Source organism: Halobacillus sp. GSS1, assembly GCF_017307035.1.
GTDB lineage: Bacteria > Bacillota > Bacilli > Bacillales > Halobacillaceae > Halobacillus > Halobacillus litoralis.
In genome coordinates, this window is record NZ_JAFLHE010000009.1 from 1 (window position 1) to 57671 (window position 57671).

Sequence of the window (57671 nt, forward strand, 5' to 3'; positions counted from 1 at the left end):
GTTTTACAATGTTTTTTTAGTTTTCTAGATCAAGAGAGTACACTGCATCTTTTTCTTCCTTATTATATAGAAGAAAAAATAAAAGCGAGCAGGTCCCTGCTCACTTTTAATAACGTCCTCTTCGTTTCCTCATGAATTTTTTAATGATCGGATATACCACAGGTCCATATTTGAACACCCGTTTTAGTAGTCGTCCCATGTTGCACTCTCCTTATTAGTTGTTGGTCTATATATTCCCTTTTCTTTTCCTGAACAAACCATATCAACCACCAACGATTTTATGATACAACGTTTTCGCTTCCTTGATATCTTTTGTACCGTGGATCAATACACGGCCATCCCGGAAGAAAACCATGCGGTGCTGTGAATTTTTATAGGATAGCAAAAAAGGATTCTCATGAGTCTCTCCATCCGGCAGTCGCTTTTTCAACTCTTCCAGATCTCTTTGCCCCTTGTTACCTGGGCGTATCTGCACGGTGTCTCTCCCGCAAAGAACAGCAACCTTCGTCGTGTTGTTTCCTAATAGATAAGGATAGGTCGGTTCTTCACCACAAGAGGGGCAGCCTTCCTTTCTGACACGGGCGGTTTTAATTGAAGTATAGTCGTTATTCCAAAGATCGAAGGTAACAAGATCTTGACGTACGGAACGAAAATCCCCTACCAGAACTTTCAATGCTTCTACCACCTGATGGGCAGCGACCATTTGAACCGCCGGGCTAATCACTCCAACCGTATCACATGTAGCCGCACCGAGCGGGATGCTTCTCATCAAACATGACAGACAAGGGTTCATACCCGGTATGATGGTATAGGTCATTCCGTGACTTCCTACGCACCCCCCATAAATCCAGGGAATTTGGCGTTTTTGTGTGAAATCGTTGATAAGCATACGTGTTTCAAAATTATCCGTTCCGTCGATAATCAAATCGATGCCTTGTGAATAGCTCTCAAGTTCTTCTGCTTGAACATCACCTACTACCGCATGAATACGGACCTCACTATTCACTTTTTCCAGGCGTGCTTTTGCAGCCACTGCTTTAGGCATACGGTTTTCTGCATCTTTTTCTGTGAATAACTGCTGTCTCTGCAGGTTACTGAATTCCACATAATCCCGGTCAATAACGGTTAATTCTCCTATACCTGCTCTTACAAGCTGCTCTGAACTGCTTGTCCCCAGCGCACCAGCCCCGATCATGAGCACGTGCGATTCTTTCAGACGGCGCTGCCCTTTTTCTCCTATTGGTTGGAAGAGCTGTTGTCTTGAGTATCGTTCTCCTGGCAAAGGGCCCACCTCCTTATTTTCTTATCGCATAACGCTTCCTCCGGATATTTTCAAAGATTCGCCAACAATATTTGTCGATGCCTCCGATAACAGGTAGACAATGGACCGGGCCACTTCATCTGGTTCACTCAACTTTCCTGAAGGAATCCCTTGTTCAGCCGCTTTCCTTTGTTCTTCATAACTTCTTCCTTCCCGTTCCCCTTTTGAACGGATGGCTTCCTGCCCCATCGCTGTGTCTACATAGCCGGGACATACGGCGTTTACGCGAACTCCATGTTCAATAGCTTCATGAGCGAAGGACTGTGTGAACCCTGTAATGGCGAATTTTGAAGCACTGTAAGCGGTGCCGGAATGCGTACCTCGCAAACCAGAAAGGGAAGATAAATTGACAATACTTCCACGTCCGTTTACTTTCATATCTTTATAGATTTCCTGTGTAAAAAGGACGGTAGAGAAATAGTTAAGCTCCATCACCTTACGTAAGTCTTCCTCTTTTAAATCTTCGAGCGATCCTCCACCAATGACGCCAGCTGAATTAACAAGCCCTGTTACCGGACCGATCGCCTCTCTCGCTTCCCGTACTACTTTTATTCGACCTGCTTCATTGTTCAAATCAGCGGTACTTATATAAACTTTCATTTCATCATTTATCGTAGCACATTCTTTTTTTAACGAGGCAAGCTTCTCCTCGTTCCTGCCAGTGATGGTCACATGACCTCCGGAACGGACAATTTCCTTAGCCGTTTCATACCCAATTCCGCCTGTCGCACCAGTAACGAGAATGTGTTCCCCTTTTAATGCTTCACTTGAAAAAATGTTCATACTTTCGCCTCCTTAGCGAATACGATAACCCAACCTTCATGTATGTAAACCTTCCCGAACATAAAAAATCAGCGTTTCATGACTGATCTTGTCATTGAAACGCTGATCCACGGGACAACTCGTTTAAAATAGTCGACCATGTTGATTCTTTTTTTGTTACTTCTCATAGCTACCTCCACGACTTCTAATGCTATTTCCGCTTGTTGGTCTGCTTACGGAAAGAGAATAGAACCTTTCCACTCCGTGTACGCTTCACGCCTTTACCCTTTGATTGAACTTGTGCTTCCGGGCTGTTTTTATAATCCTGATCGAACAGCTCACGAGCTTTTGAGTATAGCAGAGTCATCGTGGTGTCCTCCCTTCTTTTCTTAGTATATAATACGATTCCCCTTGATATTATTAGTAAAACTTCGTAAACGCAAGAAAAATTTATGTTTTATACGTTTTTTTCTAACTGGATCGCTTATTTAAGGAATCATCATTGCTGAACAATATCCGCGAGGGTTGATTTTCAAACGTATTTATGTGGAAAAATGTCATTTTTTATATTTTACAACGTTGGGTAGCCCATATGAAAGAGAAAATTTTTTACATAAATGTTCATTTTTAAAGAGGGCGTTTTAAAACGCATACCAGCGGAAAAACAAAAAGAGACGACCCTTAAAAGGATCGTCTCCATCTATATTATTCATATACTTTTACTTCTACACTTTTACGTCCAAAGTCAAGGGCATCAGAACGATCTGCCATGAATACATCGATACGGTTGCCTTGGATTGCACCGCCGATATCGCCGGCAATTGCTTTACCATAGCCTTCTACATAAACTTCAGAACCTAGTGGAATCACGTTCGGATCTACGGCAATAACTTTTTGATCTGGATTTGCTCTCAAGTCGATTCCAGTTGAAGTTGTTCCGGAGCAACCTTCACAGAATGCAGTATAAGCGGTAGCTTCCATGTTCAACGTTTTAACCACGCCATCGTCTGCTGGTTGGCTGGATGTCTGTTCTGCTCCTGCTGTTTCATTGCTTGAGCTCTGTTCAGATGTGGACTGCTCTGCAACTGCTGCTCCATTTAGAGTTAGTCTCTCTCCTGGATAAATCAGATTGGAGTTCAGGTTGTTCCAAGCTTTCAGCTCCTGCACGCTTACGCCATTTGCTTGTCCAATGCTGTAAAGAGTGTCACCAGATTGAATCGTGTGAACACTGTTGGATGTTTGTGATTGAGCTTCTCCGTTCTGCCCTTCGTTAATAGAAAGTACTTGATTAGGGAAAATCAGATTAGAGTTCAAACCGTTCTCTTCTTTTATATCATTCACAGATACTCCATTGTTTTGAGCAATGCCCCAAAGAGTATCTCCTTTTTCTACTTTAATTTCATCTGCACTTACTGCTGTTGCTGTTACTGCCGAAACCGATGCGACCGCCGCCAAAGAAACAATTGTTTTTTTCATCATGTTAAATTTCCTCCTTGGTAAACAGCTCTCGCTCAGCCCTCGGCTAAGCGCTGTCTCAAAATCACAATTCCTACTGTAACACGCACAGCTCATATGCCAATAACAGGAACACAACAATAACTTTTCAAACATTACATCATCTTTACTTCAGTGTAATAATGCGGTTGTAATGGATAAATGTACCTAAACTAATGCACAAAGCGCTTCGTTGAGTCTATATGTACAACCCAAACCTAAACTCACATTCTATATTTGGGAATAATTGTATGACCTGGTACACCAGATACTGTAAGACCCGGGCATACAATTATTGGGCTATTGCAGAATGGTTGATATTGTAAACGTTTACATTAGCGGTTATAGTTGTACTAAATATTATGGAGAGGTGATCGGTCCATGTTAGGAGAAGCTGCGGTCAAACATCCAAGGGTAACTAAACCTTATAGTGAAAAGCATATGGACGAAACGTTTTCTCACCCGCAATATCGTGTTGATCTTAGACGTTATTCAGAGAAAGAGTACAATAAGTTTGTACGCCTAAACACGGTATCAGATTGGTCCCTATTGTCATGGAAGGATGTAGGTAAACCTTTTGAAGTCACGAATTACTCCAAAGAACGGACGGAATGGGAGAAAAAGAATGACCAAGTGATGGATCCGCACACTTCATGGACCTATTTCAACAAATCTTTTCATGAGTGGTTCATCAAAGATGTACCTCAGGAAAAGAACCAGAGCAAAAAACATTTCTTGCGAAGCCTCACTTCATTTAAGCCTGTACAAGTAAAACAAGCGATTGGTGATCTTGTTCAACTGCAGTTATGGAATTATGTCCATAGAATACAGGATGGAATTTGGGACCCTCGTGGCAAAAGGGCTCTTTTTGAAGGATTGCATGTCGACCGCCCCCGTATTCTCTTTCTAGGAGCGGCGGAAGGTTACGAAGCCATGCAGCTTGGGGCCATGTATCCAGGAGCAGAAATAGTCATGGTCGATTATGATGAGTTTTGCAAGACCACACGGTTTGGCGAATTCCCTGAGCATTATCCTTTCTTAGGGGAAAATCCTAAAACAGGACAGTGGAAAGTCATATATAAAGATGACCTGAACATCGAATATGTCGTTGACGATATACGTAACCTTGATTTCGGTAAAGAATTCGATATCGTCCTCTCCGTGGGTCTGTTGGAACACTTTCCTGATGAATACAAGCCGGAAGTCGCTGACTGGCACCGACGCTTTCTAAAAGAAGGCGGCTATGCGATTATGACCACTCCCCGCAACCAGTTTCGCTCCCGTCTTTACTATCATGTCATGGCCGACGTGATGAACCATACCTACCGGGAACTCATGACTGTCGAACAAATGGGACTCTATATGTATGAAGCAGGATTTGATATCCTCAGACACGGTTACATCAAAGTACACAACGGACTCATTTGCCAACCCCGTTAATATGTAAAAATATGTATGACCTGGTACGGAAGAAAAAGGAACAGATCGATTGAAGAAAAACTCAGAAATAAAACCGATAGGCGCAATCATTTTGGCTGCGTCTATCGGTTCTTGATTTGGTGGGAATAATTGTAAGACCTGGTCCTGCAATCATTCCCTCCCCTTTAACAGTTATTTCTCTTTCTTCTGGTCGCAGTAAGCGTGCATGGCTTTACTTAGGAATTCGGCATAACCTTCTTTCCATTTGTCGATGTTTTTAGTAAAGCGAGGATCGTTGACGTACATATCACCCAACCCTCTGAAAATATCCAGACTGCACTCGTAAAAGTAATTAGTGATGTGCTGACGTTTTCTATCAATCAACTGCTGAACATCAGGGTCAGAAGGGTCACGATCCATTAACTTTACAAGCTCGCGGTCAATTTCATCTCCTTCTTGCTGAATCTTCTCCCAATCTTCCTTTGTATATTGAGAAGCTTTCTGTTTGGATTGCTTGTATGCGTCCGTGTCCCCCCAACGCTCCTCCACTTCTTTCTGATAATTTTTCTGATGGGCTTCAATCTCACTCTTATCAAACGGACGGAAACGGTCTTCATTTCCCATATGATCTTCTCCTTCCAACGATTGGAGCGTCTGATCCACCGACCGGATTAACCGCTCCAACCGTTTTTTCTTTTCTTTTAAAATCTCACGGTGGTGCTGCAACGCTACAGCTTCATCAAACTCAGGGTCATCCAAAATCTCCTTGATTTTTTTCAAAGAGAAATCCATTTCTTTAAAGAAAAGGATCTGCTGAAGACGCGCCAACTCTTTTTCACTATATAAACGGTAGCCTTTTTCACTTACGTGGCTCGGTGATAACAAATCGATGTAATCATAATGGTGCAGTGTGCGCACACTGACCCCTGTCATCTCCGCCATTTCTTTCACTTTAAACATCCGGTGATCACCTCACATTTAACGATAAGCTATGACGTAACGTCAGAGTCAACTTCTTTTTTAAAAAAATCATATGTAGGTCTTTCTATGCAGAAAGCAAAAAACACTTAGGGCGATTTTCGTCGTTTCATGTAGTTTTCCGTTTCGAAAAGGGATTTAGTCGAAGCTCGGAGAATAAGAGGAGGAATAACAATTTTAATAAGGTTGTGTTCCTATGAATATGTACTGCCAGAGCGCTTTTCATCAATTAGAAATCGTTATAGCATCCATTTCCGAAATGGTCGGTCAGTTATCCGAAAAAGATTTGACCCTAAGACCCACAGAGGGAAAGTACTCCATTGGGGAATTGCTCGAACACATTGCAGTAATCCCTGCGGCTGATGGGCACATCGCAGAAGGGGCTTCAAAAGCAGAGATGGAGCACTTCTATGAAACGGTATCAATGAAAACAAAAGATGACATCTTAGAACGTCTATTTGAAAACTTCGCTCAACTTAAAACACAATTCGAAAACTACACCGAAGAGCATCTTCACACTGAAACCACGTCCTGGTGGGGTGTGACGAATACACGTTTTGAATGGCTGATCCAAACAGTCGCCCATATGTACCACCACCGCGGTCAATTGCATGCCATGTTAGTCCATACCTATAAAAAAGATCCAGAAATCCTATTGTTTGAGTAGCAGCTAAAGTAACTGTACCAGGTCATCCATAATATGGATGACCTGGTACACCTATTTCTTCCATTTTATCCGCTGACAAAAAACACCCCCATGCTGATCATTCAGCATGGGGGTGTTTCGTCAGCCTAAGTATTTCATTTCCAGTTCATTCTCTTCCACTTCCTGACCTTCCACTCTTACATAATAACCTTTTGCCCCTATGCGTGAGCTCACGTTTTGCACAGGTTCTGTGTTCACGAAATGTACGGCCGCTCCATCATCCAGTGCATAGCCTGGACGAATCGATCCATCTTTAATAAAAGATGTGTATGCCGGTTTCCGCTCGCCCTCCCCATCATAATGAGGGCAGCAGCTTCCCGGGAGAAATCCAAGGCATTCTAGTGGTTCCAGCTGGTCACCGTAGGAATCTGTCACTCCTTCATCAAACCAGCAAATGGCCCCTGCACTGATACCCGCAAGGACGACTCCCTGTTCCCACGCTTCTTTCATGATTTCATCCAAACCCCATTCACGCCAAAGGACGAGTAAGTTCTTCGTCGATCCTCCACCAACGTAAATGATGTCCTGGTCGAGTACGAATTTTCGTAAATCTCTCGTGGGTGGCTTGAACAAGGACAAATGAGTGGCTTCAGCCTTCTCTTTGAACGCTTCATAGAAACGTTCGATGTAACTATCCGCATCCCCGCTTGCCGTAGGGACAAAACAGATTTTCGGTCTTTCTTTTTCCACTTGATTCAACACATAATCATCCAACAGCGGGTTTTCTGGCTCCATTGAGAAGCCACCTCCACCCATAGCTATGATTTGTTTCATGGTTTAGCCCCCTTCTTATTCTTATTTCTTCCCAGGGATGTTTGAATGTCCTCTTTGTAAGCATAAGAGAACAAGAGAGAGACCAATATGGCTCCTCCAATCAGATTTCCGATACTGGCAGGTACAAGGTTGAAGAAGATATATTCATACCATGTGTATTTATCAGAAGCCAAGATTCCCATACTGAAATACCCCATATTCGCAGCACTGTGCTGGAAATTACCCGCTACAAAAAGAACGACAGGTAACGTTGTTCCAAGGATTTTACCTGTTAAATCCCGGGCAGAGGTCGTCAGGAAGGCCGCCATTCCGATAAGCCAATTGGCAAGTACACCGGAAATCAGAACTTGAAACCATCCTTTGACTCCATGGTCCATAAACTTCATTTTATGATCCAAATACATTTCCAGTTCAGGATAGAAGGTACTGGCGAATGAGCCGGACGATTGGATCAGTACAGCCACAAGAAAGGCTCCAATGATGTTCCCGATATAAGTGGACATCCAGAATTTATAAATATTCGTTTTCATCAAACCTGCTTTGTTAAACAAGTAGGAGGGTAAAAGAACATTGATTTCCGTAAAAAGGACAGCCCCTGACATGAAGACCATCGAATATCCTGCCGCGAATCCCAGACCGGATAAAAGGTGATAGATTCCTTTCGTTTCAACCCCGACGGCAAGAAGTATGGAAAAAACGGCTCCGAAGGTCATAAAAGACCCTGCCGTCAGCGCGAGTAAAAACTGAGCAGGGAAAGGCTTGTTTAAGTGATCCCTTCCCTTTTCACCAAATTCATCTACGATTTGGGACGGAATATAAAATTGTCGACTCGGTCGATCTATTTGCTGATTTGAATCATTGTTTTCCTTTACATCTGCTTTCTGTTGTTTTTCCCCGTTTGCCACAGTCATCCCTCCAATGATTCTCACATTCCCGATTCCCTTAAAAAATAATCTCCCCTGTCTGTATAACCTGAAGCGTTTGAGAAATGGTAAGAAAAACAAGGAAAAGAGGAATGAAGATGGCTAGAGATGAATTCTGCCTCGCTTGCGATGGAGAAGGTCTGCTGATGGATGATGAAGAGTGGCGCTATACTTGTAAAGTTTGCGGTGGCAGCGGTCTGCGCCCCCAGGAAGGAAGCGTCTATGATCGCCAGAGTGCGGATGTCGATGCAATGAATCGCTACCTGGACTAACTCCATAATATCCTTGGATAATAAGATAAAAAAAGCGCTCATTCTCAGCCGAGCGCTTTTTTACGTGAGTCCTGTCTCATTTCAACTAAAAGCAATTCAGCAAAATACGGATCCCACTGTGTCCCTTTTCCTTCTTCTATGATTGCTAACGCTTGTGAGACCGGCATTCCCTGACGATATGGCCTGTCAGATGTCATGGCGTCAAACGCATCCGCTACGGCCATCAGACGGCCAAATAAGGGAATCTTATCCCCTGCAAGTCCATCGGGATATCCATTCCCATCATACCGCTCATGGTGATGACGCACTCCTGCCAAAACAGGAGTAAGAGATTCCGGAAGCTGAACTTGCAAAAGAATTTGAGCGCCGATTACCGGGTGCTCCTTAATTTTCGCGAATTCCCCCTCGCTCAAACGACCTTCCTTCAGCAACACATCATCACGAATCCCGATTTTCCCGATATCATGAAGCAGCGCTGACTTTTTCAACAAGTCCAATTGTCTCTCATCAAAACCAGCCCTCCGCGCGATCAAGTCCGAGTATTCAGCTACCCGCTTCGAATGACCGGCAGTATAAGGATCACGTGCGTCGAGCGTTGCAGCAAATACGGTGAAAAAGCTCTCGAGCAGGCGTTCGTTTTCTTCGTCTCTTTCTTTTATACCGGTAACCATGTGATTGAATCCTGAGACCAACTCGGCAAATTCATCGATATACAAGTTATCCATCGAATTCATCTCACCTCGCCGCACATCTAGAAAGCGTTCGCTCAAATGCTCCATCGGCTCCTGGATACTTCGATAGAGCAAGAGGGCAGCGAGCGCCCCGATCCCCATAACCACAAGAGCGATGATAGAAGCCCAGTTCCAATACCCATTCACCCCGTCCCCTTCAGACAGGCGGACTTGAGATGCCAGTAAGAAAAGAACGACAGGGAAAACTGCAGTAAACATGGAACTCAAAAACAACTTGGTCTTAATACTGATGGATGTTTCCCTTTTATAATCCATAAGGGCGCCTCTTTCATAAATCGAAGGCAGCAATAATTGTACTGCCCGGTCTGTCATAAAGAATTCTATCAAAGCATGCATGACAGCAATTAAGACTGCCCCCATCCATGCGTAACCTATGTAATAAAGCGGAAGGTCTACAAGTCCACGTTCGATTGCCCCCCAGGCTAAAAGGGAAGCAGGAATCGAAAGCCCTAGTAAGTGTGGGCCTAGAATCCGTTTCACCGTCAACTGAGGAAATTGATGCGCCCTAAGCAACGCACTCTTCACCTGCTCGGGAGCAGGTGAACCTTTTGCGAACAGTTGCTGAATAGGGCGGACATGGCGCTTGTACATCATAATCTCGGCCGTTAACATGACCCCGACAGACACCAGCATGACAAGGATTAAATACATCATTTCTTTCATTTCAAGCTGAAGCGTGTAGAAAATAAACAAGCTTCCAACACCGCAAACAGCTACCGCCGATCCCCATATATAATTCACCAACATACGTCTTTGGAAAAAGTGGAATGGTTCCATTCATTAAGCTCCTTCAATACATTCGTTTCTTCTCTCCTTATTCATTCAACAAAAATCGACGAATTCCTACATTTTCAAGCTCTCTATTTTATGAACTTTTCGTTACAACGGTTTTTCTCTCCTCCTATATGACGGGTCTACATTTTTAATGGATGACAAACAAAAAGCGCGGCTATAGAGCCACGCTTTTTCCTATCTAATAACTGATTGCTTCGTCTGTTGCTGTCTTTTTCGGTTTCCGGACAAGCGCAACAATTCCAGCGATCAAATAAGCTACACCTCCGAACAATCCCATAAAGACCGTAGCAAACGTAAAGATAATTGCGGAAATGATCAAAATGATTCCTGCTGCTTTCGGCTTCTTATTCCCTTTAAGGAATACGGCGGCGAGAATCCCTAACCCAATCGCAATCAAAGAAGCGATCAACACAAACATCGCGAATGACCCCATCATTTCAAACATCTGCGTCATATCTGTGGAACTCATTTCCCCTTCCATCTGGACTTCCGGGGAATTCATGAAGTTTTCAATTTCTTGTTGTATTTGCGGATTATCCGCAGAGTTTAACAATATCCCACTCAACAGAACGGGAAGTCCAAAAAGAACAATTCCTATGATAGTAAGAACGATTTCTACCGTACGTTTCAATTCCTTCTCCTCCTTTTTTATGATCCAGCTACGTCACGTTTCGTAAAGAACCCCCATGATAAAACCATGAATACTACATAATATACCGCTAAAACGGCGATGGAAAACCCAAGGGAAGTCCCGGATACGAATGGTGTCCCGGCCATATATTGACTCAAATCCGTATTGGCAAACAGGATATATTTCGCCCACTCTTTGTCCATGAAGAAAAGCACAATGGAACTCCCAGCCATCATGAGGAAAATCGCCAAGCCGATCGCAAGGGATGTATTCCTGAAAACAGAAGCGATCATAAACGCGAACGTAGCCATCATAATTAATTCTACAAAACTAAATAAGTATTGTGAAACAGTAAATGAAAAGATGCCGGCATCTTTAATCTCACCCGCTTGAGTATATACATACGTCTGAGAAATGCTGCCCATTCCAAACAATAAAGATCCTACTAAAAAGGACAACAGATATAAGATAAAAAGCATACCCAAAGCATAGATGACTACGGACACATATTTTGCTAACAGAATCTTCGCTCTTGAAATCGGGCGGATCAATAAAAGTTTAATTGTCCCCCAGCGAAACTCATTGGCTGTAATTCCTGCAGCTACAATAATTGTGAATAGACTAACCAATGCAACAAGATCCCGGTTATCGCGAACGAAATCCCACGCATTATAGGGTGTCGGTTTCAAGTCATTTTCTATCCGGTATTGGTTCATCTCTACATTCGTATAAGCCGGGTACTGAATTTCCGGTGGTTGTTCCCCTGCAGACATCAATTGCTCATTCTGCTGCTCCAGTTCCTGTTTCCAATTGTCTCCGGTCGGTCCTTCTCCACCCGTAATCGCATCATCGATTTTGAGAAGAGTCCCTATCCCCACAATTAAAACCACCAAAAGAATAGCCATGATCCACGTCGCTTTTTGATGATAGAGCTTCATCTGTTCATTTTTAATGAGTTGAAAAAAGTTACTCAATGGATCCCTCTCCAATCAAATCCAAGAATTTATCCTCAAGCGTAGAGCGGGTGACGTTCACACTGTAAATCTGGATTCCTTTTTGCACGAGATTTGCAACAACGGTAGGTATTTTTTCTTTTTTTACGGTGAAGGTCAGAAGTTCTTCCTTTCGGCTCACTTCCTTACCTGTCATCTCTTGAAGAGCGATCATCGTTTGATCTACAGGTGTTGCTTCAATGGATACTTCTTTTTCATCTGTTTGCTGGAGAGCATCCTGAACGGTTTGAATGGAAATCAGCTCTCCATTTTTGATGATGCCGATCCGATCACACATCATCTCCATTTCAGAAAGAATATGACTCGATACAATGACTGCAACCCCTTCTTCTTCTGCCAGTCTTCGGATATACGCACGGATTTCCCTAATGCCCGAAGGATCCAATCCATTTGTAGGTTCGTCAAGGATGAGTACGGACGGTTTATGTAAAAGGGCCTGAGCAATTCCAAGACGCTGACGCATCCCAAGTGAATATTTCCCCACTTTTTCCTTCATCCTCTTTTCCAATCCAACAAGTTTTACAACTTCCTTGATCCGCTCCTCTGTAACACCAGGCATCATACGGGCATAGTGAACGAGATTCTTCCATCCACTCATGAACGGGTACATTTCCGGATTCTCTACGATTCCACCGACGTGACGGATCGCTCCTTTGAAGTTGTTCTGCACACTTTCCCCCTGGATGATCACATCCCCATCCGTCATCGTCATCAACCCGACCATCATCCGGATAGTGGTTGTTTTACCGGCTCCGTTAGGTCCCAGAAAACCAAACACTTCGCCGCCGTAAATATCAAAATCCAAGCCTTTGATAATTGATTTATTGCCAATTGTCTTTTTGACATTCTTCAACTGCATGACAGGCTCCGACATTTTTCCCCCTCCTTTTATTCAACACATCTAATGTACGTCACAGAATCAATCTGGTTTCACAATTCATGAAAAATTTTACAATGTTCAAGTATATGGCAGGATTGTGGAAGACTCAGTTTCGAGGCTTTTGTTGAGTGGGTGGGGCTGCGGGGAATAACTCACTTTCCGCGGGAGCGCGGCGAGACTCCTATGGGACGTGTGGGACAGGTGAGACCCCGGAAGGCGTAGCCTGAGGAGGCTCACCGCCCGCCCCATGGAAAGTGTTCAAATGCGGAATCGTCCTGGTAGAAACGACTGGCATAAGCAGAACAGCAACGGAACGTGTTTTTTATTCCGTTGCTGTTCTGCTTATGACGCGAGTGTCTGGACGATGGAGCTAGACGAACCTTTTCCCGGAGCCCCTAGAATCACACAAACGCCTCGAAACCAAGTCTTCAAAGAAAAGGGAGCTTTAGTGGAAGAAGGGGGCGGATGCGTGGATGAGCTTGGGAATCTTTGATAAAATGAAAGCATGGAATGAGGGGGATCCCTCTGAACCGGATGAAAAAATGATCAGACCGTTAGGGGGTTATACTCAGTGAAAATCGTATCCATTGAACCGACACCTAGTCCAAATTCAATGAAAATCAACTTGAACGAGACTTTGCCGGACGGCGAAACTCACAATTATAAAAAAGATGATGAACTAAATAAGGCACCTGATTTTGTCCAGCACCTTTTTGAGATTGAAGGTGTCAAAGGCCTTTACCACGTGACAGATTTCATCGCTTTAGAAAGGAATGCACGCGTCTCCTGGGAAGCGATTCTTCCTGAAGTAAGGAAGGTTTTCGGATCAGAGTCAACGGAAGAAGCACCTTCACAAAAGCAGGAAGAACCAGATGAACATTTCGGGGAAGTCCGTGTATTCGTTCAAATGTTCCGCGGCCTGCCGATGCAAGTGAAGCTTGAGGAAGGCGAAGAAGAAACACGTGTAGGGCTTCCTGAACGTTTCATGGAGGCAGCTATGAAAGCAGCTCCCGCTTCTCCGAACATGATCATGGAGCGTAAATGGGTGGAACAGAACCCGCGCTATGGTGACGTGGCTGAAATTGGGGAACAGGTAAAAGAAGAACTTTCGGCAAGTTATGACGACGAACGACTGGAATCTCTTGTTAAACAAGCGTTTGACCAAGAATCGGTTGATGTCGAACCGAAGGAAGAAAAGGCGAAAATCAGCTTGGAAACACTGGATCATGAGGATTGGAAAGTTCGCTATGCGGCTTTAGACCGAATGGATCCGACCGCAGAGGATTACCGCCTGCTTGATAAAGCTCTGGATGATGAGAAGGCTTCGATCCGACGTCTGGCAACGGCGTATCTTGGAATGATTGAAGAACTCGAAACACTTCCCTATCTCTATAAGGCGCTCAATGACAAAACGGTCACCGTACGTCGCACAGCCGGGGATTGCATTTCGGATCTCGGCTTCAAAGAAGCGATGCCGAAAATGATGGAGTCCCTTTCCGATTCCAACAAACTCGTTCGCTGGCGAGCAGCGATGTACTTGTATGAGCTTGGCGATGAATCAGCCCTTCCCGCCTTGAAGGAAGCCGCTGATGATCCGGAATTCGAAGTTCGTCTGCAGATCAATATGGCCATCGAAAGAATTGAAGGCGGCGAAGAAGCTAAAGGATCCGTGTGGCATCAAATGACTCAAGCGACTAAGAAAAAACAACAATAGGAGGCTACAATTATGAACCCATATGAAGCATATATGAAAGAAATCTCCCAGCCGATGCGTGATGAATTGACGAACGCCGGCTTCACAGAATTGACGACCCCGGAGGAAGTGGACACGTTCATCAGCGAAACAAAAGGAACGTCCCTTGTAGTCATTAACTCTGTCTGTGGATGTGCTGCTGGATTGGCACGTCCTTCCGCACGCGAATCGCTCAAAAATGAAAAACGCCCGGATAACATTGTCACAGTCTTCGCCGGTCAGGACCGCGAAGCAACCTCACGTATGCGTGACTATTTGGAAGGCTACGAGCCGTCCTCCCCTTCCATGGCTCTTTTGAAAGATGGACAGGTGCTCCACTTCATCCCTCGCGAAGAGATTGAGGATTATGAAGTAGAAGAAATTGTAGAAAATCTCACGAATGCCTATAACCAATACTGTTAACAAAAAGTGCCTTTCTCATTGGAAAGGCACTTTTTCATGCAGTCTTGGTTTGATCCCCGCTTTTTTCCGGCTTGATCAATACGACAACAATCAATAAAAGAAGACCACCTAAGACCCCACTGGCGATATAACTAATATTCAAATATTCTTTCATAAGCAGCGACATTAACGGCGGACCTGCTGCTACCCCTATGAATCTTGAGGAACTGTAAAAAGACGTAATCGTTCCACGCTCTTCTTTTTCAATCCCTTCTGTAATGAGCGCATCGAGAGTCGGGAGCATCCCGCCAATCGCCGTACCTAATATGCTGGTCACGACTAAAAGCAGAAACAACTTCTCATTCACATACCCCACAAAAATCACACTTGCCGATACCATAATCAATGCAATGACGAGCACCCATTTCATGACGGTGGTATCTCCTTTGATTTTCTTTCCGGTCACAAAGGCGGATACACATAACGTGAAAAGCGGAATCGCGAGTACGAATCCTTTTTTCACCCCTTCGATGTTATGAGTCTTCTCTAAGATATCGGACATGAAGAACAGAACCGCAAACAAGATGAGCATGGCGTATGCCCCCAATAGAAAAACCGGATACAGCCATTTTCCTTCCTGTTTGAAGATCTCTTTCGTTTTTTTCAGAAATTGCTTGAACGGCTGTGGTTTTTCCTTTTTCCCTTTAGGAACTTTAATAAAAAAGAAAACGAGAACAATGGAAATCAAACTGAAAAAGGAAATCGAAAAGAACGGCAAAAACCATAAAAACACAGCAAAAATAGAACCCAGGATCGGACTGAGTACTTTTCCGAACGTATTCGATGTTTCAATGATGCCAAGGCAAGAGCTCGCTTTTTCATCATCGTCTTTATATAAATCTCCGACGAGCGGCAGAATAATCGGAGTCGCTCCGGCTGCGCCAATCCCCTGCAGGATACGTCCAATCGTAATCCAGAGAAACGGATCTTCTAACTTCCATGAAGAAAAACCGGAGATAAGCCCACCAATAAAAGCCAGGACCAGACTCGGCAAAATAATTAATTTTCTGCCGAAACGATCGGATAAGTACCCGGCGACAGGTATAAGAATGATTGCCGCTACAGAATAGCTGGTGATGATTGTGCTTGATTGAAAAGATGTGATGCCAACCTTTTTCTCGAAAATCGGCAATACTGGAATCAGCATTGAATTTCCGAGCGTCATCACAAGGGGAATGGAAGCCATACTGACTAGACACCAACGGCTTACTTTGTTTTCCAATGCAATTCCTCCTACGTATTCATAAACGTAGGATGCCCGATTCCTATAGATTCACGAGGAGAAAAATTTGGATATACTTATGTCGCTTTTGTATAAACTTTAATGGATTCTCCAGCTATGTCATAAGCTAACCCTTCTTGTCCCCATCCATATTTTTCATAATACCCCTCGAGGTCTGTGGCTAAATGCAGAGTATCGTAACCTAACCTCCCGGCTTCTCCACTCGCATGACGGAGAAGCTGTTCTCCGATCCTTTGTCCTCGATGATCCGGCTCAACATAAAGACAGGCAAACCATGGGCAAAGATCCTGGCGACTGTTCATATCATTTCTGAGCAGAGCATATGTGCCAATGATTTCTTCTTCATCCAATAGAATATAAAACAAAGGCAGTTCATCCTCATCTTTCAATGATTGACGGATGCAGTCTTCATACAGCTTGAAGTTATTTTCACTTCCCCACTGCTCCCAAAAAAAGTTAGTCGCAAGGCCGACCAAGTCCTTTCTCTCTTGCAATGAACTGATTTTCATTCCTTTACCCCTCTCGCTTCACTAAACTTATTTGTTATGAAAACAGCTATAAGCAAAGGCAGAATTAAAGTAACCGCAGGCAGAATCCTTACAAAAATTGATGGTTCCTCTACGGTATTTACCATCCATGGATCTGTATCATGAAGCACAGTCAAAACTAAACCAGCCCCCCAGGAAACAAGCCCATAGCTTAAAACCAACGTAAAAATGAAGACGATAACTTTCTTCACAGAATCACCTCTACCTTTTATACGAAAACGAACTCCTCAAGTTTCAACCTTCTTTTTAAAACAATAAGTAGATGACAATAATCAAGGCAATCATGCCATCAATGAGAACAATGACCATTGATTTCATTACCATAAAATAACACTGGATTCACTTTCCCTTAACAAAGGACGGGTATCTTTTATACGTAACTCACTTTGGAAAGGGGATTTTTTACATGTTGAAGAAATGGATGTTGGCGTTAGGTTTAGTATCTGTTTTGACCCTTGCTGCTTGTGGTGGAGAAGAAGACGGCGAAATGGAAGATGAACAAATGGAAGAGCAGGAACAAAGTGACACAGAGAGCGAAGACAGTTCAGAATAATACATGAAAAATAAAAGGCGGATCCTCTTCAGGATTCGCCTTTTTCATTTGATTCGCCATTTCGTCTTCACTTGCTGACGCGGAGAAGGATGGGCTTCAAGTGAAGATGAGCAATTCGGGCAGATGACTGCCTGAGTAGGAATTGGCATACAGCAATAGGGGCACTCTTTTTTTGTCATCCCATGCAAAGGGTGCTGATGAGGTTTTTTCCAACGATTGATTTGGCGTACGACAAGAAAAACCGCAAACAGGATGATGATAAAACGAACGGAAGCCGTAACAAACAGACCATAATTGATGGTAGCAGCTCCCGCTTCTTTAGCAGCCGTAAGCGAAGGATAAACCGATCCATCGAGGCTTAGAAACATATTTTCAAAATTCATTTTTGTATACAAAACACCAACAGGCGGAAGTAAAATATCAGTCACTAGTGAATCAATAAATCCACTGAAAGCGGCACCTAAAACCATCCCGACACCCATATCAACGGCACTTCCACGGACGGTGAACTGTTTGAACTCATGAAACAACCCCAATTCAGGCTCCTCCCCTCACCCATCATCCTATGAGTGATAAGGACAAACTATGATTCAGAAGGAAGTCCTTCGTCCATGGGGCAAAGAACAGATGCAGGTCCTGAAATCCAGTTACTTAGCCACGGTTGGTTTGTGTAGCTCATTCAAAAAGAGGGCAAGTTTCTCTACCTGTTCATTTGTCTGTTCATGGCTGAAAGAGAGACGAATGAAAGACTTGGCCTCTTCAGCCTCACAGCCCATCGCCAGTAATGTACCTGGAGGCCCTTGGCTGCCCGTATGGCAAGCACTGCCTGTTGAAAAATGAAAATCACGCCGATTCCCTTCAAGCATGGCCCATTGTCCTTCTACTTCAGGCAGGAGCAGACCAATAATGGGCACGGAGCTTTCCGCCGTGTCTCCGACCACCCTCCACTCTCCTGCTTCCAGAAATGTTTTTTTCAATTGCAGAATTTTCGACTCGATCCTAGATCTTTCTTTCACCATTTTTTCAGCGGCGACCGTAAATCCAGCAATGCCTGGTGTGTTAACAGTACCCGCTCTGACGCCCCCTTCATGGGTACCACCTGGAGTTTTCGGGTGGGAAGAAAGGGACGGACGAATATAAACCGCTCCTACCCCCTTCGGCCCGTATAATTTATGTGAACTGACTGAGAGACTATCGACATAAGGAGCCACTTCCTCTAACGCCATTTTCCCAAAGGACTGGACACAATCACTATGGAAAAGAATGCCGTGCGGTCGACAAAGATCAGAAAGCTCCCGAATCGGCTGCACCGTTCCAATATCGGAATTCACATGCTGGATCGCCATGAGGACCGTATCCTCCTGGATAGCCCTTGCTACATCTTCCACATGAACAATGCCCGCTTCATTCAATTGCACCCTCGTTACCTTATAACCCTCTCCCTCGTATCTTTGAATAAGATTTCGTACAGAAGAATGCTCCGCCTCGGTGGTAATGATATGCCTCCCTTTTCCCGCTTTCAAAAGAGCATCCAACGCAAGTTCATTGCTTTCCGTCCCACCGCTTGTAAAATAAACCCCTTCCCGTTCAATCCCCAGCAGATCCGCTATTGTATTCCGGCATTGATCCAATAATGCATGAGCTTTTGTACCGGAATCATGTAAACTTTTCGTGTTGGCAAAGTAATGACGAGTGGCATGCACGTATGCCTCTATCGCATCCTCATCCATAGGGCATGTCGCAGCATAATCAAAGTATCCCTCCACATTTCTCTCTCCTTTTTGATCCAAATCTCTTGTCAATAGTTTAACAGTGTGTAAATATAAGTGTAAATACACATGTATACTTACGGAGGTTAAACTCATGATTCGGACCGCAGATATCATCATCATCGGTAGTGGCGTAGCGGCCTTACAACTCGCCCGACAACTTCCCGCGGACAAAAATGTGATTATTATCACAAAGTCCTCGCTCGGTCATGGAAATTCTCGTTTAGCGCAAGGTGGAATTGCTGCAGCTATCGGTGACAGTGATCATCCCTTTTACCACTTCATAGATTCAGTCATTGCTGGACAATCGATGAATAATCATCAAGCGACCCTCATGATGACGGAAGAAGCTCCGCAAATCATCAGAGAACTGGAAACGGATGGATGTGCCTTTGATTATGAAGAACAAGGCATCCTGGCCCTTGGAAAAGAAGGCGCCCACACCCAGAACCGTATTATCCACGGGGGTGGAGATCAAACAGGAAAAGTCCTTATGGATTACTTGATCCAATCCCTTCCCCAACATGTAGAAATTTTTGAGAATCATTATGTATTTGAGTTAATGACAAGTGAGGAAGGATGCTGTTTCGGAGTAAAAAGCAAAGATGCTTCCGGCATTCATGAATTCCACGCGCCCCATACCGTCCTTGCGACAGGAGGTTGCGGCCAGTTGTATGCTTCCACATCCAACGCTCCTTCTGTCACCGGGGATGGAATGGCACTCGCCTATCAGGCAGGCGCGGAACTTGCCGACATGGAATTTATCCAGTTCCACCCTACCCTTTTGTACATCCAGGAAAAACCAGTCGGCTTGATTTCGGAAGCGGTGCGCGGAGAGGGAGCGGTCCTAGTTGATAAAAATGGGACACCGATCATGGAAAACATCCATCCTCTGAAAGACCTCGCCCCAAGGCATGTCGTTTCTCAAACGATTTATCAAAAAAGGAAAAACGGGGATGACATCTATTTGGATATAGGCGGCATGGAGGGATTTCAAAAAAGGTTTCCCCATATCACAAATTTATGCCGGCAATACGGTGTGGATCTACATAGAGGACAGATTCCAGTTGCGCCCGGCTGCCATTTTTCTATGGGCGGCGTGAAAACGGATATGGCGGGAAGGTCAACGGTCAAAGGTTTATACGCTATTGGAGAAGTTGCTTGCACAGGGGTGCACGGAGCCAACCGGCTGGCAAGCAACTCCCTTCTTGAAGGACTCGTCTATGGAAAAAGACTGGCTAAACATTTGCAAAATGACTCGGATCCTTTCTTTCAAGCTAAGGAAACCACTAAAAAAAGACCCCCCCTCCCTTTCAAACTCCCATCTAAAACCGAAATCCAGGAGCGGATGATGGAAAACGTCGGCATCATGAGGGATGGACAAAAGTTGAGTAACCATCTGCAGTGGTTGGAATCGTTCGCTCGACCTTCCAAATGGAGGACCTATGACATAAGTATGCTCACATTCGAGCAAATGACGAGAATGTTCATGCTGCAAACATGCTGGCTGATCACCTATTCGGCTCTAGAGCGTGAGGAAAGCCGGGGCAGTCATTATCGCAGCGACTTTCCTGAAGAGCAGTTGGAATGGCAAAACAAACAAATCATCAGACAAAGAACATTAGAAATGAGGGAAGTCCATGAATCCATGGAGACGTAAACAACAGTTAGAAGCCTTTTTCACGGAGGATATTGGGGAGCATGATTACAGTACCGACTTTTTATTTCCGAAAAGTCACCATGGCAGGCTGACCTTTACATCCAAAGCAGAAGGGATATTCTGCGGAGCAGACATCATTATCGATGGCTACCAGCTGCTGGACGCTGCCATTTCGGTCGACCTCTATATTCATGATGGAGATTGGGTGCGTCCAGGAGACACGATTGCCACCATCGATGGTCCTGTGGGAGAACTTTTAAAAGGGGAACGTGTCATCCTCAACCTCATACAACGGATGAGTGGAATTGCCACACTGACAAACAAGGCCGTCGAAGCTTTGAATGATGAAAACATCAGAATTTGTGACACACGTAAAACCACCCCAGGATTACGGTCTTTTGAAAAGTATGCCGTCCGGACGGGGGGCGGATACAACCATCGTTTTGGACTTTATGATGCCGTTATGCTGAAGGATAACCATATTGCATTCTTCGGTTCGGTTCGAGAAGCGGTCGCCCGAGCCAAAGCAGCGGTCGGTCATACGGTCAAAATTGAAGTGGAAACAGAAACGGAAAACCAGGTCGTAGAGGCTGTAGAAGCAGGTGCCGATATCATTATGTTCGATAACCGGACGCCGTCAGAAATCCAACACCTCTCCACCCTGGTCCCTGCTTCGATTACGACGGAGGCCTCGGGAGGAATCACGCTCGAGACCTTACCTGATTACCGTGGTCTTGAAATTGACTATATTTCCCTCGGATTATTGACCCATTCCGTCAAAGCCCTTGATATCAGCGCCCGTGTAGCCACAACAAAGGAGGAAGTACGATGAATCTTTTTGAAACGATTGAACAGAATACGCTGCCTGATCGATATAAGACAATGGAAACGAAGGACCTTGAAGAGAGAGTGCTCCAGATCAAGAGAGAAATGGGAGAGAAGCTTTTCTTACCTGGCCACCATTACCAAAAAGATGAAGTGATTCAATTTGCTGATGCACGTGGAGATTCTTTAAAGCTTGCTCAGTTATCCGCGTCCCAACATAAAGCGGAAGCCATCGTTTTTTGCGGCGTTCACTTCATGGCCGAAACCGCAGACATTTTAACGCGTGAGGATCAGCACGTCTATCTTCCCGATATGCGCGCAGGATGTTCAATGGCAGATATGGCGAACATCCAACAGACGGAAAAGTCATGGGACCGTCTCATGGAACTTTTCGATGATACCATCCTTCCTCTGACCTATGTGAATTCAACGGCAGCCATCAAAGCTTTCGTAGGAAAAAATGGCGGAGCCACCGTCACCTCTTCGAATGCGGCGGATATGTTGAAGTGGGCGTTTTCCCAGAAAGAACGGATTCTTTTCCTTCCCGATCAGCATTTAGGAAGAAATACAGCTTACGACCTCGGGATCCCGCTTGATCAAATGGCTGTCTGGGATCCGATTGTAGATGAACTGATCTATGACGGTCCTCTAGAAGCTGTCAAAGTGATTCTATGGAAAGGACACTGCTCTGTTCATGAAAATTTTAGAGTTTCTAATGTTGAACAGGTCCGTGCCGATCACCCTAATATGAAAATCATCGTCCACCCGGAGTGCAGCCGTGAAGTTGTAGAGCTTTCTGATCTCTCAGGTTCTACTAACGCCATCATCCAGGCGATTGAGAATGCTCCACCTGGAAGTGAATGGGCCATCGGAACCGAAATGAACCTCGTCAATCGCATCATCCAGGAACATCCGGAGCAGCACATCATTTCATTGAACCCGAGGATGTGCCCATGTCTCACGATGAACCGGATCGACCTTCCACATTTGGCCTGGTCACTTGAATCGATAGCGGAAGGTCAGCCGCAGAACTTGATACGAGTCGAGTCTTCTGTTGCTTCTGACGCACGAAAAGCATTGGACCGGATGTTGGTGCGGGCGTGAGGTTTAATGCTAATGCCCTGCTGGAGGGGGTAAAGTGACTCAACAGTGAGTGAAAGTGTCCTGACTTTTTTCGAAAGTGATGAACGCGGATTTAAAGTGCCCTAACGTACGCGGAAAATGACTGAACGTTATTTTGAGGAGAATACCACGCCCCATTCTTGAGAATATTACGTTTAAAAGGAGGGGTTGTTGAGATGAACAAAGAACGCGCAAAAGAAATCTTCAAATCTGAAGACATGATTCCAGTCATGCACGAAGACCGTGAAATTTACATCGAAGAGGTTATTGAACGTAATGAAATGGCGCGCATTCACCCGACGGATCAGCCGAACATCGTTCAAAAGGTTCCATTATATGAATTGAAAGAACAAGAATAAGGCAAAAGCCGCACTCAGAACTGAGGCGGCTTTTCTTTATTAGGTGTGTACATCCTTCCACACTTGCTTAATAATGGAAATATAAGGATTGGATATACATATGAGGAGGATTACATGAGGAAATTATTTTGGGTGTCGTGCTTATTCTTTTTAGCTGCTTGTTCGGAAGCTGACACAGAAGAACCCTACACGGTTGAAGATGCGAAAGAAGATGGACATGTGATCGTTGAACATCAATCGGAACAATTTGATCAAATAAAAAACGGAGCCCTGGAAGTCGAAAATGTGAAAGAAATGGCCACTTTCATTAAAAATGTGGAACAAGGAACGGAAGACGATCTTGACGTCTCCATCTTCAGTCCAGAGGGTTCCCATTACCAAAACTCCTTCTCCTACGATGGAGAGGCCATCCGTTTCGTCAACAATTATGGTGCCTATCCGTCGTCTCCTGCCGGTACATTCGATTGTGAATACGTGACTCGTCGCGGGCCTATGGTGTATGTGAGCAACTGCCAATCAGAAGAAGGGAAAGATCTCTCCACTCTGCTAAGCTTTGTAGGTACCGAAAAAGCGTTTAGAGAAGCTGCAAATTAAACAAAACCCGGACCATGTGATTAAACATGATCCGGGTTTTCTTTAATTCTGAATATATTTCTCAAACACATCGTCAAAGTCTTTACGGGTATTCTCTTTGTACTTTTGTATAAACCAATCATACGCAAAAGTAGCCGCTTCACCGAACTCTTTTGAAATGTCATTTTCATGGAACCGGTTGTCATGGATAAGGTCCTGCGCCATTCCAATACTGTCTTTTGCAAAAGCCGCCTGGCGCTGATTTTCCTCCTGAATTTGAGAGATGGACACAAGAGATTTATACAAGTCCGCAATCGCTTCTCCTTCATCCTTGGCGATGTCGATGCTCATGTACTGATCACCGATGTAAAACTTGATTTCTAAATCCAGGTCGATCGTCCCTGCCGTCTCCACAGATACATGGCGAATCGGATGCTGGTAATAGTCATAGCGCTTAATGTTCCGTTTGCTGCTTGTCGCTTTGTCACCATCGAGGTGGATAAGCGCCCGGTTCGTAAAGCAGTATTCATCACTTTTTGACTTGATCAAAAAATGGATTTTCTCCCCGTCTTCCGTCAATACAAAATCATCGGACTGCGCTTTATCAAAGTCTTCTTTTCTGATGATCTTTCCAATGTCACTCAACCCTAATGCATCACTGGCCATTTTCTTGAACATGCTTCTACCCCCTGAATGATTGTATTCGTAGTTTACTTCGATACTATAGACCTAAATCCTCTTGTTGAAAATAAAAAAGCTGGAGCATCGTATGCTCCAGCTTTTACAACCATTACTTTTGAAGCGCCAGTTTCAGCTGGTGATCACCGACTGTATACTCTTTCATCGCTTCTTTTTCACCGACCGTCAAATCATTCACGAGAACATTTTCACGGATCAGCTGTTCGTTTTGCTGGATGGCTTCTTTCACGTCTGCATCTCCATCAAGGGCGATGTCGACACGAAGATCGATTGGAAGATCCTGCTGTTTACGCTCATCCTGGATGACACGGATCACTTCACGTGCGAGGCCTTCAAGACGAAGCTCTTCTGTGATGTTCGTATCGAGTACAACGTGGAAGTCCTGGTTGGATCCCATAGAAAGTCCAGCATCCGCGACGCGTTCTACGTTCAACAGATCCATCGTCACTTCGACTTCCCCATCTCCTGTCGGTACAACGACTTTCTCGTCCTGGACAATTTTCGCTGCTTCTTCGTCTGAAAGTTTTTCAAGGTATCCTTTCACGACACCAACGTTCTTGCCTAGAACCGGTCCTGCCGCACGGAAATTCAGCTTCACTTCATACCGGACAAGATCATCAGAAGACTGCTTCACAACCACTTCCTTCACATTGATCTCATCACGGATGATATTGCTGTATTCTTCGAGCGCTTTTCCTTGATCCTGGTTGACCGGAATGACGACAAGTTCAGATAGAGGCTGTTTTGTCTTGATGGACTCTGTATTACGGACTCCACGGGCAAGCTCAACCACTTGCAGGACAGCATCCATATCTTTTTCAAGCTGCGTGTTGACAACCGTATCGTCTACTTTCGGGAAGTACGCCAAGTGCACACTTTCACCCGTCAGGTTTTGATAGATGTCATCAGCAAGGAAGGGCGTGTAAGGAGCCATCAGCTGACTCAGTTGAGACAACACTTCGTGAAGCGTGTGGTAAGCCGCTTTCTTGGACTCTGTCATGCCTTCTTCCCAGAAACGGTCACGGGAACGACGAATGTACCAATTACTTACTTCATCGACATACTTTTCAAGTGCTTTCGCAGCCTTCGTGAAGTCGTAGTCGTTCAACGCTTCTTCTACAACACCTGTCACACTGTTCAGGCGGGAAAGAACCCAGCGGTCAAGCAGTGTCTTTTCGCCTTCTTCATTTTTATCGAACGTATATCCATCAATATTGGCATACAACGTGTAGAAACCGTGCGTGTTCACGAGTGTGTCGATGACTTTCGATTTCGCTTCGATCACGACACGTTCGGAGAATCGCTTGTTGTTCCATGGTGCACTGTCAGCAAGAAGTGCCCAACGGAACGCGTCAGCACCGAATTTCGTAACAAGATCTGTCGGGTTCAGAGCGTTTCCTTTACTCTTGGACATCTTGCGCCCTTCTTCATCAAGGATGTGACCTGTAGAAAGGACACGCTTGTATGGAGCTTTACCCGTAAACAATGTGGAAACAGCAAGCAGGCTGTAGAACCATCCACGTGTCTGGTCGATTCCTTCACAGATGACATCTGCAGGGAACTGCTTCTCGAACTGATCTTTGTTTTCAAACGGGTAGTGCTGCTGCGCAAATGGCATAGAACCAGAGTCGAACCATACGTCGATAACTTCTGGTACACGGTTCATTGTACCGTTACATTTTTCACACGTTACCTGGACGCGGTCGACATAAGGCTTGTGAAGCTCGACATCACCGATATCGCCAATCGCTTTTTCTTGTAGATCCGCTTTGCTGTGTGGTGCGTACTGATGGTCACAAGAATCACACATCCAGATTGGAAGCGGTGTTCCCCAGAAACGGTTACGACCGATGTTCCAGTCGACCATATTTTCAAGGAAATTACCGAAACGGCCATCTTTGATGTGGTTCGGGTGCCAAGTGACTTCCTGGTTGTTCTTGATGAACTGATCTTTCAGTTCTGTGGTCTTGATGAACCAGCTCTCGATTGCGTAATAAAGCAATGGAGAATCACAACGCCAGCAATGTGGGTAGCTGTGCTCGTATTTTTCTTTATGGAAAAGAAGTCCTTCATTTGCCAGGTATTTCACGATGTCGACGTCACAATCTTTGACGAATCGGCCTTCAAATGGAGGGATATCCTCTGTGTAACGACCTTGGCCATCAACGACATTGAAGAAGGACAAGTTGTTTTCCTTCACCAGGTTGTAGTCATCTTCACCATAAGCTGGTGCGATGTGTACGACACCTGTACCGCTTTCTGCGTTTACAAAGTCTGCTTCGACTACGAAGTGGCCACGTTCAGGCTTAACGAACGGGAATGGTGGTTGATATTCCACATCTTTGAATTCGCTCCCTTTATGCTTGGAAACGACTTCGTACTCTTCCCCGAGGTTCTTCTCAGCAAGAGCTTCCGCAACGATGTACACTTCTCCATCTTTTTTCGCCTTGATGTAGTCAAGGTCCGAGTGAACAGCAAGCGTTACGTTGGCTGGCAATGTCCATGGCGTTGTCGTCCATCCCAGGAAGAATTCATTTTCAGAACCCTTCACTTTGAACTTCGCGGTTGCGGATAGGTCTTTGACATCTTCATAGCCCTGTGCCACTTCGTGGGAGCTCAATGTCGTCTGACAGCTCGGGCAGTAAGGTGTAACACGGTGTCCTTTAGAAAGCAGGTTACGCTTATGAAGGTCACTCAGGATATACCAGACGCTTTCAATATAACGATCCTGTAGAGTGACATACGGATCATCCATATCGAGCCAGTAACCGATGGATTCCGTAAACTCACGCCACTCTTTTTCGTAGTTGAAGACACTTTCCTTACATTTCTCGATGAACTTCTCGACGCCGTACTCTTCGATCTGCTGTTTTCCGGAGATGCCAAGCTGTTTCTCAACTTCAAGCTCTACCGGCAAACCGTGGGTATCCCAGCCGCCCTTACGGAGTACTTGATAGCCCTGCATCGTTTTGTAACGTCCGACAAAGTCCTTGATGACGCGGCCAAGAACGTGACCGGCGTGAGGAAGGCCGTTGGCTGTCGGCGGTCCTTCATAAAAAACAAATGTTTCTGCACCTTCGCGCTCGTTCATGGAGCGACGGAAGACATTCTCTTGATTCCAGTAATCTTTGACACGATTTTCGCGGTCTAAAGCCGCTTCTTTCGTATTGACACTGCGCATTTCTTCCACCTCTTACCCTTTTATTTTTTGTATAGAAAAATGATTACGAACTTCCTAGTGACGTCAGGGACAAAATAAAAAATCCGCCCCTGCTGTAAAAACAGGGACGGATTTGATTCCGCGGTACCACCCATATTCCGTACACGGCGTGCACGGCTCTCGGTTCACAAAACGGATAACGGCCGCCCACCGGTTCCACTTACTCTGTATCATTTCAGCAGAACTTCTCAGAGATGATCTTCGGCTATTACCCGTCATCGCTTCACACCAACCAGCGACTCTCTTGAGACAGAGATAAAAGCCTACTCTTCCCGTCAACGAAACTATACGTATCTTCTCCATATCCTACAATGTAATCTTTTGTATGTCAAAGCTTTCTTATCCTCATCCTCGCCCATTTTTCAAAACCTTATACGTATTCACTTTATCTTATCGCTTTCTATAAAAATTCCATATTATCGCAAATCACCTGTTTTGCTTACAATAAAATTAAGCCCTGTTAAATATTGAAGATAAGCTCCCTATTCTTGAAGACTCAGTTTCGAGACTTTTGTTAGGTGGATGGGGGCTGCGGGGAATAGCTCGCTTTCCGCGGGAGCGCGGTGAGCCTCCTCGGACTGCGTCCTGTGGGGTCTCACCAAGCACTTTTTTCCCGCAGGAGTCTCGCCATTCCCCTCCGCCCTTTGCCATATAAGTATCTCGAAACCACTTCCAGGAAAGTGGAGCAACATGGATTCTCCTACAACATTTTGAATGATAAAGCCTGTTATAGAGCGCTTTATCACTATAGACTCAGGATCTGTGAAAGACACTCATACTGGGCAAAGGGGTTCGTTTCTCACTTTTATCGTATGGGGTGGCTGGGAAGCTCCGAGACTCCCGTGGGAGAAAGGAGATCGGCGAGATCCCGCAGGGCGTAGCCCGAGGAAGCTCGGCACTCCCCCACAGGAAAGCGAGTAGCTTCCCAGCCACCCCTGACTCCAAATATGGCAAACGAAGCCCCCAAACATCTCGAAACTGAGTCTTCCACAATCCTCCATATTCTTTAATAACTGCATACACAAACAACATTTAACCGGAAGCGGAATAATAGGAAAGAAGGGATTACTTATGTCAGATGAAGTAAAACGTCATGTTCAGGAAGTATTTTCGAAAAACAAGCAGGCGTACGTTGACAGTACGACCCATAAAAAACAATCGGATCTCGATGCCATCGTAGAGTGGCTGAAGCCCGACCCTTCCCATAAAGCACTGGATATCGCTACAGGAGGAGGGCATGTCGCGAAAGCCTTGAGCAGCCATTGCGGAACGGTTTTCGCCACAGACCTAACAAAAGACATGCTGCAAAACACCGCCCGGCACTTGAATTCTCAACAAAATATTGAATACGTAGTTGCTGATGCCGAGCAACTCCCTTTTCTTGACGACAGTTTTGATCTTGTCACTTGCCGTATCGCTCCTCATCACTTCCCTTTCCCCCACCGTTTCATTGAGGAGGTGGCCCGCGTTTTAAAAGACAACGGTAAATTTTTAATGATTGATAACGTGGCACCTGAAGATGATCAATTGGATGAGTTTTATAATCGATTCGAGAAAAAACGTGATTACAGCCACGTCCGCGCTCTTAAAATCAGTGAATGGGAGAAACTTTATCGCAAGAACCATTTGAACGTCAAGAAGCACCTGACACGTAAAAAGACCATGCCATTTCCAGACTGGGTACGACGTACATTAGACCACGAAGCAGATCAAAGAGCTGTGGAAGGACTTTTCAAACAAGCTCCTGCTGAAGCAAAGCGCCACTTTTCCATCACAGAGGAAAACGGTCATGTGACATCTTTCGCGATCGATGAGTATATGGTAGTCGTAGAAAAACATTCCTCCTGACGAATAATCCACCATCACATTGGAAAAATAAGCGAGGTATTGAATTTGTATGTGAGGTGGAGATCAATGGATATCGTCGTAATGGCCCGGGCATTGTTCGGAACGTCGCTCGGGTTTCATATTATTTATGCAACGATCGGTGTTGGACTTCCAGTCATGATCATCATCGCGGAAGTCCTGCACTTTATAAAAAAAGATCCGGATTATGCATTGATGGCGAAACGATGGACCAAAGGTTTCGCTATTTTATTGGCCGTTTCCATTGCTTCAGGAACCATTGTTGGAGTCATGATTTCACTATTATTCCCAGACTTCATGGAGATTGTCGGACAAGTCATCGCGCTCCCATTCCAAATGGAGATTTTCGCTTTTCTTATTGAAGCTGTGTTCATGTCGATCTATTTATATGCGGCCGACCGCCTGCCGCCGACATTGAGACTTGTCAGTATTATTTCTGTCGCACTTGGAGCGACCGCCTCGGCCATCTTAATCACCGATGTCCATGCGTGGATGAACACACCGGCAGGTTTTAACATCACCCCAGATGGTGAGGTCACAGATGTGAATACGTGGGCCGCCTTTTTCAATCCAAGTTTCGGAGTCACTGCCATCCACGTGACTTTGTCTGCTTATATGACCGTATCCTTTCTCGTTGCATCGATCGCCGCACTCCGTCTCATGAGGAGCAAAATCACGAAAGCTGAGCGTGCCTACCATAAAAAGGCTCTGACCATCGCTCTTTACTTTGGAGCGCTCATGTCCCTTGCAACTGCAGTTAACGGTCATGAAACCGCTCAGATGCTTCATGAATACAACCCACGAAAATTGGCAGCTGCGGAAGGACTTTTCGAAACCCAGCGCTACGCTCCGTTATCCGTGGGCGGTTATACTTCCCTTGAAGATCAGCGGGTGAAATATGCGGTTGAAATCCCCTATGGTCTTAGTTTTCTCGCTGGCGACCGATTGGATACAGAAGTGATGGGACTCAATGAATGGCCCGAAGAATTATGGCCGCCACTCTACGTCCACATCCTCTTTAATGTCATGGTCGGAATTGGTACGGTCCTCATTTTAATTGCGTTCCTTGCTTTGTTCTGGAAACACGTCCTGAAAAGAGAGTTTCCAAGCTGGCTCCTGGCTACACTTGTTGTCAGTGGACCGCTCGCGATGCTTGCCATTGAAGCCGGCTGGTGTTTCAGCTGTATTGGACGTCAGCCATGGACCATCAATGAAGTACTGCGTACAGATGAGGCGGCAACTAAATCCAACAGCGTCGGTTTCCTTTTCTACCTTTTCATGACCCTGTATATTACTTTGCTCTTTGTCACTGGATTCGTGATGCGCTATTACTTCAAGCGAAACCCGGTCCGTAAAGATTTGGATGCGCGAGAAGCGTAAGAAAAAATCATCCCAGAAAGGACGTACAACCTATGGAAGCATCAACATTAGCGATTACGATTTTGTGGAGCTTGCTTTTCGTCTATTCCATCCTCGGGTCTCTCGACTTCGGCGCCGGATTCTGGGGCATGATTTATGGGAAAAATGAAGAAAAAAGTGCATCCCAAATCGCGAACCGTTTTCTTTCTCCCACATGGGAAGTGACCAACGTCTTTCTCGTCATTTTCGTCGTATCTGTCGTCACTTTTTTCCCGTTCGCTACGACCTTGCTCAGCAATGTTTTGCTCGTCCCGGTCGGACTCGGGGTACTGCTCTTGACGATCCGCACGACGTTCATGGTTTTCCAGCATCACGCGGATCGGTACAAAGACTTGCTCCGGCTGACTTCCGGTTTTACCGGATTGATCATTCCGGCACTTCTCGTCAGTATACTTCCGATCACCTTAGGAGGATTCGTCAGTTTTGAAAGTGGCTATCCCCGCCTGGAGTACGGAGAATTACTTACCCATCCGACCTTGTATATGCATATCTTGTTCGGATTATCGACCGAGCTTTTCATCTCGGCCATTTTCCTGATGGATTATGCCAAAGAAGCGGAAGATTGGAACGCGTACGATACTTTCCGTAAGCATTCTCTTTGGCTTGGACCTGTCAGTATCGCCATTGCTATGCTGACCATCGGAACCTTCCCTGAAGAAGCTTCGTGGATCGTCGACAACATTCAGGAACACTGGGTCGCGTTCGGTTTGTCTCTGCTTTGTTTTATCATCGGGTACGTTTTTCTTTTCATCAAGAAAAAAGACGGACGCCGCGGTCTGGCAAGAGCTGCTGTCATTATGGTCGGACTCCAGTATGCCATTGCCATTTACGCTTATGGGGCCGCACACCTGCCTTACTTGATTTATCCGGATATTACCATCACAGACGGGTTCACAAACCCTGATACGTTCTATCAGATGCTGATTGTCTATGCCGTCGGATTCGGAATTCTCATCCCAGCCTTCTACCTTTTCTGGCGCCTCTTCCTCAAAGACCGCCGCTACTTGAAACAGGAATAACTCACAACGGCCCCCCACCTCGTGGGGGGCCGTTTTTTGTTTATCCGCTTTTTAAAAAAGGTACATAACTACCATATTCCATGGATCCCTTAGAACTTCTTATAGAAAAGGAGCAAAGATATGCAGGAACTGACGAAGGATTATCTCGAAGAAGCTATTCAAGACAGCCGCCCCTTCGCTTCATCCGGGAATGTCAACATGAGTCTCCCTCAATACGACGAAACCATCAAGGATTACCTTGGTGTGACCATCATCACAACAGACGGAGAGTGCTTTTCAGCCGGTAATAATGACAAATATATTCCGATGCAGAGCACTTCAAAAATTATCGGCCTTATGCTCGCTTTACAGGATTTCGGAAAAGAGCGTGTATTCCAAACAGTAGGCATGGAACCAATGGGTGATTTTTTCAATTCCATCAGCCAGCTTGAGTCTTATGATACAAGTAAACCTTTCAATCCAATGATCAACGCAGGAGCCATCGCTGTTGCTGCGTTGGTTAAAGGACAAACCGTTGATAAACGATTCAATCGCTATATGGATTTCCTGCGTCAGGTAACGAATAATGAGCAGCTAGAAATGAGCAAGGAAGTTTATGAGGCCGAAAAGGCGAACGGTGCACGGAACCGCTCCCTCGCTTACTTCATGGAGAGTACCGGTACGTTGGTTACGGATGTAGAAGAGGCGCTCGACCTTTATTTCCGAATGAATTCCGTCATGATGTGCTGCCACGATTTCGCCCGCGTGGGTCTGTTTTTAGCGAAAGGAGGACTGGACCTAGAAACAGGAGAAAAGCTGATCCCCTCCCACCACTTACGCACAGTGAAGGCAATCATGATGACATCAGGGATGTATAATTCATCCGGGCACTATGCAGTGGAAGCAGGTTTTCCTTGTAAAAGTGGGGTATCCGGGAGCATCATCGGTTCCTCCCCTGGACGCATGGGAATCGGAGTCGTAGGACCGGCCATTGATGAAAAAGGGAACAGTACAGCCGGAGGTGCATTGATTAAAAAGCTCTCACAGGACCTAGAACTCAATATGTTTGGCGTCGAGAACACAGAAAGGAAGTATGAAGATGGCGTTTGATTATGATCTTGATTTTGATAATATCGACTTCCGTAAAAACCCCGAGAAGTACCGGGTCGGACGTGGCGAACAAGGGGTATTGCTCGTAGAACCATACAAAAGTGAAATCCTGGCTCACTGGCGCTTCAAGACACCGGAAATCGCCCGGGAATCATCGGATAAAATCTATCAGATGTTCCTCGACTACAAAAAAGCGGATGACTTCGTCGGCATGGATATGGCGCGGAAGTTCCTGCAGATGGGCTACACCCGCTCGCGGAGATACGCGAATTATAAAGGAGGGAAAAAATATGACAAAAACGGAGAAGTGAATGATCGCGACATCGACGACGAGAAAGCAGAATCCGCAAAAATTTTCGAGGAAAAATGGGTACTGGCCCGTGAAGATAAGGATTATTTAAAGAAAAAGAAAGCCCACCAAAAGGAATACGGATAATATATTGACAATTCCGACTATTGAACGTAGGATAACATTAACCCGAGTAAACAAATCGGATTAATAAAAAACGAGGGGTGTACGCGTGAAAACATTCCCACTTCTGATTAACCTGCTGTTCATGATCGTCTCCTGGTCCATCGGGGTTTACTTCCTATCTGTCATTTACACTCCAACGATCATCATCCCCCTCTTCAATGACTTCATCTGGATTCGCGACTACAAAGGACTCCTCGGCTTGACGGCTATTTTTACCGTCCTGACTATTCCCTTGGTGGCCATCTTCTATAAAAAACGCGGACAAATGAAGAGAAAGACCACATGGTACGGGATGAATGCTATCACTCACCTGCTCTGGATCGGTACGCTTGCTCTCCAAGTCAAAACGGTTCTTTACAACTTAGGGATCTGTCATTAATTGAGAGGATTCCCATATCCTCTGTCGAACCATTGAGGTAGAGGAGGAATACATATGGATTTTCAAACCTTTTATGAAGAGTACAAACGAAGAGCAAGCCAACAAGATTTGGATTACTTAAAAAAAGTGACATCACAAGACCTCGTTGCAAGAGAAATCCGTCATGGGGAAAGGGTGGATTACTCGTATGAAGAGTCGATCGAAGGATGGCATCAAGCCTTTGAACATTTCAAAGACCAGGATATGGACTGGATTTACACCGACCATTCCGTGACCATGCTTAATGAAAACATCCAGCTTGCCGCCTTCTGGATTTCCATCCGGTTAAACGGAGAACTCCTGCCAACATCCAACCTCTTTTTTGATACATTCGAAAAACAGGAGGGCGAATGGCTGCTCGTCCGCAGCTATATCGAATCCGGCGTGCAAAACCCACCCATCTAATCCTGCTCATTAAAAGGAGGCTTTTTTCTCATCCCAAAAAAAGTTTTCAGAAAAATTATTGTCAGCATATTGTCAAAACTTTCTGAGTAGTGTAGAGTAATCAGCAATTAGAAAAAATTACAATTGAATCTCTTATCATGAGAGGCAGAGGGACTGGCCCGACGAAGCCTCAGCAACCCCTGGTTTTACCAGGAAGGTGCTAACTCCAGCAAGTTGTTTCATCAACTTGAAAGATAAGAAGAAGAACCGTACCCACAACAGTCTTCTTCTTCAAGAAGGCTTTTTTTATTTTTCTTTCAGATGTTGAGGATTCGTCATTAAAGAATATGGCAGGATTGTGGAAGACTCAGGAGATATTTCCGTGGTTCGTTACGTTGTTGGGCGGCTGGGAAGCTACTCGCTTTCCTGTGGGGGAGTGGCGAGCTTCCTCGGGCTACGCCCTGCGGGATCTCGCCGATCTCCTTTCTCCCACGGGAGTCTCGCAGCTTCCCAACCACCCCATTCGATAAAGGGGATAACGAACCCCTTTGTCAAGTTGGAAGGTCTTCATCTATCCAATTGTTAAAGTTATAAAACGCTCCGGATCAAGGTTTAACTTACTATGGAGGTTTTCTAATCATCCACTTCCCGTATCCATACGAGCTGACTTTTCAGGAGTAGTTTCGAGAATCTTCCATGGCAAAGGGGCGGAGGGAAACGGTGAGACTCCTATGGGACGTGTGGGACAGGTGAGACCCCGGAAGGCGTAGCCTGAGGAGGCTCACCGCCCGCCCCATGGAAAGCGAACCTTTTCCCGGAGCCCCTAGAATCACACAAACATCTCGAAACTGAGTCCTCAAGTATAGGGAGCTTTTGTTTAATAAGGCGCTTAATTTTGAACCATTAACTTATAAAGGATGTGTTGTTATGTGTCCGCATACGGATACGAAATTCGTTCAGACCGGGAACCAGCGGGATGAACCTACGGGGGCGATTAACCCTCCTGTATATTTTTCCACCCCCTTCCGCCACCCCGGTTTAGGAGAGTCGACAGGTTTTGATTACACGCGAACCGGAAATCCTACCCGCCAAACTCTGGAGTCTTCCATCACTGATATCGAAGGTGGGGATGCAGGATTTGCGTTCAGCTCCGGGATGGCTGCGATTCAAACCGCCCTCTCCCTTTTTAAAAAAGGTGATGAAATCATCGTTTCCGAAGATTTATATGGAGGGACATTCCGCTTATTTGAACACATGGAAGAGCGTTACGACCTTCGCTTTCATTATTGTGACAGCAACAACCTTGAACGCATCCATACCTACATCAATGAACGGACGAAAGCCATTTATGTGGAAACACCGACAAATCCGCTGATGCATACGGCTGACCTCAAACAGATTTCAACAGTCACGAAAGCCCACAATCTTCTCCTGCTTGTTGATAACACCCTTTATACACCGGTGTTACAGCAGCCGATTGCAGAAGGGGCCGATGTCGTCATCCATAGTGCTACGAAATATTTGGCGGGGCATAATGACGTACTGGCCGGAATCCTTGTAAGTAAAGGAAAAGCCGTAAGCGAGAAGCTCGCTTTTCATCAGAATACATCTGGAGCTGTCCTCTCTCCTTTCGATTCATGGCTTGTGATGCGCGGGATGAAGACGCTCCCCCTTCGGATGCGCCAGCATGAAGCAAATGCAAAATCCGTGCTTGCCTTCCTGGAGGACCACCCGAATGTGACAGATATCTTCTACCCTGGAAAAGGCGGGATGTTATCATTCAGACTTCAATCCGAAGAATGGATCGACCCCTTTCTAAGAAACTTAAACTTGATTAGTTTTGCCGAAAGTCTCGGTGGTGTAGAGAGCTTTATCACCTACCCTGCGACCCAGACCCACGCTGATATTCCAGAAGAAACCCGGATCAGTTACGGGGTTTGTAACCGCCTGCTCCGTTTCTCTGTCGGTGTCGAACATATCGATGACTTGATTCAAGATCTTGACTATTCCCTTGCCCAATTACCAAAGGAGGAACCGATCCGATGAATGATCATTCTTTGCAAACCCGATTGTTGCACAGCGATTATAAATTCGATCCGCACAACGGAGCGGTCAGTGTCCCGATTCAGCAGGCATCTACCTTCCATCAGCAGGATTTCGACAATCCCGGAATCTATGATTACAGCCGATCCGGCAATCCGACCCGCAAAGCACTGGAAGACACCATTGCGGGACTGGAGAGTGGAAGTCACGGCTTTGCTTTCGCCTCTGGAATGGCTGCGATTTCTACGGCCTTCATGCTTTTATCGAAAGGTGACCATGTCGTCATCACACAGGATGTGTATGGGGGAACTTTTCGTATGATCCGCGATGTTCTCGTCAGATTTGGAATCGATCATACATTTGTGGATATGACGGACCTCCATGAAGTAGCAACGGCCATTCAGTCAAACACCAAACTTTTGTATATAGAAACACCTTCCAATCCGACGCTTGAAATCACAGATATTCGTGCCGTCGCAAAATTAGCAAAAGCGAATGATTGTTGGACATTCGTCGATAACACGTTCATGACTCCCGCTCTGCAGCGCCCACTTGAACTTGGTGCAGATCTTGTCCTGCATAGTGCAACGAAGTTCATCGCTGGTCACAGCGATGTGGTGGCAGGCCTTGCCGCTACCCACGATGAAGACATCGCAAAGCAGCTCGGTTTTTTGCAAAATTCATTCGGCTCCATTCTCGGCGCACACGATTGTTGGCTCGTGCTTCGCGGCTTGAAAACCTTACATTGCCGAATGACGCAATCTTCAGCATCTGCTGTAAAGATCGCAGAGAAATTAAGCGTTCACCCACTCGTAGAACACGTCTACTACCCCGGATTCCGTTTCCATCCGGGAAGCTCGACTCAAACGTACCAGGCACAAGGGTCTGGAGCAGTATTGTCCTTCAGGCTGCGTGATGAAGAAGCAGTAAGACAGTTCACAAAACATGTGGAACTCCCGGTTTATGCGGTTAGCCTCGGGGCAGTCGAATCAATTTTATCCTATCCCGCACGGATGTCTCACGCCTCCATGCCAAAAGAAGAGCGTGAAAAGCGTGGCATAACTGATGGTCTGCTTCGTTTATCCGTGGGGCTTGAGAACCCGGAAGATCTACTCAACGATTTCCATCAAGCTTTAGAAAAACTCGAACCCCAGGCATTTCTACAAACAGGAGGTTGAGCGATGGATGGAAGCGGAGCATAACGCCCTGCTCGAATGTTCTCAAGTTTAAGCAGCGGCAGGGTGTTTTATCTGTATTCTCTTAGGAAACTTATTAGCGAATGTATAGCTTTTATTAGCATCTGTCCCTTCTTCCTCCACAAAAAACGCCGAACAACAGCATATGCTGCGTTCGGCGTTTTCTTATTTATGCTTATAAATCACTGTACTATACACTTGCGACTTCGCATTTGGATCCAAATGCTTGGCGGCACTGTTCACCGCTGCCATCGCTTCATTGAAACCAGAGGCGATGAGCATCGTTTTCGCAGGATATACGGCCGCATCGCCAGCGACAAAAACTCCTTCCATGCTCGCACACATGTCTGTCGAAACGGGGATTCTTCCTTTATCCGCTTCCAATCCCCACTCGTCATATAAACTCTTATCGATTTGCAAGCCTTCATAGACGAGGATATGATCGACCTCAAGCACGGAACCTTCTTGAAGGATCGCTTCTTTGAGAGCTTCATCTCCTCGCAGCTCTTCAATCATCTTATTTTTATGGATGTGAACAGAGGAAGCTTCTACCTTCTCAACATCCTGTTCATAGACCGCTTTAAATTCATCCCCGCGATTCAATAGATGAACTTCTTCTGCCACCCCTTCAAGAGCGAGTGACCAGTCAATGCCGACACGGTTTTGCGAGACGACCGCAACTTTCTGCCCTCGATACTGTTCCAAGTTTTGAATGGTGTAGTGAATCTGCTTTCCATCATAGAGCTCGCTGCCTTTCACTTCAAGCGGTTGCATTTCAAACGTGCCCAGACCGGAAGCGACAATCACAGTTTTTGTATAATGCGTTTGGCCGTCATCTGTCTCCAGGCGGAGATTTCCATCTTCTTTCTTATCCATAGATGTCACTTTCACCCCTGTCACAAAGGCAGGTTCAATCATTTCCGCCTGTTCCTTGACATTTGTGACGAGATCTTCCCCTGTAATACCCGGGAACCCGCCGACGTCATAGATTTTCTTCTCCGGATAGAAAAAGGAAACCTTGCCTCCGACTTGAGGCTGGTACTCGATGACTTTTGTCTTCAAATCTCTCATTCCACTATAAAAAGCAGCATATAAACCTGTGGTTCCTCCACCAATTACTGTTACATCGTACATCTCTTCCATGGACGTGAACTCCTTTTTCTATTGGGTTTTCATAAGCAAATAGACAAAATAAGGCGTACTGACAATCGACACGACAATCCCTACAGGAATCTCTGCCGGGGCGATGATATTTTTTCCAATCGTATCAGCCACGACTAAAAATATCGCTCCGATCAATGCAGCAGCAGGAATCATCCGTTGATGGCCGGGGCCGACGATTCGGCGGGCGATATGCGGGGCCACAAGCCCAAGGAAGGCGATTCCTCCTCCTGCAGCCACTGAAAAACCGGCCAGACCGACAGCAAGAAGTAAAAACGTCCGCCGCGCTTTTTCCACTGGAATACCGAGTCCCATCGACATCGAATCTCCTAAATTCATAACGTTCAACGTTCGAGATCTATAGATGGTCCAGGCAATCATCAATAGGATGGGCGGTACAATGACAAACACGAGATTCCAATTGCCCATCCACAAATCCCCTGCTAACCAGACGAGCGCCTGATTAAAATCCTGGGGGTTCATTTTCACTTGAAAAATGATGAGTACTGCGCTGAAACCTGCATTCACACCGATTCCGACGAGAATGAGGCGTATAGGGTTAACTCCTTTTTTCCAAGCGAGCGCATACACGAGGAAAGCTGCCAGGAACGCACCAATGAGGGCAAACAATGGCAAAATGTAAATACCGAAACCGGTAACCATCGCCATCGACGTTTGGAAAAAGAAAATATATAAAATGACAGCAAATCCTGCGCCTGTATTAATTCCAAGAATACCCGGGTCGGCAAGGTCGTTCTGCGTGACTCCCTGCAGGATCGCCCCGGAAACGGCCAGTCCTGCGCCCACGAATAAAGCGAGGACCATGGATGGAAGTCTGAAATTAAAGAGCACCAGCTCCTGGCGATCGGTCCCCTGCCCGATGAATGTTTTCAGAACGTCCAGAGGAGCAATTTTAACAACGCCCATGTTCAAACTGATGAGAACCATCAAGCCTAGGAAAAGAAACAGCACGGCCATCACAAAAGAAAAACGTGTCTTCCTCATAAACTCCCCCTCCCTTCACCACGAGCAAGGTAAAGGAAAAATGGGACACCAATGCATGCTGTAATTGCTCCAACCGGTGTTTCGTAAGGGGCATTGACAAGCCTCGCTCCGATATCTGACAGAACAAGCAGCAAGCTTCCGAGTACCGCAGATACGGGGATGATCAGCCGATAATCGGAACCCACAAAAAAACGCGCCACGTGAGGGATAACCAACCCGATAAACCCGACCGTTCCGGCAACAGAAACAGCTGCTCCCGTTAATAGGAAAACGACGATGACGCCGAGAGCTTTGACAAAGAATGTATTTTGACCAAGACCTTTGGAAACCTCATCCCCGAGACTCAAAATCGTCACGGATTTCGAGATCAAAGCAGCCAGGCTCAATCCTACCGCCCCTGCAACCAAGAGGATTTGGACAGAAACCCAATCCGTTGCGGCTAATCCACCGGCATACCAGAAGCTCATTTGTTTGGCTACTTGAAAGTGTAAAGAAATGGCCGATGAAAGTGAACTCAGCATCCCGCCAATGGCGACACCAGCAAGGGCTAACTTTGCCGGTGTCAGACCTCCTCTGGAAAAGGACCCTACCGCAAATACAAGAATCACTCCGAGTCCTGCTCCAATAAAAGCAGCAGTGGTCATTCCGATATTACTGACGGCAGGAAAAAAGACAATCGTCAATATTAAGGCAAACGCAGCTCCATGGGTGACCCCCATAATAGACGGCGAAGCGAGCGGATTTCTCGTCAGTCCCTGCATGACGGCACCTGACACCGCTAAAAATGCTCCGACAAGGGCACCAGCAAAAGCCCGAGGCATGCGCAACTCTCGTATGACGGCATGGTTCGTAGACTCAGGGGCAAAAGAGAAAAGCGAATCCCAAACCGTACGCAGGGATATGTCCGTCACTCCGACAGAAATTGATAAAGCCATCACTACAGCTAATAGAATCATGCCACCTGTAAATATAAAGGCCGCACGCCATACTTTTCTCGTTCTTTCATTCCACTCTTTGTTCGCTTCTCTTGTTCGTTCTTCCACTGCCAGCGACCCTCTCTACCTATGTATCTATCTTTGTTTGACACATCCGTTGATAATGATTATCATTATCTTATCATAAACTTCCGAGGAGGAACAAACAAATGTCGAAAAAAGTAACCCTTTACATAACCGGTTTACTGCTTCTCGTTTTGTTAGCAACAGGATGCAGCAGTGAAAATGAGGATTCATCCTCTACAGAAGGTGAGTCTGAAGATACAGCAGCCAGCGAAGAAAACAGCGAGGAAACAAGCGAACGTACGCTTAAACATGCGATGGGCGAGATTACACTAAAAGAAAAGCCCGAGCGCATTCTTGCTCCTTATCTAGAAGATTCACTCGTAGCACTAGGCGAAAAGCCTGTCGCCCAGTGGTCCATCGGTGAAACCGTCCTGGATTACCTGCAGCCACAACTTGAAGGCGTACCGAAAGTCGGCTGGGATTTACCCGTTGAACAAACCATTGAGCAAAACCCTGATCTCATTATCTTCAGTGCCCCTTCTGCATTGCAGAATGGAAGCTATGAAGACTATGCCAGCATTGCCCAAACGTATGTCTTTGATGAAGAGACGGGAGCTGATTGGAGACAACAGCTGACAACGATGGGAGAAATTTTGAACAAACAAGACGAAGCGGAACAAGTGCTGTCTGATTTTGACCAAAAAGCAGAAGAAGCCTCGGCGACGATCAAAGAAAACATCGGCGATGAATCCGTCGCATTCGTCTGGACGATGGGCGAGCAGTTCTATGTTTTTGATAAAAACCGTTACGGCGCCGAAATTTTCTACAATGAAATGGGCATCGCTAAACCTGATTTCCTCCAAAGTCTTCCTGAAGAAGGCGAACAATGGAACCCTGTAGCTCTTGAAAAACTGGGCGAGTTGGATGCTGAACACGTATTCCTCATCGGAAACGAAGGCGAGCCTGGATTTGAAATTCTCGAAAACAGCTCCGTATGGCAGAACACCCCTGCTGCAAAGAATGGCCAGGTGTACGAAATGAACGACCCGAGTCACTGGACCATTGACGGTGTCATCGCTCATGAAATGAGCATTGATCAAATGGTAGACACATTAAGTAAATAGAATGTAAAGATTCGCGCAAACTTTATGAAGTTTGCGCGTTTTTTATTGCATAATTCTCCGTGGTATCGTACATTGATATCGGATTTCGATAGAGGAGGTATTCAACATGCTCAGGGACTTTTTCTTAGGATCCATCAAGATCCATATTCTCTATCACGCAAGCATTGAACCCATCTATGGAGCGTTTCTTATGGAAGAGCTTGCTTCCCACGGCTATGAGATCAGCCCAGGAACCCTCTACCCTACTCTGAAGCAGCTCCACAAAGACGATTTGCTTGAGAAATACGAAGAAAAAGTGGAAGGAAAGATTAGAAAATATTACGTCATTACGGATAAAGGCAGGCAAGTGCTTGCTGAAGGAAGAGAACAAGTCCGTGAACTGGCAGAAGAAATTTTAGGAAAAGATTGGAGGAATCTTGACCATGAGTAAACCAAAAGGTTCTCTTTTGGAAATTTTCAAAGCTTCAACCAAGCTGGGATTTACATCTTTTGGGGGGCCTGTTGCCCACCTGGCTTACTTCAAAGATGAGTACATCGACAGAAGAAAATGGCTCGATGACAAAACGTATGCGGACATCATCGCTCTATGTCAATTTCTTCCCGGACCCGCGAGCAGTCAGGTTGGTATTGCCATTGGTATGCTCCGTGGCGGATTGCTCGGGGGGATCATCTCATGGATCGGTTTTACGGTACCATCGATTCTCGTTCTCGTTCTTTTTGCACTGTTATATCAATCGTTCGACCTCGCTGATGCGAATTTCATACACAGCTTGAAGGTTGTAGCTGCAGCTGTCGTCCTGCACGCCTTAATTGGTCTTGGGAAAAAACTGACGCCCGACCGCCCTCGGATAGCCATCGCGTTGGTGTCCGCACTCATCTTACTTCTTTATCCATCTGCCTGGATGCAGTTATTGATCATTCTCGCTGCTGGATTGTTCGGATGGAAAATGTTTTCGAGTATGGTGGAATCTAAGATCCAACCATTCCCTGTTACATTTTCGAAAAAGGTCGGTGTCGCCTCTCTAGGCGTTCTGGTGGCTCTTCTTGCCTTTTTACCGGTTCTTGCAAGAAACACGGAAAGCATGCTCATTCAATTATTCGATACATTCTTCCGTGTCGGCTCTCTCGTTTTTGGCGGTGGTCATGTTGTCCTACCGATGCTTGAACGTGAAGTCGTACCAACCGGATGGCTGACGGCGAATGAATTCCTTGCTGGTTATGGAATGGCACAGGCAGTTCCTGGACCATTGTTCACATTCTCAAGTTACCTCGGAACAATGATTGAAGGTATTCCAGGAGCCCTCGTGGCAACTGCAGGTATTTTCCTGCCCTCCTTCCTGTTTTTAATGGCGGCTCTGCCATTTTTGAACGAACTCAGAAAGCGTCCGGCCTTCCAGGGTGTTCTTACAGGAGTAAACGCAAGTGTTGTCGGCATTCTTCTTGCTGCTTTTTATGATCCAGTATTGAAAAGTTCCATTATAGAAGGAGCAGACTTCGCTCTCGCTGCCATCCTTTTCGCTCTTTTACACTTCTTCAAAGTTCCTGCGTGGGCCATCGTTTTGATCGGTGTCGGCGCCGGTGCTGTTTTGAATTTATTGTAAGAAATAAGGCACGAAAGTCCTCTTTTGTGTCTTTTTCTTTGTTTTTTTATAAAAGTTACTCTACTGATGCAGGAAGTTCACTATAATAGTCGAACTTTATCAAAATATGACAACTATGGAGGTTTTTCAATGGCTGAAGAACAAACTAGATATTCTCGTCTCGCTGAAATCACCCAGCTCATCAACACCGAGCATGATTTACGCGATGTATTAGAACACGTGGTCACAGCCATATCTGAAGAAATCATGCGGTGCGATTCTGTCGGCATTTATCTCCCCCGGGAGGATGGTACCTATCAAGGCTATGTCGGAAAACCGGCCTTGATCAATGGAATGACCCTTGATATGCACATCGTGGATCCGGAGTATGATCTCCTCGCTAAAGAGGTCATCGAAACAAGAAAAACCATTTACATACCGGATACATCGAAGGATGATCGTCCCGATCAACGGGCTATACAAGCGTTTAAAATCAATTCCCTGCTCGTCGCCCCGATTTCTTATGAAAAGGAACTCTACGGCCTGGTATTTTTGTTTGATTACGGGACACCGATGAATTTGACAGAATCGGAAATCGAATCCGTAAAGGCCTACGTCAATATGGCCGCTGTGGCTATTAGAAATGCAAACAACCTCACTCGTAAAGAGAAATTGATCAGCGAAAAACAACTGCTGCTCAATGTCACCCGTGACCTTTCCTTATGTTCATCTTTACAAGAAGCCCTGGACAAATGCTTCTATTATTTAGGAGAAGTTCTGGATAATCCAAATATCGGTGCCCACTTCATTGACCCTGTCGCAGAGCACAAGCTGAAGCCTGCGAGTCTCAGTAAAGAGAGCGAGTGGACAGAAGAAGACTGGAAAGAAACCCATCAGAGTGTTCAATTCAATCATAGAGAAGATCCTGTTTTTCAGGAGGTGATTGCTAAAAAGACATCCATTCATGTTCCTGATGTTTTTCATGATAACCGGACGAACAAGGAAATCTGTGAAAAATTTGGAATCAAAGGCTTGTATATGATCCCTCTCGTTTCGCTCGGGGAAGTGCTTGGTGCGATTGCCATTGTAAACCTGAAAGAATCCGGCCAAGTCTATTCTGACTCTGCCTGCCAATTGGCTGAATCCATCGTGGATACTACCGCTCCTGTTCTTTTCAACCTGCTCTATATGGAGAAGCAGGAAATGATTATACAGGACCGCACATCTGAACTGATCCAAAAGAATGATGAGCTGGAAGAAGCCATATCGGAACTTACGCAGATGAGTCGAGAGAAAGATTTGATCCTTAATTCTGCGGGGGAAGGAATCTTTGGGATCGACCTGGATGGGCAGATTACCTTCGCCAATCCTTCTGCAACCGAATTGTTAGGTTATGATGATGAGAAAGAAATCATAGGTGCTCCTTATTCCTATATCTTCGATGGTCAAAAGACATTCCTGGAGCATTATGAACAAAAAACCGGACATACAGACAAAGATCATTTTTTCTTTAAAAAGTCCGGGGATACTTTTCCCGTGGAATATGTCATCACCCCCAAGCTTGAGAACGATCGCACCACCGGTTATGTAGTCACTTTCAAAGACGTAACTTCAAGAAAACAAATGGAAGAAAAAATAAAATACCACGCCTATTATGACAGCGTAACCAATGTACCAAACCGTGTGTTGTTCCAGGACCGACTCAACCAGGCGCTTCAATATGCGGAACTGACAGACAAACCGATCGCCATTCTCTTCCTCGACTTGGATCGCTTTAAGAAAATCAATGATACTTTCGGCCATAGTTTTGGAGACAAGGTTCTTTTGAATGTGGCAGAACGCCTCCAAAAAGCCGTGCCAAACGGAGCCACTGTCTCAAGACAAGGCGGGGATGAGTTCATTATTCTCCTGCCGACGATTGAACGGGAAGAAGGAGCCGTCAAATGCGCGAAAAAAATCCTCGAAGCCTTTAATGATTCTTTTATAATCGGGGAGCATGAGATTTCCATCAAAACCAGTATCGGCATCAGTCTTTACCCAGAAAACGGGGATACAGCAGAGACGCTGATTAAACATGCGGATGTCGCGATGTACAAAGCGAAAGACCTTGCTGGTAATCAATATCAGCTGTTCTCACCAGAAATAGAAAGCCGGACGCTTGAACAGATCCAGCTTGAGAATGACCTGTTCAAGGCATTGCAGAAAAACGATGAATTTGAGCTGTATTACCAGCCAAAATTCGATGTACGTACAGAAAAGCTCATTGGTATGGAATCTCTGATCCGGTGGAATCATCCACAACGTGGCACCCTCCCTCCAGGCCATTTCATTCCTCTCGCAGAGGAAACAGGCCTCATTACAAACCTTGGAGAATGGGTCATCCGAGAAGCGTGCCGGCAAATGAAAAAATGGGTGTCTTATGGATATTCAGAATTGATCGTATCCGCTAATTTATCTCCTCAACAATTCAATCAACAGAACCTTGTGCTTACGGTGGCTGGGATATTAGAAGAAACCGGTCTCCCAGCTAAACACCTTGAACTTGAACTAACGGAGAATTTAATTATCCATAATACGGAGCACACATTAAGAACAATCAGCCAGTTGAAAGAACTCGGTGTCCAGATTTCCATTGACGACTTTGGTACCGGCTATTCTTCTCTTGGCTATTTGAAGGATTTCCCTGTCGATACTTTGAAAATCGACAAATCCTTTATTAACGACGTCACTACAAACCAGAACAATGCGGCGATTACCAAAACCATCATCACCCTTGCTGACAGCCTGCAGCTTAACGTGATCGCAGAAGGAGTTGAAAAAGCAGACCAGGCTGCTTTCCTCGCTGAGCACGGTTGTCATTGGATTCAGGGGTTTTATTACAGTCATCCGCTGCAAGCGGAAACATTTGAAGATCATTTTTTGAAATCATTCATAAAAAGGGGATAAAGCTATGAAATCTGTTCGTGCTGTGTTGGATTACTTGGTTGCTGGAGAGGTATCTTATATTTTCGGAATACCAGCAGGATCTGTGAATGCTTTTTTTGATGAACTTTATGATACTCCCTCCATCACACCGATCGTGACCAAACATGAAGGAGCCGCGTCTTATATGGCAGCTGCTTATGCAAAGTATTCAAACTCCCTCGGTGTTTGTATTGGAAGCAGCGGCCCGGGAGGAACAAACCTTGTGACAGGGGCAGCGAATGCCATGCGTGAACATCTTCCTGTGCTATTTTTGACAGGAGCCGTTCCTGTAGACACGGTCGGTCTGAACGCTTCTCAAGAATTACATGCCGATCCGCTCTACCATTCTGTTACGAAATACAGCCAGAGAGTCGACCGTGCAGAAGACCTGCTTCCCGAGATTCACAAAGCCGTGGAGATCGCTATGACAGGTGTCCCCGGCCCGGTCCACATCGCCATGCCGATTGATGTTCAATTGACAGATATTCTGGAACCAGCCATCCCGACGTTCCCTCAACGAACGCCATTGCTTCCGACAGATGAGATTGTCTTGGAAACAGCCAAAACGCTTGCATCAAGTGAAAGTGGCTTCTTATTTGTAGGGCAAGGGATTCGCGGGGCTGTGGATGATGTAATTGAGCTGGCAGAGACCTTAAATTGGCCGATTGTCACCAGCCCTCAAGCCAAAGGATTCATTCCCGATCATCACCCTTTGAAGCGAGGAATCTTCGGTTTTGCCGGACATGAAGAGGCTTCCGACCTGATCAATCATGGAAAAGAAGAAACCGTGCTTGTGCTTGGATCAAGTCTTGGGGAAACAGCCACGAACAATTGGAACCCGAATATTACAAAGAACCGGACACTCATTCAAGTGGATTATGATGCGACCGTTTTTAATAGAAAATACCCTGTCGACCAGCCGCTTCACGGAGACATTGATGTAACAGTTTCTTCTTTGATCACAGCTTTGAACGGGTTAGGTGTTAAACGGGCCCCCCTTCCTGCTATCGACCCAGCAGTTCCAGGTATAACCGAAGAGTACAACTCCCAAAACGTGTTATGGTCCTTGCAGGAGAAGCTTCCCGCCGATACTCGTTATACCATCGACATCGGTGAATTCATGGCTTACGTCGTCCACTACATGGGTGTGAAAAGTGAAGATTCCTTCGATATTAACGTTCACTTTGGAGCGATGGGAAGTGGAATCGGAAGTGCCATAGGAGCGAAATTGGCAGACCCGGAACGTCCAACCGTAAGCATTACAGGGGATGGGTGTTTCTTCATGCACGGTATGGAACTTCTGACAGCGAAAGAATACGACATCCCTGTTTTATTTATTGTTATGAACAACTCTAGACTCGGTATGGTCCATCACGGACATACACTTCAATACAAACGCGCCCATGAGCGCTTTGGACAGCAAGAAGTCAACATCTCCCAGATGGCCGCTTCCCTCGGTGTGCCGAATGCACGCATTGAATCAATGGAAGACCTCAATGACGAAAATCTATCAGCGATTCTAAACGCTGATGGCCCTGCCGTCTTAGAGGTGGCTCTTGTCGATGATAACGTCCCTCCAATGGGGGACCGCGTGAAATTCCTATCTTCTTTCGGAAAATAAATGTGACTGATGAACGAACTTTATAGAAAAGCATTGAAACTTCATGCCACCCTCTTTATGATGAAACTATCAAAACGAAGAGGGTGCTTTTTTTTATGAAAAAACCACTATTCCTTATCCTTATACTTGTGATCGGTGCCGCCCTATCCGGGTGCTCCTCTGAGTCCGAAGAGGAAGCCCATATTGAACATGTCAACGGTGACATCAGAGAAGAGACCGCCTCCGTGACGACACTTCCATCATTCATGGATGAAAAACCACAGGAAATGCACGACATCTATATGGCTGCTGCTCAAAGCAAAGAATTGCTTGAGAACATCCCCTGCTACTGTGGATGCGGGGAGAGTGTAGGACATCGGGACAACTATGACTGCTTTGTCAACAAAACCAATGAAGATGGCAGTATCATCTGGGATGATCACGGCACAAAATGCGGGGTTTGTATGGAGATTGCTGCACAATCCATCATTGATTATCAGGATGGTAAATCAATAAAAGAGATTCGCGAAAAGATCGACTCTACCTACGAAAATGGCTATGCAGAACCAACACCAACGCCAGCTCTATAATCAAAAAAGACCAGAGAGAGCTCTCTGGTCTTTTTTGATTCCTTTATGATTCAATGAAAATCCTCAATTACTTCTTCTCCATGACAGCAAAGTACTGATTTTCATTGTCCGCAAAGTTAAACACCCTGCCCGTCGGCATGTGAACCATTTCCCCTACTGTCACTTTTTTATTTAATAAATCACGATACAGCTCCTCAAAATTATCTGTGAAAAACATTAAGGAAGGTGGATCAAGGTTGAGCTCCGGAGACATCCTTGCAACTACTTCTTTATCGTGGAGGACAATGGTTGTCTCCACTCCCTCCTTGGGAGCAACCTCCATCCATCTCATTCCATCCCCGTTATTTTCTTCAGAAACCACCACGAACCCTAACTTCTCTGTCCAAAATTTCACGGCTTCATCCTGGTCATGGACATACAACATAATTTGACCTATTTTACTGAGCACGGTATCCCACTCCCTAACAGTGATCCTTAACTATTCGCTAATTGGAGTGGGGATCCCTCTTTCTATAAAAAAATCTAACAACCTTATCATTTTATAGAAAACATTCAGCCCATCATTTTTATGTAAAGAAGAAGAGCCTGACCGCCATGGCAATAACGGCGAGAATCAGGAACCGTTGAATCCATTTGTCTCCATGTCTGACCGCAAATTTACTGCCTAAAAAAGCACCGAGGCTCGTACCGATGGCCAATGTAATTCCATAGCCCCAATGGATTTGACCATTGACGACAAAAACCACTAAAGCGGACAGTGTATAAACAGCAACGACAAATACTTTGATGCTATTAATCTTCACTAAAGATAAGCCCGTCACTAGGGTCAGTGCTGCTATAATTACAAAACCTACCCCAGCCTGGATGAATCCTCCATAGATCCCTATAAAGAAAAAGATAAGAACCAATGCAATCTTCTTCATCCGGGAGTTCTCGCCGCTTGCTGCGGACAGGTTTTTATGAGGTTTCCATATCATGATTACTAAGACGATAATCATCACAATCGATAGAATACGATTGAATAGATCATCCGGAATATTCACAGCAATTTGTGCGCCCACGATTGAACCGATGAGAGCGGGTACGGCTAATAGAAAACTGAACCGTGCATCAAAATAGCCGTCTTTACGATAAGACGCGATAGCCACAATGTTCTGTGCCATCAACGCAATACGGTTCGTACCATTAGCTACAGCGGAAGGCAGACCGAAGAAAATGAGCATGGGAAGCGTTAAAAGCGATCCCCCGCCCGCAATGACATTAATGAAACCTGCTCCGATTCCTACCCCTAAAATAGCGAGAAAAGATAGAATAGTCACATTCTCCCCCCTTTCTATTTAATCTTTTGTGCCAGCATGATCTATAAACTCTTCGATTTCATCCAATTTCGTGGTCTTCAACACAATTCCTTCTCGATCTAAAACGAAATAGGTCGGGAAACGAACAATTTCCTCCCCATGTGCTTGGATGGGGGCCTCTTTTTTCACTTGAACGTCCACCTGTGTAAGATCGATTGCTTCATTCGCCTGCATTTTGGCTACCAGATCATACATCCGTTCATATTCAGGATCCGCCTCTCCTTCTTTCGGAACTTCCTCCACAAATGCCTGAAAATGAAAGTCTCCATCCCTCTCAGGTAAAGGTAATGACTGTTGACCACTTGTACATCCCGTCAATACGAACAGTAAAACAAGCACATACCAAAAGTGCGCCTTCTTCAAACCATCCACCTCCTTCTTACTTCTTCATCATACAAAAAAATATAACATTCCGGGGCAAAAAAGCAGAACCCCGGTTTTGGGGTTCTGCTTATCATACTACGCTGTAGAATAATGATCCATCTCTTCGCCAAGCTTCCCTTTCATGGCCAGTCTCGCCCTGTGAAGACGTGACTTAACGGCCGCCTGTGTGATCTGAAGCGTTTGGGCGATTTCCTTTTCCTGCAATTGTTTATCGTAACTCAATTGAAACACCGCACGAAGCTTAGGGGATAACGTGCTGATCCGCTTCTTGATGTCTTCTTCCAGATGACGGCATTCACATATATGTTCAACATCAGAAACAGCATTTTCATAGACAGGTCGGGGCATGGGCATCTCCTCGATCGGCAAAAGGACCGCCTTCTTCTCTTTGCGCAGAAGGTCAATGGCTTTTCGGTGGGCGATTGTGGAGAGCCAAGCCCCCACCTTTCCTTCTTCACGGACTTCATCGAGTTTATCGTAGGCTTTTATAAAGGTTTCTTGAAGGATATCTTCAGCTGAACAAGGGTTCTTCGTCACTTTTAAAGCTGTGTAATAAACACGATGATAATACTGTTCATACATCTCACAAAAGTCCATCTTCCTGTATCTCTCCCTTTATTCGAAGTGTTCCTTTATAAAGCCAAGAGCGTCTCCTTCATCGAAACTTAAAACTTCATAAGGTTCAGGATCGTTTTTATCGAAATAAAAAGCGATAAGATAAGCTCCCTCTTCTTTATTTGCTTGCCCTTCGAAGAGCGTTTCAATTTGTGCATGATTTGTAACTTCAAGAGGTTCAATGTCATCCCCTCTTAATCGTTCAAACACAAATCGAGGTCTGCTATATCGATCGTCTAGACTTTGAGGCCAGCGGTAGACTTCAGCACGCTGTACGTCTTCGGCCTGGGTCATCACTTGTTCGTACATGCCCTCTTCTTTCAACCACTCCATCGTATTTTCATAGGATGGGTAAAGACGAACATAATATGGATTCTCACGCGTTCCATTCACGGTAAAGGTAACCCCTGTATCCAATCCTCTGGGTGTAACCATTTCGTCATATGAAAGTTGTTCAAGGTCCTGTTTTAACCCTTCCATAAATGCAGAAATTTTCTCCGGATCGTACAAATCCTTTCCACTCCGGCCTGAATAAGGGTGCATCAACAATTGATTGATTTCAGAAACATCCAATGCAAGTACAGGATATTGAATACTTTTGTATTCTTGAGTTTCATAAACAGCTTTCTTCTCATCCCGCACTTTTTCATCATCTATACGATATTGGCGATAGATCTCACTTCCGTCCTTCATTTGATAGACAAAGAAGAAGTAATCTTCCCCTTTCTTTAAAGGGTTACTCACATTGATTAGCTTCTCATGAAGGTCTATCGCAGATTGGATGGCCGCTTCAGAAGTAATGTAAGGGACTTTCATATCGTGATCAGCAAGTTGTTGATATTCCCAATATCCACTACTGATATAGACCTTTTCCACTTCATTCTGCTCCGGGACATAAGATTCGTAATTTTGCCAGAGGAGCGGAATAGCCGCAATCAATACACCAGCAGCCACACCATAACCCAGCCAACCTTTTACGTTTTTCATGTTGAATATTCTCCAGGTTTTTTCAAGCAACATGGAAGCTGCGGCCAAACCAAATGTTCCACCAATGAAATAGCCTGTGATCATCCAGCTATACGTATTTTGAGCAACACTGAAATACATGCCTCCGAATAAGGCGAAGCAGAATGTGACCCCGAGTTTGAAAACAGGGTTCAGGGCGCGTACTGCTAACGCACGGCCTGCCGCTTCCAGAGGACGCTTTTTATAGAGCCATACGGAAACAATGTAGAAGAGGACGGCAATGCCTCCATAAATGAATAAGGACAGAGCTTCAACAGGGAGACTGACCTCTTCCGGACCATAGCTCCGATACTCCAACAAGTCTACCAGTGGTGAAAAATATTGAAGGGAACGATCCAACACCATGTCCCCGGAATACCCTTTAATATAGGAAGTCAAATGAAAAGCGATCAACACATATAACCCCACAGGTAAAAACAGCAGAATAAAAGTCAAAACTCCTTGCACAGCGGACATCCCGGTTAAAGTCCCAACAAAAACGCCCGCTGCGAAAATAAGAAGGCTCATTGTGGTAAACAACCATAACCAATAGCTCGCATTCCCAATCGTATAGTACTCTGTGACATCCGTTACTCCAGCCGTAACAACGAGAACCAAATAATTAAGTAAAATCGGCAAAATTAATAGAATAATGCCTGAGAGAATATGGTGATGAAATAGTTTCCCTCTCTTCATAGGAAAGCTGTGAGCGAAATCTGAAGCTCCTTTGACATGCAGGTAACGGAATAAAAACACCGCCATAAGTGCCGGCATCACAATTAAAAATAGCGACTGAAGTTCATAAGCAAAGATTCCGCCAAATAACCCATGGTCATCTGTGATACGAGGTTCATCTCTCCCGAATTCCATAAATAACTGCATCGGTACAATAAAGAACAACCCTAAAAAGTAAACGATACTGATCCATCCAACATTACGGAAATCCTGCTTGATGATCTCTTTATTAAACGAGGATGTTTTCGAACGCATACCCTACACCTCCCATTTCATAAATAAAGATTTCTTCCAGAGTAAGTGGGAGCCTGTCATAAACAAGAGGCCGGTGCTTTTGGAGGTCAGCTGAGATGTCCGTTTCATTTCCCCGGACAATCAGTAGCCAGACACTGCCCCGTTTTTCTTTGTGAAGAATATCGAGATCCATTGTTTCCGGCTGAAAAGAATCATCACGGAAAGCGACCTGGATCTTATGGACATCGGCTTTCAGATCATCCAAATCACGTTCAAGGAGAATTTCCCCTTTATGTAGGATTCCGACATGATCACAGATATCTTCGACTTCCCTCAAATTGTGGGAGGAAATCAATACCGTCATCTCCCTTTCCGCCACATCCTGAATGATCAAGTTGCGGACTTTCTGCCTCATGACGGCATCGAGTCCATCGAATGGTTCATCGAGGATCAGTACATCAGGCATCGATGCCATCGCCAGCCAAAACGCGACTTGACGCTGCATCCCTTTGGAAAACTGACTGATTTTCTTAGTTTCATCCAGTTGAAAGACTTTCTTTAATTTTTCATATCGTTCTTCGTTCCAACTGTCATACATGGACCGGTAATAATCTGCCATATGACGAGTGGTGTATTGGGGCAGAAAGTAAAGACTGTCCGGGATGAAGACCATCCTTTGTTTGACGGATTCGTTCTCAAAGACGTCATTATCCAAAATATGAACCTGCCCTTTATTTTGTTTGAGAATACCCGTAAGAATCCTCATTAACGTTGTTTTCCCTGCACCATTGGAACCAAGAAGACCGTAGATGGAACCTTTGTTCACTCGAAAAGAAACGTCTCTGAGAATCTTGGTTCGATCGAACGATTTGCTGACCGTATTCACTTCAATCATCCTGCTGACCTCCTTCAACTTCGTGGAGAAGAGCTGCGATCTCTTCTGAAGTCATCCCTAAATAAATCGCTTCCGCAAACAGCTTCTTCAACTCTTCTCTCACTTTTTTCAACTCCTCTTCGTTATCGACTTTTCCAGAAGGATGCACGAAGCTTCCCTTCCCTTTCAGCGAGTAGATATACCCTTGCGTCTCCAACTCACGATAGGCTTTCTGAATCGTGTTCGGATTGATCGTCAACTGTTGGGCAAGCTCCCTCACAGAAGGTAGTTTTTCGTCTTCCTTCAGAACGTCATTGATAATCAGTTGCTTCAGCTTTTCTACGAGCTGCTCGTAAATCGGCTTTCGGCTCCTGACGTCCAACTCAAACATCCAGCCACCTCCATCGGTGTGTTCTATCTGTATTAACTGTATTATTACTCCTAGTACAGTAGTATATAGGAGGATCTTCCATTTGAGAAGCCCTTTTTTATTTTTTACCAAATCATCTTAAATTCTGCTTATAGGATCCTGACTCTTTTCATGAAGAAAACAAAGTGTGAATAGGATGAAAGGGATGACCTAAGAAAAAAGAGGGTGATGAACGTGAAGGACTATACTGAACAAGCGAATTTTGAGCATCTGTTCTGGTTGCAGATTCTTGGAGATCATGCCCGTTTTATTCGGGATTCTTTGTACGCCTCAGAAGAGGAAACATTAAATCAAGCGCGGAATTATGTTACACAATGGGATGACCTTTTAAAGAACGTGCGAGAAGGTAATGTCGAGGACATGGTGAGTTTTTCAAAGCAAGCAGGAGAAAAAGCACGGAAGTTTCACAAGTTTAAACTCAACCTGATCGAACGATCCCTTTTTGGAAAAGTAAAGATTCATTTGAGCCCAACTTTCCTTAATCATATGGTCAATGAAGTAGAAGAATATTTGCTTGTGCTCGGTTTCTTAGGAAAAGGGGATGTCCCTCCATTATTTCATGAGCTGCACCACCATATGCTGTGGTTGATGGATGCTTCAGGCCATGCAGGTGCCATCCATGATGAAATGGATGCTGTGGAAAAAAGGCTTAAAGATAAAAGTGATACGTTCCGGCAACATTTCGATCAGTTCTACATAAAGGCCGTGGAGATGAAAGGATATCTAAGAACCAACCAGCACTCCTTCCCTGCTCTGAAACGATTTAACAATGAAGTGAAACTGGAAATGAAAATCTTCCGTACATTTTTAACAGAATTAGAGGAGATGGAAATGAATGAGGTTGTACTCGGAACTTTCTCCCCTCTCATGGCTGATCATATGGCAAGAGAAGAATGCTACTACCTTTACAAACTTGCAGAAACCACAAATGGCGAATATCCCGCATGTGACCCAACCAAACCCCGGGTGGAGTGAATTACCATAATCTGTATGACCTGGTACACCAGTAAATGTAAAAAATCCGCAGGGCCTTAAAAAGGCTCTGCGGATTTTTTATTTGGGGAGATCGTCGTTAGGGAGTGGAAAGAAGTCCCGTATGTAGCTGTAGTCTCCCGCCATTCGTCCAACAGGCTTCAGTTCGTGGGGATTCACTTTGTCTGTTTCTTCATAAACGTCGTCCTGGATATGGTAACCGACCAACCTTCCTAAAACCAGATTCCCTTCACCAATTTCTATGACTCGATCGAGCTCACATTCCATGTGAACAGGCGATTGTTTCACCCTTGGCACAGGTATAAAATCACCGTCTTCGAAATCTGTACCCGCCCTCTCAAACTCATCAATATCAGCATCAAACCTTTTACTGCTTTCATGCATCTGGTTAGCCAACGATTCAGAAACGACATTGATAATAAACTGCTTTGTTTCCTTTATATTTTTCAGCGTGTCTTTATCCCGGTCCGCTCTCCCTATCGAAAAACAAAGAGTAATTGGATTCATGGATGCGACCGTAAAAAAACTGAAAGGCGCCAGATTGCGGATGCCATCTCCGCTTATAGTCGAGACCCAGGCGATCGGGCGCGGCACCACCGCCCCTTTGATTAACTTGCTCATGGAATGGTTTTGAAAATTTTCTTCGCTAATATTCACATGATCCCTCCTCTATTCCTCTAGTGTATGGCTTTTTCTCTCAAGGCTCATCTTCCCTGCTCATTATATGCGTTTAACATTTTATGTAAAGGGAATATATGGGTATCTTACAGTTTGTCGAAAGGGGATCTTTCATTGGGAGATTTATGGAATAGTATCAAAGAGGGGATCACCGCGATTTCCGACTTTTTATGGACGTATCCATTAGCGATCATTTTAATTCTGGGCGGGATCTTCCTTACCATCCGAATTAAGTTTTTCCAATTCCGCTTTTTCGGTCACGTCCTCCACCAAACCATCGGACAAATTTTCAAGAAAACAGAAAAGAAAGGAACCATCACCCCATTCCAGGCTTTCACTTCAGCATTAGCCTCTACAGCGGGGGCAACGAATATCGTCGGTGTGCCTGTCGCGATTTCTCTAGGTGGACCAGGTGCTCTGTTTTGGATGTGGCTTGTCGCTTTAATCGGAATGGCTACAAAGTATAGTGAAATTTTATTAGGGATGAAGTACAGGGAAAAGAACGACAAAAACATTTGGGTCGGCGGACCACAATACTACATAAAAAAGGCCCTGGGTTGGAAGTGGGTCTCGACCGCCTTCGCATTCTTCCTAATGATTGAATTAATCCCAAGCACGATGGTGCAATCAAACTCCATCGCTACGCAGACAGAGGGTGCCTTTGGATGGCCGGTTGAAATTACAGGGATCGTCATGTGTGCAGCCATTGCCATCGTAGTTTTCGGAGGTATTAAGCGAATTGCCAAGGTCACCGATAAGATGGTGCCGGGCATGGTGCTCATTTACCTCGCTGTCTGTTTGTACGTAATCTTTGCCAACATCGATCAAATCCCCAACGTATTTGGATTGATTTTCACCCACGCTTTCACACCCATTTCAGCTACTGGCGGTTTTGCCGGTGCGGCTGTTGCCCAAGCTTTACGCTGGGGAATTGCACGCGGTCTTTATTCTAACGAAGCAGGTCTTGGAACTGCATCGATTGCCCACGCAGCCGCAAAAACAGATCACCCGTCCCGCCAGGCATTATGGGGAATCTTCAGCGTTTTCGTTGATACAATTGTCATCTGTACGGTGTCCGGTTTGACCGTTCTCGTCACCGGCGCATGGCAGGAAGTCGGTGGAAGTGATGCATCGAATATGATCAACGTAGCCATCGGATCCGAATTCGGAGATGCGTTCGGAGGCAGTTTCATCACTGTATTTTTACTCTTTTTCGTAATTACTACCATCGGTGTCCTCGTCTTTTACGGAGAAAAACAAGCGGAATACCTGTTCAGCCTACGCGCAGCTAAAATTATGCGGATTGTCTACATTGTGGCCGTATTCGTAGGAGCGATCGGAGGACTTCAGTTCGTGTGGCAGTTCCTGGACTTGATTTTAGCTTTCGTCCTGCTTACAAACATCATTCCACTACTGTTCCTGCATAAGGAAATCGCTGCATTAACGGATGACTATGTGAACCGTGTGTACAAAAAGCGGACGAAGAAAAGGAAGGTCGAGCTGTTTCAGGAGGAAGAAGATGCAAGTTAACCCTATAGCACCGAAAAAGGAGATCCCTGTACAGGGATCTCCTCTTTGATCAACTTGTTCATGAACGCTCGCATATAGAGAACCATCCGCTTTCGATCGCTCTGGATACCTTCTTCTACATTCAGCACATCGCCCTGGATCGTATGTTCATCCGTTGATGAATGTACATTTCCACGCTCTTTCATTCATACGATCCATTGTAAAAAATCCACAAAAAACAAGCACCTATCAAAGGTGCTTGTTCAAGTGGTTTATCTCAAGAAAACGTGGTCGCCGATGACTGTTGTCACTTCTTTACTGCTCAAATAATCACTTTGCGCTTTATCAGGATTATAGAAAAATAGAGACTCACGGTCATAGCCTTGATAAGCAATGGCTTCATTGACCGCATGTTTTGACTCAGCGCTTGCCGGCTG

Annotated in this window: 59 protein-coding genes, 1 riboswitch and 1 other annotated feature (1 of these 61 running past the window's edge); of the genes, 28 read left to right on the top strand and 31 right to left on the bottom strand. The window is 45.3% G+C overall.

Annotated features, from left to right (window positions below; all coding sequences use genetic code 11):
- Positions 1-262 precede the first annotated feature (262 nt).
- The 4 genes from J0K78_RS14785 to J0K78_RS14800 all read right to left on the bottom strand — a co-directional run bounded on the left by J0K78_RS14785 (position 263) and on the right by J0K78_RS14800 (position 3559).
- Positions 263-1282 carry a thiazole biosynthesis adenylyltransferase ThiF gene (locus J0K78_RS14785; RefSeq protein WP_206947740.1) on the bottom strand — a complete coding sequence of 340 codons (1020 nt, stop codon included), beginning with the start codon at positions 1280-1282 and terminating at the stop codon, positions 263-265.
- Between the two features lie 21 nt (positions 1283-1303).
- Positions 1304-2104: an SDR family NAD(P)-dependent oxidoreductase gene (locus J0K78_RS14790; RefSeq protein ID WP_206947741.1), complete on the bottom strand. Its 801-nt coding sequence runs from the start codon at positions 2102-2104 to the stop codon at positions 1304-1306.
- Positions 2105-2294: 190 nt separating this feature from the next.
- Positions 2295-2450 (bottom strand): hypothetical protein, encoded by a 156-nt coding sequence (locus tag J0K78_RS14795; RefSeq protein ID WP_167356080.1) that lies wholly within the window; start codon positions 2448-2450, stop codon positions 2295-2297.
- 338 nt (positions 2451-2788) lie between these two features.
- The gene (locus J0K78_RS14800) at positions 2789-3559 is read right to left on the bottom strand and encodes a LysM peptidoglycan-binding and 3D domain-containing protein (RefSeq protein WP_206947826.1); all 771 of its coding nucleotides are present in this window, start codon (positions 3557-3559) and stop codon (positions 2789-2791) included.
- A 399-nt stretch (positions 3560-3958) separates the two neighbouring features.
- On the opposite strand from J0K78_RS14800, the gene J0K78_RS14805 reads away from it, so the two are divergent.
- Positions 3959-5017 carry a class I SAM-dependent methyltransferase gene (locus J0K78_RS14805; RefSeq protein WP_206947742.1) on the top strand — a complete coding sequence of 353 codons (1059 nt, stop codon included), beginning with the start codon at positions 3959-3961 and terminating at the stop codon, positions 5015-5017.
- Between the two features lie 171 nt (positions 5018-5188).
- On the opposite strand, the gene J0K78_RS14810 is transcribed toward J0K78_RS14805, so the two are convergent.
- Positions 5189-5956, bottom strand: coding sequence for a MerR family transcriptional regulator (locus tag J0K78_RS14810; RefSeq protein ID WP_206947743.1), 768 nt, complete (start codon positions 5954-5956; stop codon positions 5189-5191).
- 214 nt (positions 5957-6170) lie between these two features.
- Here J0K78_RS14810 and J0K78_RS14815 point away from each other — a divergent pair, with 214 nt between their 5' ends.
- Positions 6171-6641: a DinB family protein gene (locus J0K78_RS14815; RefSeq protein ID WP_206947744.1), complete on the top strand. Its 471-nt coding sequence runs from the start codon at positions 6171-6173 to the stop codon at positions 6639-6641.
- Between the two features lie 120 nt (positions 6642-6761).
- Here J0K78_RS14815 and J0K78_RS14820 read toward each other — a convergent pair whose 3' ends face one another.
- Positions 6762-7454 carry a Type 1 glutamine amidotransferase-like domain-containing protein gene (locus tag J0K78_RS14820; protein WP_206947745.1) on the bottom strand — a complete coding sequence of 231 codons (693 nt, stop codon included), beginning with the start codon at positions 7452-7454 and terminating at the stop codon, positions 6762-6764.
- Positions 7451-8359 carry a formate/nitrite transporter family protein gene (locus J0K78_RS14825; RefSeq protein ID WP_370551142.1) on the bottom strand — a complete coding sequence of 303 codons (909 nt, stop codon included), beginning with the start codon at positions 8357-8359 and terminating at the stop codon, positions 7451-7453. Before J0K78_RS14825 ends, J0K78_RS14820 begins: the two co-directional genes overlap by 4 nt.
- Positions 8360-8442: 83 nt before the next feature.
- On the opposite strand from J0K78_RS14825, the gene J0K78_RS14830 reads away from it, so the two are divergent.
- Complete coding sequence (locus J0K78_RS14830) at positions 8443-8649, top strand: hypothetical protein (RefSeq protein ID WP_206947834.1); 207 nt, start codon at positions 8443-8445, stop codon at positions 8647-8649.
- 44 nt (positions 8650-8693) lie between these two features.
- Here J0K78_RS14830 and J0K78_RS14835 read toward each other — a convergent pair whose 3' ends face one another.
- The 4 genes from J0K78_RS14835 to J0K78_RS14850 all read right to left on the bottom strand — a co-directional run bounded on the left by J0K78_RS14835 (position 8694) and on the right by J0K78_RS14850 (position 12714).
- The gene (locus tag J0K78_RS14835) at positions 8694-10178 is read right to left on the bottom strand and encodes an HD domain-containing phosphohydrolase (RefSeq protein ID WP_206947746.1); all 1485 of its coding nucleotides are present in this window, start codon (positions 10176-10178) and stop codon (positions 8694-8696) included.
- A 196-nt stretch (positions 10179-10374) separates the two neighbouring features.
- Positions 10375-10827 (bottom strand): DUF4064 domain-containing protein, encoded by a 453-nt coding sequence (locus tag J0K78_RS14840; RefSeq protein WP_160917045.1) that lies wholly within the window; start codon positions 10825-10827, stop codon positions 10375-10377.
- Between the two features lie 17 nt (positions 10828-10844).
- On the bottom strand, positions 10845-11801 hold the full coding sequence (locus J0K78_RS14845; protein WP_206947747.1) for an ABC transporter permease: 957 nt from the start codon (positions 11799-11801) through the stop codon (positions 10845-10847).
- The gene (locus tag J0K78_RS14850; RefSeq protein WP_206947748.1) at positions 11794-12714 is read right to left on the bottom strand and encodes an ABC transporter ATP-binding protein; all 921 of its coding nucleotides are present in this window, start codon (positions 12712-12714) and stop codon (positions 11794-11796) included. Before J0K78_RS14850 ends, J0K78_RS14845 begins: the two co-directional genes overlap by 8 nt.
- Before the next feature lie 577 nt (positions 12715-13291).
- On the opposite strand from J0K78_RS14850, the gene J0K78_RS14855 reads away from it, so the two are divergent.
- Together J0K78_RS14855 and J0K78_RS14860 are read left to right on the top strand one after the other, a co-directional pair.
- Complete coding sequence (locus J0K78_RS14855; RefSeq protein WP_206947749.1) at positions 13292-14434, top strand: conserved virulence factor C family protein; 1143 nt, start codon at positions 13292-13294, stop codon at positions 14432-14434.
- A gap of 12 nt (positions 14435-14446) precedes the next feature.
- Positions 14447-14875: a BrxA/BrxB family bacilliredoxin gene (locus J0K78_RS14860; protein WP_160916192.1), complete on the top strand. Its 429-nt coding sequence runs from the start codon at positions 14447-14449 to the stop codon at positions 14873-14875.
- A gap of 34 nt (positions 14876-14909) precedes the next feature.
- On the opposite strand, the gene J0K78_RS14865 is transcribed toward J0K78_RS14860, so the two are convergent.
- The 3 genes from J0K78_RS14865 to J0K78_RS14875 form a co-directional block, all read right to left on the bottom strand.
- Positions 14910-16100: an MFS transporter gene (locus tag J0K78_RS14865; RefSeq protein ID WP_206947828.1), complete on the bottom strand. Its 1191-nt coding sequence runs from the start codon at positions 16098-16100 to the stop codon at positions 14910-14912.
- Positions 16101-16213: 113 nt separating this feature from the next.
- The gene (locus J0K78_RS14870) at positions 16214-16666 is read right to left on the bottom strand and encodes a GNAT family N-acetyltransferase (RefSeq protein WP_206947750.1); all 453 of its coding nucleotides are present in this window, start codon (positions 16664-16666) and stop codon (positions 16214-16216) included.
- On the bottom strand, positions 16663-16896 hold the full coding sequence (locus tag J0K78_RS14875; protein WP_206947751.1) for a hypothetical protein: 234 nt from the start codon (positions 16894-16896) through the stop codon (positions 16663-16665). Before J0K78_RS14875 ends, J0K78_RS14870 begins: the two co-directional genes overlap by 4 nt.
- Before the next feature lie 215 nt (positions 16897-17111).
- Between J0K78_RS14875 and J0K78_RS14880 the strand changes: the two genes are divergently transcribed.
- The gene (locus J0K78_RS14880; RefSeq protein WP_202412554.1) at positions 17112-17258 is read left to right on the top strand and encodes a hypothetical protein; all 147 of its coding nucleotides are present in this window, start codon (positions 17112-17114) and stop codon (positions 17256-17258) included.
- Positions 17259-17302: 44 nt separating this feature from the next.
- Here the strand turns inward: J0K78_RS14880 and mscL are convergent, their stop codons facing one another.
- Both mscL and J0K78_RS14890 read right to left on the bottom strand, forming a co-directional pair.
- Entirely contained in the window at positions 17303-17794 is a 492-nt protein-coding gene (gene mscL / locus J0K78_RS14885) for a large conductance mechanosensitive channel protein MscL (RefSeq protein WP_160916186.1), read from the bottom strand.
- A gap of 111 nt (positions 17795-17905) precedes the next feature.
- Positions 17906-19024, bottom strand: coding sequence for an IscS subfamily cysteine desulfurase (locus J0K78_RS14890; RefSeq protein ID WP_370551143.1), 1119 nt, complete (start codon positions 19022-19024; stop codon positions 17906-17908).
- 97 nt (positions 19025-19121) lie between these two features.
- On the opposite strand from J0K78_RS14890, the gene nadB reads away from it, so the two are divergent.
- From nadB to J0K78_RS14915, 5 genes are all read left to right on the top strand, one after another.
- Entirely contained in the window at positions 19122-20687 is a 1566-nt protein-coding gene (nadB, locus tag J0K78_RS14895) for an L-aspartate oxidase (protein ID WP_206947753.1), read from the top strand.
- Complete coding sequence (nadC, locus tag J0K78_RS14900) at positions 20668-21519, top strand: carboxylating nicotinate-nucleotide diphosphorylase (protein ID WP_206947754.1); 852 nt, start codon at positions 20668-20670, stop codon at positions 21517-21519. The genes nadB and nadC overlap by 20 nt, the downstream gene beginning before the upstream one ends.
- Complete coding sequence (gene nadA, locus J0K78_RS14905) at positions 21516-22616, top strand: quinolinate synthase NadA (RefSeq protein WP_206947755.1); 1101 nt, start codon at positions 21516-21518, stop codon at positions 22614-22616. The genes nadC and nadA overlap by 4 nt, the downstream gene beginning before the upstream one ends.
- A 194-nt stretch (positions 22617-22810) precedes the next feature.
- Positions 22811-22993, top strand: a complete 183-nt coding sequence (locus J0K78_RS14910; RefSeq protein ID WP_115824538.1) for an H-type small acid-soluble spore protein — start codon at positions 22811-22813, stop codon at positions 22991-22993.
- A 114-nt stretch (positions 22994-23107) separates the two neighbouring features.
- Entirely contained in the window at positions 23108-23587 is a 480-nt protein-coding gene (locus J0K78_RS14915) for a hypothetical protein (protein ID WP_206947756.1), read from the top strand.
- A gap of 42 nt (positions 23588-23629) precedes the next feature.
- Here the strand turns inward: J0K78_RS14915 and J0K78_RS14920 are convergent, their stop codons facing one another.
- The gene (locus J0K78_RS14920) at positions 23630-24244 is read right to left on the bottom strand and encodes a PH domain-containing protein (RefSeq protein WP_160916176.1); all 615 of its coding nucleotides are present in this window, start codon (positions 24242-24244) and stop codon (positions 23630-23632) included.
- A gap of 112 nt (positions 24245-24356) precedes the next feature.
- The gene (gene ileS / locus J0K78_RS14925; RefSeq protein WP_206947757.1) at positions 24357-27446 is read right to left on the bottom strand and encodes an isoleucine--tRNA ligase; all 3090 of its coding nucleotides are present in this window, start codon (positions 27444-27446) and stop codon (positions 24357-24359) included.
- 99 nt (positions 27447-27545) lie between these two features.
- Positions 27546-27773 (bottom strand) — a binding site (T-box leader).
- A gap of 783 nt (positions 27774-28556) precedes the next feature.
- Here ileS and J0K78_RS14930 point away from each other — a divergent pair.
- The 9 genes from J0K78_RS14930 to metC all read left to right on the top strand — a co-directional run bounded on the left by J0K78_RS14930 (position 28557) and on the right by metC (position 37376).
- Positions 28557-29333, top strand: coding sequence for a class I SAM-dependent methyltransferase (locus J0K78_RS14930; RefSeq protein WP_206947758.1), 777 nt, complete (start codon positions 28557-28559; stop codon positions 29331-29333).
- A gap of 66 nt (positions 29334-29399) precedes the next feature.
- Complete coding sequence (locus tag J0K78_RS14935) at positions 29400-30731, top strand: cytochrome ubiquinol oxidase subunit I (protein WP_206947759.1); 1332 nt, start codon at positions 29400-29402, stop codon at positions 30729-30731.
- A 32-nt stretch (positions 30732-30763) separates the two neighbouring features.
- Positions 30764-31789, top strand: a complete 1026-nt coding sequence (locus J0K78_RS14940) for a cytochrome d ubiquinol oxidase subunit II (protein WP_206947760.1) — start codon at positions 30764-30766, stop codon at positions 31787-31789.
- Between the two features lie 120 nt (positions 31790-31909).
- A complete protein-coding gene (gene glsA / locus J0K78_RS14945) occupies positions 31910-32878 on the top strand; it encodes a glutaminase A (RefSeq protein WP_206947761.1) in 969 nt (322 codons plus the stop codon).
- The gene (locus tag J0K78_RS14950; protein ID WP_206947762.1) at positions 32868-33314 is read left to right on the top strand and encodes a DUF4385 domain-containing protein; all 447 of its coding nucleotides are present in this window, start codon (positions 32868-32870) and stop codon (positions 33312-33314) included. The genes glsA and J0K78_RS14950 overlap by 11 nt, the downstream gene beginning before the upstream one ends.
- Positions 33315-33399: 85 nt before the next feature.
- Complete coding sequence (locus J0K78_RS14955) at positions 33400-33732, top strand: hypothetical protein (protein ID WP_206947763.1); 333 nt, start codon at positions 33400-33402, stop codon at positions 33730-33732.
- 54 nt (positions 33733-33786) lie between these two features.
- Positions 33787-34176: a flavoprotein gene (locus J0K78_RS14960; RefSeq protein ID WP_206947764.1), complete on the top strand. Its 390-nt coding sequence runs from the start codon at positions 33787-33789 to the stop codon at positions 34174-34176.
- Positions 34177-34305: 129 nt separating this feature from the next.
- A riboswitch (SAM riboswitch) is annotated at positions 34306-34416 on the top strand.
- Positions 34417-35082: 666 nt separating this feature from the next.
- Positions 35083-36201, top strand: coding sequence for a methionine biosynthesis PLP-dependent protein (locus J0K78_RS14965; protein WP_206947765.1), 1119 nt, complete (start codon positions 35083-35085; stop codon positions 36199-36201).
- Entirely contained in the window at positions 36198-37376 is a 1179-nt protein-coding gene (gene metC / locus J0K78_RS14970; RefSeq protein ID WP_206947766.1) for a cystathionine beta-lyase, read from the top strand. Before J0K78_RS14965 ends, metC begins: the two co-directional genes overlap by 4 nt.
- A 183-nt stretch (positions 37377-37559) precedes the next feature.
- Here metC and J0K78_RS14975 read toward each other — a convergent pair whose 3' ends face one another.
- The 3 genes from J0K78_RS14975 to J0K78_RS14985 are packed head-to-tail and all read right to left on the bottom strand — an operon-like array spanning position 37560 to position 40516.
- Positions 37560-38537 carry an NAD(P)/FAD-dependent oxidoreductase gene (locus J0K78_RS14975; protein WP_206947767.1) on the bottom strand — a complete coding sequence of 326 codons (978 nt, stop codon included), beginning with the start codon at positions 38535-38537 and terminating at the stop codon, positions 37560-37562.
- Positions 38538-38555: 18 nt separating this feature from the next.
- Complete coding sequence (locus J0K78_RS14980) at positions 38556-39560, bottom strand: FecCD family ABC transporter permease (RefSeq protein WP_206947768.1); 1005 nt, start codon at positions 39558-39560, stop codon at positions 38556-38558.
- The gene (locus J0K78_RS14985; protein ID WP_206947829.1) at positions 39557-40516 is read right to left on the bottom strand and encodes a FecCD family ABC transporter permease; all 960 of its coding nucleotides are present in this window, start codon (positions 40514-40516) and stop codon (positions 39557-39559) included. Before J0K78_RS14985 ends, J0K78_RS14980 begins: the two co-directional genes overlap by 4 nt.
- Before the next feature lie 188 nt (positions 40517-40704).
- On the opposite strand from J0K78_RS14985, the gene J0K78_RS14990 reads away from it, so the two are divergent.
- The 6 genes from J0K78_RS14990 to J0K78_RS15015 all read left to right on the top strand — a co-directional run bounded on the left by J0K78_RS14990 (position 40705) and on the right by J0K78_RS15015 (position 48419).
- Positions 40705-41685, top strand: coding sequence for an ABC transporter substrate-binding protein (locus J0K78_RS14990; protein WP_206947769.1), 981 nt, complete (start codon positions 40705-40707; stop codon positions 41683-41685).
- 106 nt (positions 41686-41791) lie between these two features.
- Entirely contained in the window at positions 41792-42115 is a 324-nt protein-coding gene (locus tag J0K78_RS14995; protein ID WP_242517904.1) for a PadR family transcriptional regulator, read from the top strand.
- Positions 42108-43286, top strand: coding sequence for a chromate efflux transporter (gene chrA, locus J0K78_RS15000; protein ID WP_206947770.1), 1179 nt, complete (start codon positions 42108-42110; stop codon positions 43284-43286). The genes J0K78_RS14995 and chrA overlap by 8 nt, the downstream gene beginning before the upstream one ends.
- Positions 43287-43415: 129 nt before the next feature.
- Positions 43416-46211, top strand: coding sequence for an EAL domain-containing protein (locus J0K78_RS15005; RefSeq protein ID WP_206947771.1), 2796 nt, complete (start codon positions 43416-43418; stop codon positions 46209-46211).
- A 4-nt stretch (positions 46212-46215) separates the two neighbouring features.
- The gene (locus tag J0K78_RS15010; RefSeq protein ID WP_206947772.1) at positions 46216-47850 is read left to right on the top strand and encodes a thiamine pyrophosphate-binding protein; all 1635 of its coding nucleotides are present in this window, start codon (positions 46216-46218) and stop codon (positions 47848-47850) included.
- Between the two features lie 95 nt (positions 47851-47945).
- Entirely contained in the window at positions 47946-48419 is a 474-nt protein-coding gene (locus tag J0K78_RS15015) for a PCYCGC motif-containing (lipo)protein (protein WP_206947773.1), read from the top strand.
- Positions 48420-48486: 67 nt separating this feature from the next.
- Here the strand turns inward: J0K78_RS15015 and J0K78_RS15020 are convergent, their stop codons facing one another.
- The 7 genes from J0K78_RS15020 to J0K78_RS15050 form a co-directional block, all read right to left on the bottom strand.
- Entirely contained in the window at positions 48487-48867 is a 381-nt protein-coding gene (locus J0K78_RS15020; RefSeq protein ID WP_206947774.1) for a VOC family protein, read from the bottom strand.
- Positions 48868-48985: 118 nt separating this feature from the next.
- A complete protein-coding gene (locus J0K78_RS15025; protein ID WP_206947775.1) occupies positions 48986-49738 on the bottom strand; it encodes a sulfite exporter TauE/SafE family protein in 753 nt (250 codons plus the stop codon).
- An 18-nt stretch (positions 49739-49756) separates the two neighbouring features.
- The gene (locus J0K78_RS15030) at positions 49757-50140 is read right to left on the bottom strand and encodes a hypothetical protein (protein WP_206947776.1); all 384 of its coding nucleotides are present in this window, start codon (positions 50138-50140) and stop codon (positions 49757-49759) included.
- A 96-nt stretch (positions 50141-50236) separates the two neighbouring features.
- On the bottom strand, positions 50237-50758 hold the full coding sequence (locus J0K78_RS15035) for an RNA polymerase sigma factor (RefSeq protein ID WP_206947777.1): 522 nt from the start codon (positions 50756-50758) through the stop codon (positions 50237-50239).
- A gap of 18 nt (positions 50759-50776) precedes the next feature.
- A complete protein-coding gene (locus J0K78_RS15040; RefSeq protein WP_206947778.1) occupies positions 50777-52771 on the bottom strand; it encodes a DUF6449 domain-containing protein in 1995 nt (664 codons plus the stop codon).
- Positions 52746-53645, bottom strand: a complete 900-nt coding sequence (locus J0K78_RS15045; RefSeq protein WP_206947779.1) for an ABC transporter ATP-binding protein — start codon at positions 53643-53645, stop codon at positions 52746-52748. Before J0K78_RS15045 ends, J0K78_RS15040 begins: the two co-directional genes overlap by 26 nt.
- Entirely contained in the window at positions 53638-54015 is a 378-nt protein-coding gene (locus J0K78_RS15050; protein ID WP_206947780.1) for a GntR family transcriptional regulator, read from the bottom strand. Before J0K78_RS15050 ends, J0K78_RS15045 begins: the two co-directional genes overlap by 8 nt.
- 213 nt (positions 54016-54228) lie before the next feature.
- Here J0K78_RS15050 and J0K78_RS15055 point away from each other — a divergent pair, with 213 nt between their 5' ends.
- Positions 54229-55029: a DUF2935 domain-containing protein gene (locus J0K78_RS15055; protein WP_206947781.1), complete on the top strand. Its 801-nt coding sequence runs from the start codon at positions 54229-54231 to the stop codon at positions 55027-55029.
- Positions 55030-55107: 78 nt separating this feature from the next.
- Here J0K78_RS15055 and J0K78_RS15060 read toward each other — a convergent pair whose 3' ends face one another.
- The gene (locus J0K78_RS15060) at positions 55108-55704 is read right to left on the bottom strand and encodes a flavin reductase family protein (RefSeq protein ID WP_206947782.1); all 597 of its coding nucleotides are present in this window, start codon (positions 55702-55704) and stop codon (positions 55108-55110) included.
- A 135-nt stretch (positions 55705-55839) separates the two neighbouring features.
- Between J0K78_RS15060 and J0K78_RS15065 the strand changes: the two genes are divergently transcribed.
- On the top strand, positions 55840-57255 hold the full coding sequence (locus J0K78_RS15065; protein WP_242517905.1) for an alanine/glycine:cation symporter family protein: 1416 nt from the start codon (positions 55840-55842) through the stop codon (positions 57253-57255).
- A gap of 2 nt (positions 57256-57257) precedes the next feature.
- On the opposite strand, the gene J0K78_RS15070 is transcribed toward J0K78_RS15065, so the two are convergent.
- Entirely contained in the window at positions 57258-57440 is a 183-nt protein-coding gene (locus J0K78_RS15070) for a hypothetical protein (RefSeq protein ID WP_206947784.1), read from the bottom strand.
- A 66-nt stretch (positions 57441-57506) separates the two neighbouring features.
- On the bottom strand, positions 57507-57671 hold the final stretch of the coding sequence (locus tag J0K78_RS15075; RefSeq protein ID WP_206947785.1) for a cell wall hydrolase. The gene runs 417 nt beyond the window's last position; the window shows 165 of its 582 coding nt (coding positions 418-582); its start codon lies beyond the right edge, outside the window; it ends in the stop codon at positions 57507-57509.

What these genes read in the sequence shown, in the direction of transcription:
- J0K78_RS15040 (WP_206947778.1), bottom strand. Translation starts at nt 52,771, where the DNA reads ATGCGTTCGAAAACATCCTCGTTTAATAAAGAGATCATCAAGCAGGAT.
- J0K78_RS14835 (WP_206947746.1), bottom strand. Translation starts at nt 10,178, where the DNA reads ATGGAACCATTCCACTTTTTCCAAAGACGTATGTTGGTGAATTATATA.
- J0K78_RS14815 (WP_206947744.1), top strand. Translation starts at nt 6,171, where the DNA reads ATGAATATGTACTGCCAGAGCGCTTTTCATCAATTAGAAATCGTTATA.
- ileS (WP_206947757.1), bottom strand. Translation starts at nt 27,446, where the DNA reads ATGCGCAGTGTCAATACGAAAGAAGCGGCTTTAGACCGCGAAAATCGT.
- nadC (WP_206947754.1), top strand. Translation starts at nt 20,668, where the DNA reads ATGAATCCATGGAGACGTAAACAACAGTTAGAAGCCTTTTTCACGGAG.
- J0K78_RS14880 (WP_202412554.1), top strand. Translation starts at nt 17,112, where the DNA reads ATGTTGAAGAAATGGATGTTGGCGTTAGGTTTAGTATCTGTTTTGACC.
- J0K78_RS15045 (WP_206947779.1), bottom strand. Translation starts at nt 53,645, where the DNA reads ATGATTGAAGTGAATACGGTCAGCAAATCGTTCGATCGAACCAAGATT.
- J0K78_RS14930 (WP_206947758.1), top strand. Translation starts at nt 28,557, where the DNA reads ATGTCAGATGAAGTAAAACGTCATGTTCAGGAAGTATTTTCGAAAAAC.
- J0K78_RS14950 (WP_206947762.1), top strand. Translation starts at nt 32,868, where the DNA reads ATGGCGTTTGATTATGATCTTGATTTTGATAATATCGACTTCCGTAAA.
- J0K78_RS14800 (WP_206947826.1), bottom strand. Translation starts at nt 3,559, where the DNA reads ATGAAAAAAACAATTGTTTCTTTGGCGGCGGTCGCATCGGTTTCGGCA.
- J0K78_RS14915 (WP_206947756.1), top strand. Translation starts at nt 23,108, where the DNA reads ATGAGGAAATTATTTTGGGTGTCGTGCTTATTCTTTTTAGCTGCTTGT.
- J0K78_RS14830 (WP_206947834.1), top strand. Translation starts at nt 8,443, where the DNA reads ATGGTAAGAAAAACAAGGAAAAGAGGAATGAAGATGGCTAGAGATGAA.
- J0K78_RS14860 (WP_160916192.1), top strand. Translation starts at nt 14,447, where the DNA reads ATGAACCCATATGAAGCATATATGAAAGAAATCTCCCAGCCGATGCGT.
- J0K78_RS14810 (WP_206947743.1), bottom strand. Translation starts at nt 5,956, where the DNA reads ATGTTTAAAGTGAAAGAAATGGCGGAGATGACAGGGGTCAGTGTGCGC.
- J0K78_RS15035 (WP_206947777.1), bottom strand. Translation starts at nt 50,758, where the DNA reads ATGGACTTTTGTGAGATGTATGAACAGTATTATCATCGTGTTTATTAC.
- J0K78_RS14940 (WP_206947760.1), top strand. Translation starts at nt 30,764, where the DNA reads ATGGAAGCATCAACATTAGCGATTACGATTTTGTGGAGCTTGCTTTTC.
- J0K78_RS14850 (WP_206947748.1), bottom strand. Translation starts at nt 12,714, where the DNA reads ATGTCGGAGCCTGTCATGCAGTTGAAGAATGTCAAAAAGACAATTGGC.
- J0K78_RS14920 (WP_160916176.1), bottom strand. Translation starts at nt 24,244, where the DNA reads ATGTTCAAGAAAATGGCCAGTGATGCATTAGGGTTGAGTGACATTGGA.
- J0K78_RS15010 (WP_206947772.1), top strand. Translation starts at nt 46,216, where the DNA reads ATGAAATCTGTTCGTGCTGTGTTGGATTACTTGGTTGCTGGAGAGGTA.
- J0K78_RS14795 (WP_167356080.1), bottom strand. Translation starts at nt 2,450, where the DNA reads ATGACTCTGCTATACTCAAAAGCTCGTGAGCTGTTCGATCAGGATTAT.
- J0K78_RS14870 (WP_206947750.1), bottom strand. Translation starts at nt 16,666, where the DNA reads ATGAAAATCAGTTCATTGCAAGAGAGAAAGGACTTGGTCGGCCTTGCG.
- J0K78_RS14805 (WP_206947742.1), top strand. Translation starts at nt 3,959, where the DNA reads ATGTTAGGAGAAGCTGCGGTCAAACATCCAAGGGTAACTAAACCTTAT.
- J0K78_RS14980 (WP_206947768.1), bottom strand. Translation starts at nt 39,560, where the DNA reads ATGAGGAAGACACGTTTTTCTTTTGTGATGGCCGTGCTGTTTCTTTTC.
- J0K78_RS14995 (WP_242517904.1), top strand. Translation starts at nt 41,792, where the DNA reads ATGCTCAGGGACTTTTTCTTAGGATCCATCAAGATCCATATTCTCTAT.
- J0K78_RS14985 (WP_206947829.1), bottom strand. Translation starts at nt 40,516, where the DNA reads ATGATTCTATTAGCTGTAGTGATGGCTTTATCAATTTCTGTCGGAGTG.
- J0K78_RS14990 (WP_206947769.1), top strand. Translation starts at nt 40,705, where the DNA reads ATGTCGAAAAAAGTAACCCTTTACATAACCGGTTTACTGCTTCTCGTT.
- J0K78_RS14935 (WP_206947759.1), top strand. Translation starts at nt 29,400, where the DNA reads ATGGATATCGTCGTAATGGCCCGGGCATTGTTCGGAACGTCGCTCGGG.
- J0K78_RS15050 (WP_206947780.1), bottom strand. Translation starts at nt 54,015, where the DNA reads ATGTTTGAGTTGGACGTCAGGAGCCGAAAGCCGATTTACGAGCAGCTC.
- J0K78_RS14790 (WP_206947741.1), bottom strand. Translation starts at nt 2,104, where the DNA reads ATGAACATTTTTTCAAGTGAAGCATTAAAAGGGGAACACATTCTCGTT.
- J0K78_RS15070 (WP_206947784.1), bottom strand. Translation starts at nt 57,440, where the DNA reads ATGAAAGAGCGTGGAAATGTACATTCATCAACGGATGAACATACGATC.
- nadB (WP_206947753.1), top strand. Translation starts at nt 19,122, where the DNA reads ATGATTCGGACCGCAGATATCATCATCATCGGTAGTGGCGTAGCGGCC.
- J0K78_RS15005 (WP_206947771.1), top strand. Translation starts at nt 43,416, where the DNA reads ATGGCTGAAGAACAAACTAGATATTCTCGTCTCGCTGAAATCACCCAG.
- J0K78_RS14910 (WP_115824538.1), top strand. Translation starts at nt 22,811, where the DNA reads ATGAACAAAGAACGCGCAAAAGAAATCTTCAAATCTGAAGACATGATT.
- glsA (WP_206947761.1), top strand. Translation starts at nt 31,910, where the DNA reads ATGCAGGAACTGACGAAGGATTATCTCGAAGAAGCTATTCAAGACAGC.
- J0K78_RS14975 (WP_206947767.1), bottom strand. Translation starts at nt 38,537, where the DNA reads ATGGAAGAGATGTACGATGTAACAGTAATTGGTGGAGGAACCACAGGT.
- J0K78_RS14820 (WP_206947745.1), bottom strand. Translation starts at nt 7,454, where the DNA reads ATGAAACAAATCATAGCTATGGGTGGAGGTGGCTTCTCAATGGAGCCA.
- nadA (WP_206947755.1), top strand. Translation starts at nt 21,516, where the DNA reads ATGAATCTTTTTGAAACGATTGAACAGAATACGCTGCCTGATCGATAT.
- J0K78_RS14965 (WP_206947765.1), top strand. Translation starts at nt 35,083, where the DNA reads ATGTGTCCGCATACGGATACGAAATTCGTTCAGACCGGGAACCAGCGG.
- chrA (WP_206947770.1), top strand. Translation starts at nt 42,108, where the DNA reads ATGAGTAAACCAAAAGGTTCTCTTTTGGAAATTTTCAAAGCTTCAACC.
- J0K78_RS14960 (WP_206947764.1), top strand. Translation starts at nt 33,787, where the DNA reads ATGGATTTTCAAACCTTTTATGAAGAGTACAAACGAAGAGCAAGCCAA.
- J0K78_RS15015 (WP_206947773.1), top strand. Translation starts at nt 47,946, where the DNA reads ATGAAAAAACCACTATTCCTTATCCTTATACTTGTGATCGGTGCCGCC.
- J0K78_RS14865 (WP_206947828.1), bottom strand. Translation starts at nt 16,100, where the DNA reads ATGGCTTCCATTCCCCTTGTGATGACGCTCGGAAATTCAATGCTGATT.
- metC (WP_206947766.1), top strand. Translation starts at nt 36,198, where the DNA reads ATGAATGATCATTCTTTGCAAACCCGATTGTTGCACAGCGATTATAAA.